Below are 56,903 nucleotides of genomic sequence, written 5' to 3'. Positions count from 1 at the left end.
GATCGCGGGGAAGTACAACGCCAGCCGGTTCGCCGACTCACCCCAGTCGGTCGAGAGGACGCTGTCGGATCTGGTGGCCTACTTCAACCTGCACTTCCAGTTCTACGGCCGCAAGATGGTTCTGCAGCAGTACAACGGGCAGGGCCAGCTCGGCCAGGAGATCACAGGCGGCGGCCAAGCCGCGGCGCAGTCGGACGCGATCCACGTTGCAGACACCATGCATGCGTTCGGCGACATCAGCGCCCTGTCGCAACCGTACGCGGAAGCGCTCTCCGCCCAGCGCGTCGTCAACATCGGAGTTCCTTACATGTCGCAGGAGTGGTTTCAGCAGCACGCTCCATACGGATGGAGCTTTTTCCCGAGCTGCACCGACCTCTCCGACGAGGGCGCTGCGATCTCGGTTCGCGACATGGCCACGCAGAACGTCACGTGGGCAGGCACCGGGGTCCGCAACGGGCAACCGCGAAAGTCGGCCATCATCGCCCCCGACAACCCCGCCTACCAGCAGTGCGCGCACCGGGTGCTCGACGCTATGGCTGCTGCCGGACATCCGGCAGCCGCCAATCTCACCTACACGCTCGATCTTTCGCAGCTGTCCCAGGAGGCTGCGAGCCTCGAGCAGCAGATCGTCAACGATGGCATCACGACCATCGGATGCGGTTGCGATCCGATCACCCTCGTATATCTCACGGGCGACCTCGAAAACGCACACTACGAGCCCGAGTGGCTGAACATCGGCGCTGCGTTCACGGACATCGACCTGGTCGCCCAGCTCTTCAACCAGGCGGTCTGGTCCCACGCCATGGGGGTCTCCAACAACGGCGACGTTCCCCCCTACGGTGGATCGCTCGGATACTTCGCCGCGAAGTCGGTCGACCCGGGCAACCCCCCGGCACACATCGTGGACATCCTGTACGAGGATCTCTACATCCTCGCGCTGGGGATCCAAGAAGCCGGTCCGAACCTCACGCCGCTCAACTTCGAGAAGGGGCTGTGGAACTACGGCGGCGGGAACGGCGAATACGGGCCCTGGACCTTCAACATCAACGGCGCCGCGTACTGGACGCCGCAGCATTCATACCGGTTCGAATGGTGGAACCCGAAGGCGATGTCGAGCTTCGATCAGGAGCAGGGTTCGTGGGTGCTCGGCTCGACCTACTACACGCCGGCCACCACTCCCACCGGACCGCCGCCGGTGTTCCCCAACGGCCCCCAATGAACCGCATGACCGCACGGCTGACAAAGGACCGCAACGTCGACCGGCTCGCTGACCGCATAACTGACTGGCGGATCCTCGCAGCGGCGGGCGTGGGCGGCCTGCTGATTCTGACCCGGGTCGTTCCTCACGAGGTTCCCCTGGGCACCGTCCTATACGGGGTGCTGTACGGGAGCCTCAATGGTCTCCTCGCCCTCGGCCTGGTTCTGACCTTCAAGGTCACCCGGGCGATCAACTTCTCCTACGGCGCGATGGGCGGGCTGCCGGCTGGAATCGGTGCGTCGATCTATCTCTCGCACCGCTGGCCGTGGTCCGTCGTCGTACTCTTCTCGCTGCTGATCGGCGCGGTGGTCGGGTTCGGTGTCGGCGCGTTGATCAACTGGCGCTTTTCGAAGTCGCCGAGACTGGTGTTGACGGTTGCGAGCATCGGGCTGGCGCAACTGCTCGGCGGGATCGGGCTGTACGTCCCTCGGTGGTTCCACGGGCCGGCGTTGATTGCCTCTTTCCAGACGGGCCTGTCGGCCGTGCACACCGAGATCAAGCCGGTCCTGTTCAACGGCAACGACCTCGTCGTCGTGGCTGTTGTGCCGCTGGTGGTCGTCGCCGTCTCGTGGTGGCTGCTCGCCACCGACGCTGGCAGGGCGGTGCGCGCGATCGCCGACAACCCGGACCGGGCGCGACTTCTCGCGATTCCCGCGAGGCGCCTGCTTCTCGGAGTGTGGACGCTTGGTGGGGTGGTGGCCGCGCTCGCGGTGATTCTGCAAGCGCCCCGGGCGGGAGTGCCTCTGGACGCAGCTGCGGGACCCGCGATCCTGCTGCCGCCCCTGGCTGCGGCTGTGGTCGCGAGAATGGATTCGCTCGTTGTCGCGTTCGTCGCAGCTGTCGTCCTTGGCGTCATGGAATCGGTCGTCCGGCTCGACGTGTCGAAGCAGTCCGTCGAGACGCCCCTGTTCCTCGGCGTGATCCTCATAGCCCTGCTGCTTCAGCATCGCTCCGAGAACCGCGCGGAAACATCCGACGACTCGTCGTGGTCGGCGATCGGGGATCTTCGGCCCATAGCGTCTTACCTTCGGACCCTTCCGGAAGTGAGGGCCGCAAAAGGCATAGCGCTCATGGCATTAGCGGCGGTTCTGCTCACGCTTCCGGCGTTTGTATCGCCCGGTCGCCTCGACCAGGTCAGCATCGGGTTGGTCTTCGCCCTGGCCGCGCTGTCTCTCGTGGTGTTATCGGGGTGGACCGGCACCATAAGCCTCGGGCAGTTCGCCCTCGTCGGAGTCGGCGCCGTCGTGGCGGGCGATCTGATGATGCACTTCGATCTTGACTTCTTTCTCTCGATGGCCGCTGCCTGCGTGGCCGCCGCTGTCGTTGCCGTGGTGCTCGGCCTCCCCGCACTTCGCGTCCGGGGGCTCTACCTGGCGGTGACCACTCTCGCGTTCGCAGTCGCAGCGAACGATTTCTTCTTCAATCCGACCAACTTCGCCAAACAACTGCCGTCGTCGGTGGTCAGGCCGGTGCTCTGGAAGCGGTTTCCGCTACACGGTGAGGGCGACGTCTACCTGTTGTGCCTCGGCGTCCTTGCACTGTCGATCGTTCTGGCGCGAGGCATCCGTGCAGCGCGTTCGGGACGGGTGATTCTCGCCACCCGCGACAACATCCGCGCCGCCGAGGCTGCTGCCATCCCGACAGCCCGAACCCGACTGATGGCCTTCACGGTTGCAGGAGTGATCGCGGGTGCGGCCGGTGCCCTCTACGTCGTGATACTCGGCGGCGTCGGCTACCAAACCTTCCAGCCGGTTGACAGCATCACGGTCTTCTCGATGGTCGTGATCGGAGGACTGTCGTCGATCGGTGGATCGCTCGCCGGCGTCGCGCTGATCCAGTGGATCGGCATCGAGTTCCCCAAGGCACAACTGCTCTTGACTGGAGTCGGGCTGCTGGTGGTGTTGATGGTTCTGCCTTCCGGGCTCGCCGGACTCTACGAGCGAGCACGCGACCGGCTCGTCGTCGCGGTGGCCCGCCGTCGCGGGCTCGACACGAGCGCATGGGCCACCGTCGACGAGACCGGCGGGGATGCCGACGAGGCGACGCGGGAGCTACTGGCGGTCTCCAGCGACGACGATTTGCTGGATCCGCGCGTGCTGCTGGAGTGCCGCAACGTGTGCGCTTCGTACGGCCAGATGCAGGTGCTGTTCGGTGTGGACCTGACCGTCCGCGAGGGTGAGATCGTCGCCCTGCTCGGCACCAACGGAGCCGGAAAGTCCAGCCTCCTCCGTGCAGTCACCGGTCTCCTCCCATCCAACGAGGGGCGGGTTGCCTTCGGTACTGCGGACGTGACCGGTCACCCGACCGAGGCGATAGCCCGGATGGGGCTCACCATGATGCCGGGCGGGCGAGGCGTGTTCCCGTCGTTGACCGTCGCGGAGAACCTCAGAGTTGCTTCTTGGCCGCTGCGCGCCGATCGTTCTGCCGCCACGGAGGCTCGGCGGCGAGTGACCGACCTTTTTCCCGTTCTCTCCGAACGTTCGGCCCAGACCGCCGGAAACTTGTCCGGGGGCGAGCAGCAGATGCTGTCGCTCGCGATGGCTTTCCTGGTGCGCCCAAGGCTGCTTTGCATCGACGAATTGTCACTAGGGCTTGCGCCGACGGTTGTGTCGACGCTGCTCGACGCGGTGCGGGAGATCCACCGGCAGGGCACCACGGTTTTGATCGTCGAGCAATCGGTGAACGTCGCGCTCCTTCTGGCGGAGCGCGCGACCTTCTTGGAAAAAGGGCAGGTTCGTTTCAGCGGACCGGCCGCGGATCTACTCGACCGGCCCGACCTCCTGAGGGCGGTGTTCATCGGTTGCGAGACGGCCCATCAACAACGACCGGTCACCGTTACTACGAACGGCGGGCAAGTCGAGGAGCTGGCGACTTCGGTTTCGGTTCTCGAGTGTGCCGACCTGGTGAAGCGGTTCGGTGGCATCACTGCCGTCGACCACGTCGACTTGAGTATCCGGCGGGGAGAGGTCGTCGGGCTCATCGGCCACAACGGCGCCGGAAAGACGACCCTGTTCGACGTCATGTGCGGGTTTCTCGCGTCAGACGAGGGGAGGGTCCGGATATTCGGCGAGGATGTCACCGATTGGGCGCCTCACGAACGCGCATGGGCCGGTCTCGGCAGGTCCTTTCAGGAAGCCCGCTTGTTTCCGAGCCTGACAGTCGCCGAAACCATCGCGGTCGCCCTCGAGCGGCACGTCGCCAACCGTGACCCCTTCGCGGCGGCGTTCAGAATGCCGGCGTCAACGGACTCGGAGGCGGCGGTCGCCGAGCGAGTCGACGACCTGGTCGAGGAGCTAGGGCTGACGGCTTTCCGCGACCGGCCGGCGGGCTTGCTTTCCACCGGCACGCGTCGGATCCTCGAGCTTGCCTGTGTGATGGCGCAGCGTCCCGACGTTCTGCTTCTTGACGAGCCGTCCGGAGGTGTGGCTCAGGCGGAGACCGAGGCTCTGGCGCCATTGTTGCGCCGGGTTGTGTCCGACACCGGTTGCTCGATCGTTGTTATCGAGCACGACATGACGTTGATCTCGTCTCTCTGCGATCGGCTTATCGCGCTGGAGCTCGGGCGCATCATCGCGGAAGGGTCGCCAGACGAGGTTCTTTCGCACCCCGACGTGATCGCTTCGTATCTCGGGACCGACGCAGACGCGGTAGCCCGCTCGGGACGCCGTCAGGCGCCGGCGCGCGCCAGGTCGGGTGCGGCCCGCCCTGCGATCAAGGGAAGGTCGAGGTAGGTCTTTATCCCCGGCTCGGCACGGCACACGTATGGGATCGCGTTGACACAATGCATCGCCGTCGCCACCACACCCGGGTTGCGCAGAAGCCCCTCCTCAACCGTTTCCGGCTGCCAGCCCTTGAAGGTGACCAGCGCCGGCGGGTCGCCGACGATCTCGACTTCGAACCGTTCACCTTCCGGACCGAAGTTCCACGCCGGATCGAGGTCTTTTTCGCCCATGAGCCAGTTGACCACCGCGGCCACTACCACTTGCCCGCGGACGACGCCTTCCCATCTGAACCGGCGGGCCGCCACCAGGCCGGGTCCGATCGTCCCGATGGGAGAGTCAATCGGGGCGGACGCAACCGCGACCTCCTGGACCGTCCTTACCTCATCCGCGTCGGCGAATCCCATCTCCTTGAGAACCATCCGCACCGACTGCTTGAACCCGCCTCCAAGCAGACCCGCCATGGGGCTGTCCAGGGCCTCGGCTGGCGTGCCGCCGAAGCCCATGATGTGGCGGACAACCTCTGGGGCGTTGTAGGTGCGGATGTCTGAGAACTCCTCGGCCCGCACGAACGTGACGGCGTTCGAAAGAGCGGAGACCATGAGTGGGAAACGTTCCGTTATCCCTCCGGGGTGGATTCCGGTGCCGTGGAGAGTCGCCCGACCAGCCTCGCAAGCCTCAATCAACTGACCGACGCGGCTCGGATCGGGGTAGACCCATCCAACCGAAGTGACCACGTTCTTGCCGGATCGCAGGATCTTGGCAACCTCTGCGTCGTCCGGCACCAGCGGCGCGTAGACGACGCAGTCGGCTTCCATATCGAGGATCGCGTCGACATCGTTCGTGGCGGGCACGCCGATCGCGCCGATTCCGGCGAGCTCTCCAGCGTCCCTGCCCGCCTTCGCCGGGCTGTGCACCCAGCACCCCACGAGGTTCAGGTCGGGATGCCGCACGACTCCCTGGATGGCGGCCTGACCAACGCCGCCGGTCGCCCACTGGATAACTCGGAATGTCATGGACCGGATCTCTAATGCTTGCGGTGCTTCCTCCACAAGCTGAACGGGCTCCGGGCCCAGTCTCGTGTAGCTCAGCTTCGCCGCGAGAGAAGCAGCACAGGGATCTGGCGGATGCCCTCGGTCTTGCGGTCGTAGTCGGCGAAGCCCGGCATGAGTGTCTTCTGGCGTTCCCAGATCTCGGATCGCTCGGCGCCGTGCAGTTCGCGGGCGGTCACCGCGATGGTGTCGGTCCCGACTTCTATTTCCGTATCGGGATGCGCCAGCACGTTGTAGTACCAGTCCGGGTTCTGCGGGGCGCCACCCCTTGACGCGAAGATGGCGAAATCGTCTCCAACCGGCTGGTACGCGAGCGGGTTCACTCGTGCACGGCCGCTCTTCGCTCCGGTGTGGTGCAGCAGCAGTACCGGCGCGCCTTCGAAACCGCCACCGAGCTTGCCGGCGTTGCTCCTGAACTCCTCGATGATCTTGGCGTTGAAGTCCTGCACTTCCGGCATGGCGTCCCTCCACAGGAATTGGGTTCTCGACTTCACAACGACAGCCGGTCCAGAAAGCTTCCCTGCTAGCGGGCCGCCCCGGAGTTCGGATCGATGATCAACGAAGAGGTGTCGACCGCCTCGAAGTCTCCCGCGGGGATGGTCTTCAGCTCGTCGAGCATGGTGTTGTCCCAACCCGGCTGCGCGGCGCCCTGGAAGTACCAGTTGGATCCGTTGTCGGCGACGATCAGCCCGTAGTGCTTCATCGCGGTGAGCACGACCTGGGTGTCGTGACTGAAGTGGGATATGTCGACCGAGGCCTGCATCCGGAAGCGCGCGCCCATCGGCGGGTAGCTCGGGTCGCTAACGGAACTCGCCTCGTGACGCGCCGGCCACACGAACAGCTTGTCGGTGGTTTGCACGGTCATCCTGATCGCGTGCCGCACAATCCCGGCTGCCACCTCGTCCTGGCGTAGCAGGCCGGCAAGGATGGGCAGCCCGGCCGCATCCGCCGAAGTCCAGCCGCTCGGACGCAGGGCGTCCGATCTCAGGTTCCAGATGGCGCCCGAGCCGGCCGTCGATCCCTGTGGCGAGTAGTTGGCGTTGTACAGCTCGTACAAGCTGCAGGTCGTCGAGTCGAGCATGATCGCGTGCTGGTCGCCTCCGCTCCCCGCTCCTCCCTCGATCGGCGTGTCCGGTCCGAAGGGGTAGGGACCGGGATCGCTCTCGTCCGCGTAGTCGAAAGTTATGTTCACCTTCGGGTGAGAGGAATTGGTGACGATGAACGGGATTCCGTACGGCACCGAAGTGCCGGAATCACCGAAGTCGGGGTGGATGTGCAGGGCCGGTCCGCCGCTGTTGGCAATCCACGCCGCGCTGTGGGTGTCGACCGGCAGGTTGGACACGTCGGTGTTCCAAGCGTTGTCCGAAGGGAAGACAGGGCATCCGGCGATGGTGGGACCGACTGCCGCGACCACAGGCGGTGGCGGGGTTGGCGCCGGCGCCGGACGAGGCGCCGGCAACGTTGAGCCCCGGGCCAGAGTCGTCCGCGATCCGACGGTTGACGATGGTTGCGGTGGTCCGGTCGTGGCGGTCGTGCTGCTCGACGTGGTAGTCGTTCCGAGCGTGGACTCGGTCGACGAGCTCGTCGGTGCGGAGACCCCGCGCCCGTGCCGGGCCGCCGACGGCGCGCCGGCACTGCAGGCCGCGATGAACAAGACCGCAGCGGCCGCTGCGGCGACGACTTGGGTCGATGGATGCGAACGCACCGGTGCCATCCGAGAACCCCGCTTCAAACGTAGGTAGCGGTGATATCGGCTCGGCTCCCTCCGTCGTTGAGCCGCGGCCCGGTGCGTCTGTTGGCCAGGCCTGAGGTCGGTAAGCTGCTACTTACCGTACAGTCGCCGGGGCCCCCGCCGACGCGCCAGGATGGGAATCGGACTATGGCAACGACATGCATTCACGGATTCAACCCGCCCGATTGCCTGATATGCCGCACGCTGGGAACGAGCCCGCAACCCGCAGCGGGCGCCCGATCCGTCGAGGTTCCCCGGCAGATTCAGCAGTCGCCGCCAGACGTCCGTCGGTTCGCGACCGGAGCCGAGGTCGTTCACCCGTCGCCAACCTCGACTCCGCGGCACCGCCGCAGTCTTGGGGGATCGGTGATGCTCGTAGTCGCAGCGCTGGTCGCGTTGGGCGCGGCCGCGTGGATCCTGGCCGGTGTGGTCTTCACTTTGCTCCACCTTCTCGAGTTGATTGCCGTTGGCGCTGGAGCGGGTTGGGTCGGCTACAAGGTCGGGCATTTCCGCGGCTCTCGAAGCCGGCGCGATCGCCAGTAAATGCCTCCTCGGTTTTCAGAGCGAGCTCGAGATCCAGGCGAGTGGCCTTCCTCGAGCGGGCTCGACGATGAGGCGTTTCGCGGCCCGCGTGTTGTAAAGCCAGACTTCGCGATTGCGTACTCGAGCCTCGCAAACAGTCCCGTTCGACGATGGCGCCCAAACGCAGTTGCCGAAGGTCGTGGAGGTGGTCGGGGCGGCGAGAGCCTCAACCGTTCCCGTTTCGGTCGTGATGGCGAGGGCGGCTCCGGTGGCCGTCTGAGTCGGGTAGGCGAGCTCTCGGCCGCCGGGCGACCACACCGGCTCGCTGCCGAACATCGGGCCACGCCAATCGCTGAGAACGCTCAGCACGCTTCCGTCCCGGCTCAACACGACCATCGGGGCGTCGCTGTCGACCGGATTGAGCGGAGTTACCACCACCGCGACCGCGTCCCCGGTTGGGCTGGGATAAACGCCTAATTCGACCGGTGTCGTTGGCAGCCAACCCACATCCAGGTTCAGCTGAGCGGCGGTGGCCAGGACAAGGGGCGGCTGGCCGGCCTGGCGAAGCTCCACGTCCAAGTCTGCGGGTGCGAAACCACGGGAGTGCGACCTTCGTTGCTGGGCAGGCGTCGAGACGAACGCACCAAAGGTCTGCGGATCCCCTCCGGCGCTGTCCACCGCCCCTAGAGCGGCATCCTCCCCGCTGCCGAGCATGACCACGTCCGCAAAAGCCGGCCGTAGCGCCTGACGGGTGAGAAGGACCAGCGCTTGTCCCTTGTCGGCGAAGGACTCAGAGGGCGCGAGCGAACGGCTGCTCACGAGTTGACCAGTGACAGACGTCGGGATAGCGGTGATCTTTGTCCCGCTGAACGTGACCGCCCTGCCCGCCGAATCGATCCAGGCTGTTCCGTCGGGTGAACTCGCCAGGAAAACGACCTGTCCCTCCGCCCCTTGGGTCTCGTATGGCACAGTGCTCCCGGCGGCGGGATCAACTCGGACAATCGAACCACCGGGCGACTGCGCCACTATGCGACCGTCAAGATCCTTCAGCGCGGGGGCCGCGGCGCTTCCCGCGGGGCTGGTCGACAAGAAGGCGCCGAGAGCACCCACCGTCAGTATCGCCGCCCACAAGGCGGCTAATACCGCGCGGCTTGGTGAATACGCCTTCGAGCCGCCTGGTAAGTCCCGGACGGGCGCCCCCATCTCGATCCCCGCGTAGGCGATATCTGATGCAGCCGCGCTTGCATCCCGCGAGTCCGTAATCTCCAGGGCGTCGTCCACGCTGCGCCGGCAGTTGGGGCAGCGGGCTGCGTACTCGGAGACAATCTCAGCGCAACCCGAGCATCGCAGCATGCACGATCTACCGTATAGCCGGCGCTGAGCTTCGGCTAAGCGTCGGTCAGGCGGTGCTCGAGGAGCGCCCGTTCTGCGGGGTTGGTCGCGAGCCTGAGCGCATGGGCGTCCGACTCTCTCGCCTCAGCCGTCCTGCCCAACCTCGACAGAAGAGCGGCGCGGGTGGCGTGGAACAGGTGGTACCGGTCGAGGACATCGCGGAGCGCGTCGACCTCGAGCAGCGCTTCCTCAGGTCCCTGCACCTGCGCGATCACGATCGCCCGGTTGAGACGAACAACCGGTGACGGATCGACACTCAGTAACAAGGAGTAAAGAGCAAGCAGCTGACGCCAATCTGTCGAGGACCAACACGGCGACTCGCAGTGAACGGCTGCAATCGCCGCTTCTATCTGGTACGGCCCGACTCGCCCCATCGATGCGGCACGCTCGATCAGACGGCCGGCGGCCTCGATCCGGGAACGATCCCAGAGGGAGCGGTCCTGGTCCTCGAGCAGCACGAGGTTTCCGGTCGTGTCGAGTCGCGAGCTCCAGCGGGCCAGGTGGAGCATTATCAGCGCGAGTAGGCCCAGCGGCTCGGGTTCGTCTGGAAGCCACCGGGTGAGCAACGTCGCCAACCACGCGGCGTCGTGAGCCAGCTCGAACCGCACGGCCTGGTCGCCGGCTGTCGCGAAGTAGCCCTCGTTGAAGATCAGGTAGATGACCCGGAGCACCTGGTGCAGACGGGACGCCATCTCCTCCGGTTCCGGGCTTCGGTAGGGGATGCCCGCGACGGCGATCTTGTGCTTGGCCCGGGTGAGCCGTTTGGCGAGCGTCGGCTCGGGCAGCAGGAAGGCCCGGGCTATCTCGGAGGTAGTCAACCCGGCGACCGCTCGAAGCGTCAGGGCGACTTGTGCATCCGGATCGAGAGCCGGGTGGCAACAGGTGAAAATCAGCCGGAGACGGTCGTCGGGCTCGCGAATGGCCGTCTCGGGCAGCGCCGCGAGCAGGGCGAGCTTCTCCCGGTAACGCGCATCACGGCGAAGCCGGTCGATGGCTTTCCGCCGTGCGGTCGTGAGCAGCCAAGCTCCGGGACGCTCCGGGACTCCGTGAGTCGGCCAGTTCGACAAAGCTTCCAGCACCGCGTCGGAGACCATCTCTTCGGCGAGATCGAAGTCGCCGAGAAGGCGAACCAGGCTTGCAGTGAGCCTGGCCGCCTCCTCCCTGAACGCCCGGTCGAGAGCCGATCGAGCGTCGGTTACGGCCTTACCGTTCGAGGACAGGCCGCACCTCGACCTTTCCGTCGGGTACCGGCAGGCTGCGGACAACGGCCAGCGCCGCGTCCAGGTCGGCGACATCGACGATCACGTATCCGCCGATCGCCTCCTTCGCTTCCAGCAGGGGCCTGTCCACGAGTGTCGAGTCTCCGGCCTCCAACACGACCGTGGTTGCGGTACCAGGGGATTGAAGTTGGTGACCTTCGACGAAGGTGCCGTTGGCGAACTTCGCTGCGAACCAGGGCTCGAGCTTGGCGAACACCTGGGCTATCTCTTCCTCACTGCCGTTCTCCTGCCAGCTGCCTCTGGTCAGCAAAAACATGTACTTCATTGGTCCTCCTCGGTGATGGTAACGCCAGTACGACGAACGGAGAGGGGCCGGCAGGACAGCGTGACGAGAGTTTCCGTAGTTCCGCAGGTCTAGCCCAGCCAGTCCGCCAGTCCCTTGTTGCTGATGCGGTCCCAGGGCTTGTGCCAGGTCTTGCGCGCCTTGGCTGCTTGCTTCCGTTCTCGACGGATGAGCTCGTCCGCGACAGAGTCCCGATACTCGGGCAGATGTGCAGACGTGGTGCGGATCCATTGCTCGAGGACGACGGCATCCTGAAGCTTGCCGAGCACCGACTGCAGATCGGCGAGAGTTTTCGCCATCAGGGCGGCTTGCTCGCCGACTACCGGCGCTGCCAGTTCGGCGGCATACCGGCATCGCTTGGCGGCAATTCGCACCTGATGGAGATCTTGGTCTGCCGGCTTCGAACCCAACCGCTTCACACGGCGCTTGAGAGCTTTCCATCTCCGCGCAGTGAGGTCAGGCAGGACGTCCGCAGCTCTCAAATCTGCCGTTCGAACCGGCGGTCGATCGATCGCGTCGACGAGATGGTCAACCGTGATGACGTAAGTATCCGAGGACAAATAATCCAGGACGTGTGATCTTGCATCCCCACGTTCTTGGACCAGATGCGCGACATACACCTCGGCTTCCTCCCGCTCACGGGGTGAAAGCTTCGACACGGACTTGCGGAGCCGCTCGAGCATGACATCGGTGTCTCGGAGTGTGCCCAAGCGCGCTCCCGCCTCTTTGAGATCTCCGCGGAGCTGGTGAAGAGTCTTGGCCTTCAAAAGGGGCTTCAGGGTCGAGAGGTCGCTGCGCAAACGTCTGGTCGCAACCCGCGCCTGGTGCACCGCCTCCGAGTCATCCGTGATCCGTACCATCGGATCATTGCTGAGCAATCGGCGCACTGATCCGGCGACGGCGTAGGAGACGAGCGATTCGACCGATGATTTCTTGCTGAGCGACTGAGGAGGAAAGCGCGGCGGCTTCCATTCGAGCGCCCTGAGAACCTTCGGCTCGCCACTATCGCTCTGCGCGCCTGCGTCCTGCATGGCTTGCGCGACTGTCGGAAGTAGACCGGCGCCACGTTCGCTCTTCAGCTCCACCTCGATCTCACGGAACCGCCCTGAGCGTCCCTTCGAGGTCGTGAACTCTACGGTGTCGTCGTCGACTTCCGCAGCCGGGTCCGGCGAATCGGAAGGAAGAAGAAGGTGCTTGACCCGGGTGGTTGTCAGGTCGCATACAGGGTGAAGGCGGCGGCCCCTGCGATAAGCACCTACGAGGTCCTCGGCGTCCCGGGGGACGCTTCCGGGGCCTGCGTGGAAGTCCACCTCGGTGCGGGACATCAAGTGCTCTACCGCACCCGTCGGGTCAGGGAGCTTCAGCGTCCACTTGCCTTCCGACGCGCCGTCGGACGGCGGCCCGCCCGAGGTCGTGCCGGTGGTCCTGAAACGGAGGGTAACCCCCCAGCGGGCCAGGTCGAGAGCGGCCGTGTCGTAGTAGGTGGCCTTCAAGACCTGTTCGCCGGCGGGCCGGACCTCTACGTCGGCGATTTGTTCCAGGGCCGTTAGGCGAAAATCCTCGGCTACCTCGAACTTGACCTCCCGTTCGCTTTCCACCGGAACCGGTTTACATCACTCTGAGCCGGAGCCGCGGTCTGTTTCAGCTGATAGAGCACCGGCTTGCTGGCGCCCGCGGGAGAACACTCCTGGTACCCGCTCGGCCAGCCCGGACATCCCTCCGGCCTCGCGCCAGCGACGGGCCGTCTCCTGTTCGACGTCCCAGCCGTTGGCGACGACTTCGGCCTCGATCTTCCTGTAGGACTCGTGCAACTCGAGCACGGCCGGCCGGTTGTTCGCGACGATCGTCTTGGCAACTTTCTGTGCCGCCGGGAGAAGCTGATCGTGAGCCACCACCTCGGTTACCAGGCCGGTTCGCAGGGCGGTTCGAGCGTCCACGAAATCGCCGGTGAGACTCATCCGCCGCGCCATGGCGAACCCGACTCTTTGGGGCAGGAGCACGCTCAGACCCCATGCCGGGAGCACCCCGACCCGGGCGTGGGTGTCCGCGAACACGGCCCGCTCGGACGCGATGAGAAAGTCGCAGTTCAGGGCCAGCTCGAACCCACCCGTGATCGCGGCGCCGTTGACGGCGCCGATGATGGGCTTGCCCAACGGCGGCCACGGGAGCCAAGGCGGTCCGTCGCCGCTCGCGGGTTCGGCGAGCCGTGCCCCGCTGCTGAGCTCCTTCAAGTCGAGGCCGGCGCAGAAGGCCGGATCGGTTCCGGTGAGGATTACAGCTCCGACGGAATCATTATTAGCCAGAGCGCTGAACTCGCTGCGCAGCTGCCTGAGAACGGCCGCGCTGAGGGCGTTGCGGGCGCTGGGGCGGTTCAGGGTGACGGTCGCAACTCCATCTTCCACCGACACGATGACCAGTTGGGCGGCGTTCTCCATAGGACAGAGCGTATGGGGATCCGGCGGTATGGTCGGGGCCCGTGAGAGCGATCGTATGCAGGGAGTTCAGCGGGCCAGAGGCGCTGGAGGTCGCAGAAGTCGACGAGCCGGCACCCGCGCCAGGGCATCTTGTGGTTGACGTCAAGGCGTGCGCCATAACCGTCCCTGACCTGCTGATGACCCGCGATCAGTACCAGTACCACGCGCAGCTTCCTTTTGTGGTCGGATCGGAGGTCGCGGGAATTGTTCGCCGCGTTGGCGAAGGAGTCACGGATTTCGAACCGGGGGACCGGGTGAGCGGGTCGTCCGTGCTCACCGGGGGGTTGGCGGAACAGGCTCTCCTTCGAGCCGACACCGTCCACGGGATACCGGAGGGATCCTCTTTCGCGGAAGCGGCCGGCATCCTCTACGCGTACGGCACCTCTCACTACGCGCTTCGAGACCGAGCGGATCTCAAGCCTGGCGAGACGCTTCTGGTGCTGGGCGCTGCGGGGGCGGTGGGGTTGTCGTCGGTCGAGATCGGCCGGGCGATGGGAGCCCGGGTGATCGCCGCGGCATCGAGCGAGGAGAAACTTGCCCTGTGCCGCAAACACGGCGCTGACGAGACCATCAACTACGAGACCGAGGACCTCAAGTCGAGGACCCGGGAACTGACCGACGGCCAAGGAGCGGACGTCGTGTACGACCCAGTGGGCGGGAAATACGCCGATCCGGCGGTTCGGTCCACCGCTTGGAACGGCCGCTACCTGGTGATCGGGTTCGCGGCCGGCGACATCCCGAAGGTTCCGCTCAATCTCGTCCTGCTCCGGGGGTGCAGCATCGTCGGCGTGTTCTGGGGGTCGTTCGTCCTGCGCGAACCGGAGGTCCATCGCCGCTACGTGGCTGAGTTGATGGGCTGGTGGCAACAGGGCCTGATGCGGCCGTACGTGTCCGAGGCCTACCCGTTGGAGCGAGCCGCAGACGCCTTGCGGGACGTGGAGGCACGGCGTGCCATCGGGAAGGTCGTGGTTACCCCGTAAGCGCCGAGGTGCCGACGAACGGCGGGTTTGCCGTCAGGGGGAGTCGATGAACCCACCGATCAGCCTGGCGAGCTCAAGGGGAGCGTCCCCCTGAACGCTGTGACCGGCGTCTGCAACATGTTCGACCCGCGCGGCCGGCAATCGCTTCAGCAGCTCTGCCTCGTCTGAGTCGTCGACCACCGATTGCGGGCGCATTCCGCGCACCAGCATGACGGGAACCTTCAAGCGCGAGACGGCGTCCCATAAAGAGCCGAACTCGCGGTACGGCCGCTCCCCGGTGTCAGGTTCCAGCGCCCGGTGCCTCGCGTAGCGCCACACCCACGAGCCGTCGTCGCGCTGCTGGGCGTTGTGCAGGATTCCCCTCCGTAGAGACGAGACGCTGCGGGTCGGATTGTGCTCGATCGTCCGAGCAACAAGGGCGTCGAAGTCGGGAAAGCTCTCCGGCCCGTTGACGAACGCGGTGATCGCTCCCGACTTCTCCGCGTTGACGCTCGGTGTGATGTCCACCAGCACCAGCGCAGGCACAAGCTCAGGGTGTGAATCGGCCAGACCCAGAGCGGTGATGCCGCCCAGCGACATGCCGACAACCGCGCGTGCACTAGGAGCGAGTTCGCGGATGACTTCGGCTACATCGTTCGCGTTGTCCCACAGGTCGAGGTGTCCCGATCGTGGGCCATCCGAGTGGCCGTGCCCGGGAAGATCGATGGCTATGGCCGGCCGGTCGAGGGCGAGGAGCACGGTGTCCCACGTGTGCGCGTTCTGGGCGCCACCGTGCAAGAAGACCAGTTCCGGGTCGGACTTTCCCCACACGAGCGAGCTGATCTGGCGGCCGTCCTTTGTCGCCACCGACTGCCGCTTGACCGCTGGAGGGCTCGCGTAGGGAATTCCGTATTCGGCAGCGTTCTCGTGGAACATGCCGAACTCGTCGTAGGGAACCTTGTCGACCATGCCATCGACGGTACAACGATTGTCTCTCGCGCTTCTCAACCGGTGGGGCGGTAGGTGACCCGAACCAGCTTCCTTTTTCGGAACTCGAGCACCCAGGTGCCACCCTTGGCTCCGGGAAGTCGGTGACCCAGCTTGACCTGGAAGGTCTCTTCGAGGAAGGGCAGCACGTCGACGAGGACCTCCCGGTGGGTGCACAGCACCACGCATGCCGACGACGGCTCGTTCCTCGCCAATGCCAATATCCCCTCGCGGGCGCCTTCCCCGGCATCGGTGCCCAACCAGCTCAGGACTTCGACGTCACGTCCCGCCCGTCGCCCCAACGGTTGGACCGTTTGCAGGCATCGGAGAGACGGGCTGGAGATGATCCTGGTCGGTCTCAGCTTGGCCAGGTTCCTAGCCAGTAGCTCGGCCTGTCTGCGGCCGCGGGAGACGAGCGGCCGGTCGGCATCTTGTCCCGACCATGTCTGCTTGGGTTCGGCATGGCCGTGTCGCACCAGCACCAACCGCATGAGACGCCCCCTTTCAACCAGTCGCCGCGGCGGTCGTGCGCCGTCTAGGCGCCCTGTCTGCCGACGTGGAGGTCGTCAATTTCGTCGTCGCGGGCCCTGAGCAAAGCGGCTGCGTTGTAGTCGCTGCTGGCATACGCGTCGGCAGCCATCTGCCACATTTCGAATCCTATGGCTCCCATCTGTGAGACCAGGCTCCTCGCCCGGGGCGGCTGCTCGATTTGAAGTTGGGGTGAACCGGCGGAATTGTCGTCCAGGAGCGCGCAGCTGGGAAGAGGACAAGCTGGGGCTTACCTGGGGATATCCGACTGTCCACACGACGTTCGTCCGGAGTTAACCTCCGTGACATTCATCGTTTGGGAGGTTCGGGCGCAGCTCTCGTCTACAACTTGAGCGAGATCTCTCGCCAGAGATCCCGGTAAGCCTCGGCCGCGGCGCTTCTGGGTTGGAATTCCTCAACGGGTGAGCGCCTCACCCCCATCATCTCGAACGTGGTAGTAGCCGGGATCACTGTCGACAGGACCTCCGGCCGCGACCTCACCAACTCGTCGATGATGTCTCGGTGCAGTCGCCGGCGCATATCAACCATGGTGAAGAACGCCAGCGATTGGGGAGGAGCATGCAGTTTGCTTGAACGCGCATCACGGGAAGACTTCTTAGGCTGCTGCTTGGCCAGGAACTGCCGAAGTTGGTCGAGGGTCCGGGCGGGAAGCGGCGCGGGGATCATCGGCACGAGGAGTGTTGCCGCCGCGACGAACACGCTCTCCGATACAAGCGAAAGGCTGGGAGGGCAATCGAGGATGATCACGTCGTAGTCGTGCCGGAGCGGAGCCAGGACTCTTGCAAGGCGTTGTGTCGGTCGTTTGGTGCCCGCAAGGTGTAGGTCCATGTGTCGGTACGACGTGTCGGCCGGCAGGAGGTCGAGCCCGTCGAAGTCAGACCCCCGGATGAGACGATCGAGCTCGCTTCGTCCTCGGATCAGCGACTTTCCACCACCCTTGACCTTTGGCTTGACCCTGAACAGGTAGGTCGCCGCGGCTTGGGGGTCGAGGTCCCACAAGAGAGTGCGCGATCCCTCCTTGGCGCTGAGGTAGGCCAGGTTGACCGCCGTCGTGGTCTTCCCGACCCCTCCTTTGATGCTGTAGGTCGCAAGGATGCGGGTCAACGAACTCCTCGCGAAGAACCGAACATTCGGCGGTACCGCTTGGTTACCTCCGGAGACGCAAAGCGAGCAAAGCGATTGGCGAACTCTGCTCTCGCTCGGAGCTGCCGAGTTTCCAAGGAATCGGCGATCCTCCCCATAGCCATTAGTTCAGAAGCCGACCCCGACTTCTCTTCGAGCATCTCTTCAGCGAGATGACGGATCGCACCGGCCTGAACCTGGCTGTCCTGGAACTCGCCCAAGTTGTCTTGAAGCGCCTTCAGTTCGCGTATCGCAGTCTTCAAGTCCGAACCCGTATAGAGGGGTGCGAACATTTCGAGCATGTAGCGGAAGGCCTTGGTCTTTTTCCGGAGATCATGCAGCATTTCCGCCGGCGATTCGTCGTCGATCACCTTTCCTCTTCGAAGCACGCGACGATGTGCTCGGTCTATATGCCGGTCGAGGATCGGCCCGGCCGGTTCGGAGCCAGGCCATGAAGTAGACGACGCAGCCGCTGCCTCTTCAACCATCTGCCACGTCTCGAGGAGAAGTTTGTACCGTGGCGAGTCGAGTGCTGCCACGAGGTCGACCTGCGCCTGGGCCCGCCTTCTCTCCAGCAGCCTGACCATTCCTTCGAGATTCTCGACCCCCCCGTGGGCATCGGCGATCTGCACATCGAGGTCCCGCGCCGGTCCGGTCAGGGTGCCCAACCACCGCAACTCGGCCGAAAGGAGCTCGTCGGTTTCCAATGGAAGGAGGGCCTTTACTTGATTGAGCACCGAGCGAGCCCGCCTCGACGCGACTCGGTAGTCGTGAAGGAACTCGATGTCCGTCTGTTCCCGCACGCCCTGCTCGTTGCCGACCATCTCATTCCGGAGAGACGCGAGAACCTGAGACACCGCGAGTCCTACCGGCATGGACCGTCTCATCACGTTGATCTGCGACGGGCTGCTGCCGGGGGCGGTCACGGTCGATCCGGCCAGATGGGTGATCAGGCAACCGTCATGTTCGGCTAGACCCGCGCTCAAGAGGGCTTTCGAAACCCGTCGCGACCAATCCTCGTATCCCCGCACCGGTGACAGCGCCACCAAGCGCAGCCGCTGCGCGGCACTGTTGCCGTCGGCCGGTCTCAGGTGCCTTTCGAAGAGGACCCTGACCGTGGTCTTCATCTCTTCGTCCAGAATTGCGTAACGCTTCGTGCTGCTCTCGACGACCAGGCGACAGAGGAGGCGCCTTTCGCCGATCGCGTCGGCCAGTCGTTTCCAGGGCTCGCCGTCAGGTAGATCGCGAGCCCACTGAGGTGGGTCGTCGGCGGCGCATCTGGCGAGAACGTTGTCGTCTGCTGCCGATGAAAGCTCGAGCACGAGTGACCCCGAGTCGCCCGGCCGAAAACCCAGCGCCCAGCCGGCGCGCAGAACCCGGGAGTCAGCAGTATCGAGGTAGGTCCTCCTGGCTTTGCTCGCGTCGAGCAACCTGACCGACCAGCGGTCGCGCAGGGTCTCGACGACCGAACGGTCGGACACCCGGAAGGGCATCTTGAAGCGCTGAGCAGGCGTTTTCATCGGCGTGAGATCGCTCCGGCGGAGCGGACGGGCGGCCGGGCGGATCAGGTAACGGTACTCTGATACTCCGCCGGCATCCCGGGACTCGTCCGATTCCAGCCCGCGAGACCACACGCGACGTGAGCGGGGAGCGCGGGTTGGCTCGATCGCCGGCAGCCGCCCACTGAGACAGCGTGCAGGGGTGCCCGGAATGTTCCGTGGCCGTTCCCCGTTGAGTGTGTAATCCTGTAATCACGAGGTTGGATCATGGCCTTTGAAACTTCTGAGCTATCAACAGCGTCTCGGGCGACAGCGCCCGGGGCACCCTCCGACGGCGCGGCTCTCGACGCATATTCCCAGGTAGTGACGTCGGTCGCCGCCGATTTGACCCCGCGCGTCGCCGCGTTGGAAGTGCCGCGGCGCCGGTCTGACGGGAGGTTCGCCGCCGGCGCCGGATCGGCGGTGGTGTTCACCAACGACGGGTTTCTCCTCACCAACGCCCACGTGGTCGGCAACGCCGAGGCCGGCAAAGCTTCGTTCTCGGACGGCACCGTCGTCGGCTTCCACGTCGTGGGAACGGACCCCCTCTCGGACCTGGCTGTCGTCCGCGCCGACGGTCCGGTTCCCTCTCCAGCCCGGCTCGGCGAGGCCGCCGACCTGAAGGTTGGGCAGCTGGTTGTCGCGGTCGGAAACCCGCTCGGACTTGCCGGCAGCGTCACCGCCGGCGTGGTCAGCGCACTCGGAAGGTCCCTGCCGACCCGGGCCGGATCCAACGTCCGCGTCATCGACGACGTGATCCAGACGGACGCCGCCCTGAACCCGGGGAACTCGGGAGGTGCGCTCGCGATCTCCTCGGGTGCGGTCGTCGGGATCAACACGGCGGTCGCCGGTATGGGGGTCGGGCTCGCCATCCCGATCAACGCGACGACTCGGCAGATAATTGCCACTCTGATGTCCGAAGGAAGGGTGCGCCGGGCATACCTCGGCCTCGCCGGGACACCGGCGCCGCTGCCTCCGGCACTGGCCGCGCAGCGCGACCAGAAGACCGGGTTGCGGATCGCTCAAGTCGTCCCCGGCGGGCCGGCCGCCAAGGCCGGCCTTCATGCGGGCGACCTGCTTCTCAGCGCGGGCGACTCTGCCGTGACGAGCGCTCAGGGTCTGCAGAAGCTGATGCTCGCAGGAGCGATCGGAAAGCCGCTCGCGTTGACGGCCCTTCGCCAGGACGCGCTTGTGGACGTGATCGCCGTGCCGGTGGAGCTGACGGCGGCAGACTGACCGGCCGGGGGGCGGTTTCTCCCTCCGGTAACGTCTTCGAGCCCGTAGCCTCGGGTGAGGACCACCCGCACTTGTAGCGATCGGAGAAACACCAGTGGACGATGAGCAAGCGCGCGCCCTTCTGAAAGCGGAACGTGACCGGGTCGAGGGATTGCTGTCGGGGTTGGATACCGACCGCAGCGATGATCGAGCCGCGGTCGACGACCAGGGGACTGACTGGTCGGACCCGGCTCAGTCGATCACCTCCGAAGGGACCGATGATGCCGTCGCCGAGTCGCTGCGGGAAAGGTTGCGGGCGATCGAGCGCGCCGAGCAACGGTTGGCGAACGGAACCTACGGAAGGTCGGTCCGCAGCGGGCTCCCGATACCGGATGAGAGGCTGGAAGCCGACCCGGCCGCCGAGTTGACCGTCGAGGAGGCCAGCGCATAGCTGTGAGCCAGAGAGGTCCCAGCGAGGTGGAACCCAACAACGTCGCCGAGTTGATGGTGCGCTGCCTCGAAGAGGAGGGCGTCACCCACGTCTTCGGGATTCCCGGCGAGGAGAATCTGCGGTTCGTCCAGGCTCTCTCTTTTTCCGACATCGAATACGTGCTGGTTCGTCACGAGCAGGCTGCTGCTTTCATGGCGGAGGTTTACGGCCGCATCACCGGAAAGGCGGGGGTGTGCTCGTCGACGCTCGGTCCGGGCGCTATCAACATGCTGCTCGGCGTCGCCGACGCGACGACCGATTCCACACCGGTAGTCGCAATCTCAGCTCAAGTCGCCCGGTCACGAAGCTTCAAAGAGTCGCACCAGAACATCGACCTGGTGTCGATGTACGCCCCGGCTACGAAGTGGGCGGCTGCGGTTCCGACCGCCGAAGCGGTTCCCGAGATGATCCGCAAGGCATTCAAGCTCGCCCAAACAGAGCGACCCGGAGCCGTTTACCTGGCAGTGCCGGAAGACATCGAACAGGAGCGCCTTCCGCCCGGACTCGCTCCTCTTCCAGTGAACGTGCCCAGGGCGGAGGAGCCGTCGCCGTCGCAGCTGCACCGAGCGATGAACCTGCTTCAGACGGCCGAGAACCCGGTGGTCCTGGCGGGCCACGGCGCGGCGAGGGCGGGCGCATCGGCGGCGCTGCGGCGTTTCTCGGAGGAATTAGGACTCGCGGTAGCGACGACCTTCCACGGGAAGGGCGTGTTCCCCGACGACCACCCGAACGCGTTGGGCACCGTCGGTTTCATGCGTCACGACTATGTCAATTTCGGCTTCGACCGAGCTGACCTCATCATCGCGGTGGGATACGAGCTGCAGGAATTCGACCCGGTAAGGATCAACCCCGCCGGGGACAAGGCGATACTGCACGTGCATCGCTTTCCGGCAGAGGTCGACCGGCATTACGACGTGGACGTGGGGTTGCAAGGAGATATCAGCCACACTCTCGACGCGCTGACCAGCGGAGTAGAGCGGCGATTCAATTCGGCAGCCGGCGGACGGGCTTGCCGTTCACTCCTCGAAAGCGAGCTTGCCCGAGGGCGGAGCGACGACCGCTTCCCGGTCTCGCCTGCCCGGGTGGTGGCCGACACCAGGGCAGCTCTCCGTCGCGACGACATCGTCCTGGTTGACACTGGCGCGCTGAAGATGTGGATGGCGCGCTTGTACCCGACGTACGAGCCGAACACTTGCTTGATATCGAATGGGCTGTCGACGATGGCGTGGACGGTGCCGGGCGCGATCGGAGCCAAGATCGCCCGTCCGGCGGCGGGTGTTCTCGTCGCCACGGGGGACGGGGGCTTCATGATGAACTCGCAGGAGATCGAGACAGCACTTCGCCTTGGAATTCCGTTCACGATACTCATCTGGGTCGACGGCGAATATGGCCTGATCAAGTGGAAGATGGACCTTGAGCTCGGCAGTGATACAGATACCTCGTTCAACAATCCTGACTTCGTGACCTACGCGGAGAGCTTCGGAGCCCGCGGCTACCGGATCGAGGAGGCCGGGGAGCTACTTCCCGTACTTCGGAACGCGATGGCTGAAGACACGGTTTCCGTCGTCGCCTGCCCGGTCGATTATTCGGCGAACCTCCAGCTCACCAACGCTCTGGGGGAGTTGGACGAGCCGATCGGATAAGTGACCGACGGGTAACTTCTTCGTCGAACAAAATGAAATGAGTAGCCAAACGGCCCCAGCCATTGACGGGTCCGCCCGGCGCGCCTATAAGTGGGGGCCGGGAAGTAGACGGCGAGCAGAGGTTGACCTTCCAGCCTCACTCCAAGCCGGTTGCCTGGGGGCTTAGATGAACGAACTGCGCTGGGCAGACGAGATCGCCGCATTGGACGTGCGGCTCAGGAGAGTGGGACCCACCGCGTACGTGAGCATGAGCGGCGAAGCAGACATCTGCGGCTGGCGAGCGCTCAACGCGATGACAGACACGTTGACCAACGATTCAACCGCGGTGTCCGAGGTTGTGTTCGACCTGACCGGGCTCACTTTCGCGTGTGTGAGGACGATGTGCGTGCTCACCGAGGTGTGTAGACGGCTCTCGTCTCAGGGTGTTCACACGAGTATCCGCGGGATGCAGCCGGTCGTCGCCCGAGTCGCCAACCTCGTCGAGGCCGACCTGCCGGGAGTTGCTTCGATCAGCCGTAACTAACTGTCGTTAGGGGCACGTGTTGGACCCGGCGAGAACGTCCGCGAGCATCGAGTTCACGCCAGTGTCCCCGGCGTGGGCAAGGTGCCCCGCACCGTCGCTTCCGGGGATGCCGGTTAGCTGAGGTGTGAGCCCGAAGACCGTCTCCCAGGTACGAAGCAGGGAGTAATGGTTGTACTGGCACGACGAAGTGTGGGGAATGAGCCTCGGGCTCAACGCCACCAGACCGACCTTGCCGCCTCCGCCACTGCCTTGGATACCCGGCTGCCCCGACTCGCCGCAGCACGACGCGTTACCCGAACCCTCGTCGATGGTGATCACGATCATGCCGCCCTTCTTGAAGACGTCCGAGGCTTCGATCTGCGGAACGATTTGTGAAAGGAACGCATTGGCGCTGATCAGCCCGCCCGCTCCGGGGTTACCGTCGGCACCGGGTCCCCTGCAAGGCGAGTCGTGCCCGTCGTTGCAGAGGTTGGGCGTGATGAAGTTGAAAGCTCCGACGTGTCCGGAGGCGAGGTCTGCCGCCAGGCTTGACAAAGGCAGGACGTTCTGCTGGCACGGCGAAGTCGAGCCGAAGAGCGAATGGTCGACAAGGGAGTGGAAGTAAGGGAACGGGTTGTGCCGCGCCGCGTACTGGTCTGTCGACGTAGCCAGCTGGGTTTGGTCGAGACCGCCAACGGTCGGGTCGATTGCAACTCCACCGATCGCGGGTTGGCCACAAGGGTTGGTCTCGCGGGTGGGGGTGTTGCCCATGTCCTGCATGTATCCGCGCCACGAGATCCCCGCCGCGCCGAGTTGATCGGCGAGCGTCTTCACTGACGCCGGATAGACGCATCCCACGTCCTGTGGAGTGAGTGGTTGGTAGAAGCCCTTGCCGTCGACGCTTCCGCCGCCGTCGTGGTAGTAGGGGCAGTCCTGGCTCGTCGACGTGTACTGCGCTTGGCCCGACACCAGAGCTATGTAGTTGTCGAGGCTGGCGTGGCCGGTGGAGAAGTAGTTGGTGAAGAACACCCCTTGCTGGGCGAGCTTGTCGAGCTCGGTTCCGGTGCCCGGGAACGCCGACGATTCTGATTCGTTCTCCAGGAGGATCTGGAAGACGGTGCGTATCGGGCCGCCGGTGTTGCTGGCTCCCGCCCTCGAGCCCAAGGTAGGCAGGAAGACCAGCGCCAAGACGGTCGCGGCTGTCAACGCGAGGATCATCCGCGCGCGGCCGGCCAGGTGTTCAAGCATCAGTCCCTCCAGCGGGCAAAAAAACTGATTCCGGTGCTCATTCGGTTCCCGGAAAGCAGAACATATCAGGACAAATTGCCGGTAAGCCGCGGACAACCGGGTGGTTAACTGCGGGCAAACGTCGAACTTCTGATGATCTTCCCGTGACGGCTGGATGAAATTGGAGTCCAGGCGTTCCCGTTCGCTTCAGCGTCAGGTAGGACGGTGTGGGTCACCGTTTGTTCTCCACGGCCACACCCGCCCCGGGCCTGTCCCCCCGAGGCCTGGGGCGGGGTGGGTCATTCCGTTGGCTTCGGGGCGCGGCGACCATAAGGAAGGATGGGCGGGTGCAGGACGCCAGACGAACCAAGATCGTGGCCACCGTCGGCCCCGCCTCCGACTCCGTTGACCTGCTGAGGGCGATGGCGTCGGAAGGAATGGACGTCGCCCGGGTACCTCTCGCTCACGGCACGCTCGCCGACGCGCTGGCCCGGATCCGACTTATCCGTGAGACGGTTCCCGACATCGGGATCATGCCGGACCTCCCGGGCCCCAAGATCCGAGCGGCCGCGTTTCCTCCCGGAGGCGTTCAGCTCGAGTCAGGGCACGAAGTTGTTCTGGTAACAACCGACGACGGGCAAGGCAGCGATTCGAACCGCATCGGTGTTTGCCACCCGGCAGTCGTGCGAGGACTGAAAGCCGGGGATCGGGTCGCTCTCGGCGATGGGGGAGTCGTCCTTACTGTTGGCCAGGCGACGTCAAACGGCGTGGTGGCTGCCGTCCGCAACGGTGGGCGGCTGCAAGGGCGCCCTGGAGTGACGGTCCCATCTGGAACCGTTGAACTCGAGACACCGACGGCCGAGGATCTCGAGCGGCTCGACGCCGTGGTCGCTCAAGGTGTTGACGCAGTCGCGATTTCTTTCGTGCGATCCGCCGACGACATCGACAAGGTACGTAAGGCTGCGGGGCCCAGCTGTCCGATGCTGATCGCGAAGATCGAGACGCCAGAGGCGGTGGCGAATCTCGACGAGATTGTCGCTGAATCCGACGCAGTCATGGTCGCGAGGGGTGATCTCGGCGTACGGATGGCGCTGGAGGACGTACCCCACATACAGAAGATGATCATCCGAAGCGGGGTGCGCTACGGCCGGCCGGTGATCACAGCCACCCAGATGCTCGAATCGATGATCTCGGCTCCGGTTCCGACCCGCGCGGAGGTTGCCGACGTGGCGAACGCAGTACTGGACGGAACGAGTGCGGTTATGCTCTCCGGCGAAACGGCGATCGGCATTGACCCAGTCGGCGTCGTCGCCACCATGGCCAGGATTACCCGCCGTGCCGAACAGGACTTCGACAGCCTCGGATGGGCTAGTTCGCTAAGCCCTCAACAGATTGCGGGTGACTCGGTCAGCGTCGCCCGCCTGACCGCGGCCACGACGGCGGCGGGCTGGCGGGCAGCAGTGGAGCAGGGCGCCTCCTGCATCATCGCGTGCACCCGGTCTGGAACGACGGCGCGCTCGATTTCCCGTTTCCGTCCGCCGATGCCGATAGTCGCATGCACTCCGTCTAATCGGACCGCACGCCAGCTCAGTCTCTCGTGGGGCGTGCGAACCCTGATTATCGGCGAGGCTTCTAGTACGGATGAGATCGTGTGGTTCGCGGTCCAAGCCGTCGTTGAGGCGGGACACGCCCGGCCGGGAGATGTTGTGGTAGTCCTCGCGGGTTCTCCTCTCGAGCCGGAACCGGCGACAGACACCATGAGACTGGTGCGTATTCACTGACCAGTGTCCTAGGGGAGCAACAAAGGATTTATGGCGTCCGGGCTCTTGGTAGCCAGGCGGTGGGGTCCGAGAGGAACTTTGCCGCGGGTTTCGGAAGGTGCCCCTTGGCTATGTGGTCCAGGGTTATCGGCTCGAGTACTGTACGCAGGCTTGCTCGGGTGGCGATCCAGACGTCCTGGAGGTGGGTCGCCGCTCCTTCATATTTGGTCATCTCTGGGCGCAACCCGCGCACCTCAGCCAGAGGCCCGTCTATGGCCCGCATAACGTCCGCGACAGAGATCTCACGGGCTGGTCTCGCCAGCCTGTAGCCGCCGTCGAGCCCACGCCGGCTGCTGATGAGTCCCGCCCGGCGGAGGTCATTGAGAATCGCCGACAAGAACTTGGTCGGGAGCTCCTGGGCTTCGGCCAGCGACTCCGCGCTGGTCGGCTGGTCGCGGATCGCGAGCTCGAGGAGGGCGCGCATCGCGTAATCAACCTTCGCAGGGATGTGCACCTTGTCATTCTCGCCTACTGCGCAATCTCGAATGTGACAGTCGCCTGTACGGTCACTGCTTCCGACCCGGCTTCTAAAGGCGGTCCCCCTGGCATCGGCGCCGCATGAGCCATCATCGCCCTCGGGCGGGAAAAAACCAACCCCTGGCCCTCAGTGATTGAGAGAACCCGACCGAGGCGGACGCTGGCCGCTTCGGCGATCCGGGCCGCCCGCTGCCTCGCGTCTCCTACGGCAAGTACAGCGGCCTCTGTTCGAGCCGCTTCGGGATCTGACGCCGTCAGGTGGAAGCCACCCAATCGAAGGGCGTCTCCGGCAGCGGAGCTGATCGACTCGATCAGTCCGGGACCCTGGCTGATGTCACGAATACGAATTCGGAACCCGTAGGAAGCTCTGTAATGGTGGATACGCAGGCCACCATGGTCCATCTGAGGGAACACATTCAAGCCGGTTGTGGTCATGTCCGTATCGTCGATCTCATGCTGTCGGACGGCCGACAGAACTGATGTTGATCTGTCCGAGACAATGCTCAGTGCCTCGCCGGCGCTGTCCGCGTCCGCCTCCAGATTCACGTGAAGAACCGCTAGGTCGGGAGAAATCTCGACCGTGCCACGGCCTTCAACCACGATGACGTTCTGCGGAATGTCGTTCTGCGCCACTTCACCGTGAACATAGCGCTTCCCCGACCCCATCGCTGAGGGCATCCGTCGGTCTCACCGGGTGGCAGAGGTTGCGGCCCGCTTAAGTCGGATCGCGAGGTCTTGGTCGAAGCGCGCTCTAGCCGCTCCTCGCAACCCGGTTCGCTGGCGGATAGCTGCTATGGCGTGGGCGATGGTGCCGACCCGTAGAGCCAGATCGAGTACGTCGGTGAGACCTATACCCCATGGCTCGAGGTAGGCGTCCCGAATCCGGGTGTACCAGGGGTCGTCAGCCGTGATCCCGTTCCGTTCCTCCAGGAATCGGAACGTCGCCACAAGTGATGCGAAGGGATGGGAGATCGACGAGTCACCCCAATCAAGAACTCGTAGGCGGTCACCGTTGACGTACACGTTGTTCATGTGCAGATCGTCATGCTGGACCGTGTCGGGGATCGACTGCGATGACAGCTCGCCGCAGAGTTGCTCGAAGCGGGGCGAGAAGGCCCGCAGTCTTTGTCGATCTTGGCTGCTTAAGGGCAGGTCGCGTTTCAATAGCTCGTCGATCCGGGCGGGCAGGCTCTCGACCCGAAGGTCCGGAACGCCGTGCGCAAGGTGATCGGAGATACGGGTCGCCTCGCCTCGCTGAAGTTCGGCGTAAAGGGGAAGGATTTTCAGCCAATACTCGGGCAGATTTCCGAGGTCACCGATCCGAGTGCCGGCGTCAGCGAGCAGCAGCCAGCCACGTGTTTCGTCAACGGCCAGCACCTCGGGGACCCGATCAGGCCACCTGGAGAAAAGGTCAGAGGTCAGCCGGGGCTCGAATGCCTGCAGCTTCCCGCACTCCTTGAACCACGCCACCCCTTCAGCGAGTGGGATTCGCAGCACAGTCGACCATGGGCGCTCGTGAGTCAGTTCGACAGAGCGAGCGGGCCTGACGTATCTCTCCATCCATTCCTGTGCGGGGGAACGGTCCACCAGGGAAGTATGCGACTGACAGCACTCGGTAGGCACAATGTTTTTCGCGACTCAAGCAGCCCGAGCTGTTAGCAGATAGCGTCTCTTGGTGCTGCCGGGTGAAGGGACGTTGACTCCTCGGCGTCGCACGATTCTTTGGTAACAAGGTGGCTGCCGGACGTACAGGAGGATGGAGAAGATGGGACTGAAGGGCTTCTCGCACATCGGCATCTGCGTCCGCGATCTCGACCTGTCGACCCGCTTCTACACCGAAGTGCTTGGCTTCCAGGAACTCTTCACGGTCGACTTCGACGATGAATACGTCGCGACCATGGAACGGTCCGGGAGATTCACGTCGCGAATCCTGCGCCGCGACGACCTGCGCATTGAGTTGCTGCGGTGGGCAGATGGACAAACGATCGGAGACGGTGCTCGCCGGCCGATGAATGCGATCGGTCTTACGCACCTTGCCTTCAGAGTCGACACGATCGACGAGTTAAACGAGATCGCTCGGCGGGCCGGAGGTGACGTCTGGCCGGAAACGCTCAGCACCGTGAAGGGCCTGGGGATCGATCGCGGTTCCGTCGAGAACATCTACCTCACCGATCCTGACGGCGTGAGAATCGAATGCATGACCGGCACCCCGGACTTCGCCTCGATGTGAGGCAGTGTGGAACCACGGTGTTGCTCGGTAAGGCTTCAAAGGCTCTGGGTCAGGCCTCCGTCGATTATGTAGTCGGCTCCTGTGATGTTGCCGCTTCGGTCGCTTGCCAGGAACACGATGAGGTCGGCTACTTCCTGTGCGCTGGTGAACCTGTGGGTGGCTGTGTCGCGGACGGCGTTGTCTTCGTAGACCGAGGGCTTCCCCCCTCGGGAAGTTGACAATGATGCGGCGACGCCCTCGTTACCTAGCCATAGATCTGTCGTGACCGGGCCGGGGCTTACGGTGTTGACACGTATGCCGTGTGGACCGAGTTCCTTTGAGAGTGCTTTGGAGTAGTTGACTAGAGCGGCTTTCGCAGCGCTGTAGTCGATGACGAGAGGGTCCGGGAGGGACGCGTTCACCGATGCGGTGTTTACGATTGTCCCACGGCCCCTTTCGATCAGGTGGGGCACCGCTGCGCGAGAGACACGAACGGCTGCCATGAGTGTGAGGTTGAGCGAGTACAACCATTCTTCGTCGGTCACTGATCCCGATCCCCCAGTCCTGGGCGTCACGGCTCCGGCGTTGTTAATGACAATGTCGATCGGCCCTGCATCGAGCGCGGCTTCGACGAGGTTGCCGGGACCCGTCTCCGAGGCCAGGTCAACCTGAATGTCTATCGCCTGCCCATTTCCGACGAGTTCCTTGAGTTCGGGCGAGGTTTCGCGCGATCCGGCGACGACGTAAACCCCCTCGGCGGCAAGAGTGCGTGCCACTGTTAAGCCGATACCTTTGCTGGCTCCTGTAACTAGGGCTCGTTTTCCGGCCATGCCCATGTCCACTGTGATATCCCTTCAGGCAGCCGCCTGTCTCAGAGTCCCTTGCTGTTGAGCCACTCGAGGATCGCCCCGGCGACGTCCTTCCAGCCACTGTCGATGGTTAGCGAGTGGCCCCGCCCTTCGAACTGCCTAAGTTCGGTCACGGCGGCCGATTCTCTGTACTGCTTGAGCGTGGATCGCGTGACAACGTCAGGGACGGTGTGGTCAGCGGTCCCGGAGATCAACAGGAGCGGGCCTCGTCCCTCGTTAGCGGTATTGACTTTGGCCGGGGAGTGCAGCGAGAAGTTCGCAACCGCGGCCTGGAACAACGGCTTCGCCGGGGACGGGATCGTCCATTTCTCGAACAGCTCACTCGATTCTTCCTCGGAGAGCGCGTTCCCGAAACCGAATCGGAACTCCTTCTCGGTGAGAGACACCGATTTGTGAAGGTTCGCGGGGTTTCCCAACGCTGGCAAGCCGGCTCGTAGTTGGGCCAGTGGCAAGGGAAGGACTCCCTTGATCTGGGCAGGGTCGATCGCTACCGCGGCGGCGCCGTGATCTTCGCCTAAGAGCTTCTCGGCGATAAGGCCTCCAAAGGAGTGGCCTATGACGATCGGTGATTCGTCGAGTGATTCGATGATCCCGGCCATGTGGTCGGTGATCTCGTCGATCCCGATATTGGCGACAAGGTCAGGCTGCTTTCGGGCTTCCACGACGGTTGCCGGTTCGTTGGGCCAGCCTGGGGCGATTGGGTCGTATCCGGAGTCAGCGAAGAGCTCGACCCATGGGGTCCAGCTGGTTGAGTGCAGCCACAATCCGTGGATGAAAACTACGGGCCTGCGATTGACGGCCATGGCGAACCTTTCCCGAGTGGGTGTCCCGGCAAGCCAACACCGGTTTGCAGGTGTCGTCCAATACCTATTCGACACGGATCGATGACCGGTCGGGAATGGTTTCCCGAGACCCAACTAGTATCCGCGCACGCGCTCGTCACCTCCCGGCTCGGGCGCTAGGAGATGGATATGGAGCTTGACCTGCGGCTGGTGCGCTACTTCGTGGCCGTGGCTGATGAGCTGCATTTCGGACGGGCGGCAGCCAGGCTCCACCTGGCTCAGCCGGCTCTCTCAAGGCAGATCCGCAAGCTTGAGGACCAGCTCGGGTACCGGCTCCTGGAGCGGGATTCCCGTCACGTAACCCTGACCGGTCGAGGGGAGAAGTTCCTTGCAGATGCTCGTGAACTGCTCCGCGTGGCGGACCGGATGCGACAGCCAGGGGAGGCCAACCGGGTTCGCGTCGCCCACATATTCGAGTTGTCAACGAGCCGAATGGTCGTCGACGCCTACTGCAAGGCGAGACCCGATGTAGAACTGGTCGAGAGGGCCATGGACAGCATGTCCCAACTGAACGCTCTCCTCTGCGACCGCCTAGATGTCGCGATCCTCCGCGTCACTCCCGAGATGCTGGCTAACCACCCCAAGGGCTGGTCGCATACGCTGTTGCGGCTCGAACCAATGCGACTGGTCGGACGAACGGGCGATGCGTCACGAACCACGAGATCACTGTTCGAAAGACCTGTGGAAGTCTTCGGGGACGATACTGACTCCGGCCTCTACAACGCCCACGGCAACTATCTAACTGCCCTCGAACAAGAAGTGGGCATTCGCATGCAATGGCTGGGCACTCCCGGCGCATTCAGTCATTGCCTCAAAATCGTCCAGAGGTCAACCGCATCGGCGTTCCTGCTTGAGTTCGACAGCTACGCTCGGCTCTACGCCTCGGAGGGCTTACCGGTGTCCGACCCAGCCGAACTACGTCCCCATTACCCGTGGTCGATCGCTTGGCGAGACGGACCGCTCTTCCAAGCAGCCGCCGAGTTCCTCGAAATCGCTCACGAAACCGCAGCAAACAACGAATGGCGAAGCTTCGAAGCCGGCGAGGTACCGCCATGGCTACCGTCCGACGATCCCGTCGCTCAAGAAGTCGGCAACGGCACATTGATGATCCGACGAGGCAAATAGCTCTGAAGTCGCATTGATGAACTTCGCGTTCACGTGACCAAGGACGCCGCGGTTAGAACCGGACGTGCTGGGCCCATGCGGCGGCCAACTCCTCGTCGCCGATCAGTTCGACGGACGCGGGACGGTTGAGGACCCACAGCAGTAAGTCATGGCCGGTTCCTCGCACCGCCAGATCACCTTTGCCGTGTCCCGGTCGGACCTCTGGCGAAGGCCCGATGGTCAAGACTCGCTCGCCGTCCCCGTCAGTCCTATGGAAATGTATGGAACGCCCCGCTCCCCAAGTGGGCGGGCGCCGCTGCCACTGGAATGGCAGGAACACGGTCAGAAACTCCGCGAGCCCGTCGTCTGCTACATCGCCAGGTATTTGCCAGGCCGCGCCTGCTGCAGCCGTCGCGTCCACCGCGTGCACCGCTGTCTCGTGCGCTTGCCGTCGGAACCAGAAGCGGGTGGGTAGCTGGAACCCGAAGGCCCACATCGGTTGGTCGGGGTCGGCCTCGCCCAACGCTCCGGTCAACTCGTGCCGACGCTCGTCCGCCCAGTCTGCTAGCGCAGCATCGGTGAACTCGGGCACCGGGGGGAACGGCTGGCTCTCCACCGCGGCACTTCGGACCATGCCGGTGACCCATTCGTGAACGCAGCCAACATGCGACAGCACCGAACCGACGGTCCAGTTTGGACACCAGGCCACCACCGCGTTCGGACCATCCCGCCCGGCCTTAGTGAGAGCGGAGCCCGCAGAGGCGATTGTCTCTAAGGCAGTTTGGAGATCGACGGAAAGATCAGTGCTCACGATAAGAATCTAGGGCTAGATCAAATGCGACCTGCGAACGTCGCCCAGCCAGTATTTTTCAACCGCCGGACGGGGACACTGTCGAGAAGTCCCGTTGCCAGGTGCTAGACGCCAACGGCGTCGTTGTCCGATACGGCCAACTATGCGGACAGGGATGAATCCAGATATCGCCGAGACATCAACGCAACGATGTCAGCCGGATACCTTTTGGTGGGGTGGGGAGGGTTCCGTGGCTGGGTACACCTCGGTGCGCGCGAGGTCAGGCGAGAGCGAAGCCGATGAACGTTGAGGCGAGCTGCTCGAGGTGTCGCCGGCTGGTGTCGGGGAGGTCTCGCAGGGGACCTTGTCCGGTAAGGACTGCTAGGCCGTGTACGACCGACCAGATGGGGTACTCGATTCCCTCGCGGCGGCGGCGGTCGAGGATGTGTGCTTCGACGAGCTCGTCGAGCACGGTGCGGAGCTGGGTTAGCGGAGTGGGGTGGGCACCGGTGTCGTCGTCGGGGACGCCGTAAGAATGTTGCTGTGGTACCGAAAACGCGGTTGCGAACAGGCCCGGTTCCTGGCGAGCGAACTCGAGATATGCGACCCCGATAGCGTTTAGACGACGAAGCGCCGCGGCGGGGTCGCCGGCGGTCGAGTCAGACCCGAAGTAGTCGATGACATCGCTTTCATCAAACAAATCGTCGAGATGTTCCGGCCTGATGGGCGGTTGTTCGAAGTCGCAGTTATTCACCACACCCAGTGCGGAACCGGCTTCTTGGCGGACAACTCGTTCCGGAACCACTACGCCGACCAAATCGGGGCAGACGAATCTACCCTCCTCGACCGCGCCGTAGTCGATCCCACCGCCACCGTCATCACCGACGTAAACCGCCTCCGACACGCATTTCCCGAAACCTCGCGCATCTCCGTGTCTGGGTATGTCTACGACGTCACAACTGGTTTGCTAGAGACGATCACGCCGACCGAGCGCTAATGAGCGAAGAGCGTCGACAGGCCCTGTGCTCGTAAGGGTGCCGTTGCCCTCGAGCGGCAAATTGAGGGCGCGTCGTGGCCGAAGCCGGGGCCCGATATTGGGCGAGGCAACCGATGTTCAGCGCGAGGCGCGAACGAAGTAGGTGAAAGCGCTCTTGTTTGACGCCCACGCTCGGTCCGGGTCGCGCGAGGTGGGTCGCTTCACTCATCCGCTCCAGCTCGCTCGAGAGTGGGTTCTGTGACTTCCCGGGTCGAACCGAACACGGCGGTGATGGCGGTTGCAGCTGCGAGCAGCACACCGGCGATGGCGTAAGCGTGGTGTGGGTTGGCCCAGGAGATGATCGGCACGGCTATGACCATGCCGATTAGGAAGGCGACTTGATCGAACCCTTCGGCGGCGGCGACGACTCTTCCTCGTATGGCTTCGCTGGAGTGGCGCTGGAGTAGAAGCAGCCATGGGATGAACACGAACCCGCTACCGGCGCCCCCGATCGCTCCGGCCCCGACGATAAGCGGAAAGTCCGGCAGGACGATGATGCTGCCGAGGGAGATGCCCATGGCCGCGATTCCCCACACGACGGCGCGGTGGGCGTTGCTGACGGTTACCAACCGGCCGGCGAGGAGGGCGCCGATCACTGCGCCGGCACCCCAAAGCGCAGTAAGCAGGCCGTAGCCGATGGAGCCGGCGTGGAAGTATCGCGTCAGGGCAGGGTCGATCACCAGAGCAGCGCCGAAGGACCCGTATGCGAGGGCGCTGGCAGCCGCCAGGGGAGCGAGCCGCTTGTTGGTAGCGATAAACCTGTATCCGGCAAAGAGATGCTTCCCAGCGCGCTCTAGAGCTAATGCGTTCGCGTGACCTCCGCCGAAGGAACCGCGCGTGAGGGCTATCAGGATTCCGGAGCCCGCGAAACTCGCGGCGTTGAGACCGTAGACCAGACCGGCGCCGGAAGCGGCCACCAAAGCGCCACCGAGCAGAGGGCCTGCCACGAGGGCGACGTTGAATGCCGCTTCGAGCTGGGCATTCGCCCAGGGCAGATCCCCGACCTCCACCAGGTTCGGAACAGCGGCCGCTGATGCCGCCCGGAATGGTGAGCCGGCAATGGTCGCAGCCAACGCTCCGGTGAGCAGCACGGCGGGATCGTGAGCGAACACCAGGCCTAGGTAGGCGGCGCCGGCGGTGAGCTCAGAGAAGACCATGACTCTGCGGCGGTCGAAGCGGTCCGCAATCCAACCTGAGATGGGACCGAGCAGACCAGCCAGGCTGATGCACCCGAAGAGGGCTGCCGCGACCCATGCTCCGGATCGGGTGATGGCGTATATCTGGTAGATCAGCGCGATCTGGGCCGCCTGGGACCCACTCGAGGACACAACCCGAGCGCTGGCGAGCTGCCGGACGCGGCGGCGCGAACACCCTTGATCAGCCGCCTCAGCGAGCGACACGGTCGAAGCGTAATACTGCCCCTGACTCCGTGTCCTCTGGGTCTCGACGTCCGGCTGGATGTGACCGGCAGCGGTGGGGCCTGGGGCCAACGACGGCCAGGTCACTTCGTCCGTAGATCGGGAGGCGGAGTCATCGGCGACCTCCAGAGGACATGACTGTGCTGTCACGGTCCCGCTAACCCCGCCCGTTCTGGTTGTCCGATTTGCCCCCGATGCGTCGAAGGAGCGCGTCGAACTCGATCGACAACGACGAGTCGTCCTGATCGGCAACCGCTGACGCCAGCTCCAGAACGACCGACTGATCGGCTCCGAACTCGTCGAGATGCTCGAAGGCGAGATCAAGCGCGTGACTTGTCCGGCCTTTATGGATGGCGAGGAGAATCTCGGCGTGTTGTCGCTCGCTACGCGTCGCTCCAGCGGGCCGCTCGGACGAATCGGGGGGCATATTGGTCATACCCCGAGCGTGCCCTGCCGTCCTGATCCGGAACTGACCTCCGACTGAAGCGGCGGGGCGACGCCGCCGGCTCGAAAAGGACACAGACCGCCTCGTTAGGGGTGGCGCTGCGACGGAAGTCGGGCTGGCGTTGGCATAGTCGATCTACCCTTCGGCCGTGGATATCCGCCTTCTGGGCTCCCTCGAGTTGGTCGATGATTCAGGGACGGACATCGCCCTGTCCGGTGCCAAGCTTCGGGGGCTCCTGGCACTGCTTGCATTGCGTCCCGGACAGGTGGTGTCCACCGATCGGCTCGTGGAGGATCTCTGGGGGGAGGATCCACCGTCGGGGGCCGTCAACTCACTGCAGGTGCTGGTGTCGAAGCTGCGGAAGGTTCTGCCCGCTGGCGCGGTGGGGACCAAGTCGCCGGGCTATCTGCTGGACGTGGATGCCGAGACCGTCGACCTCGGGCGGTTCGCGCGGTTGACGGCGAGGGGTCGCGACGCGTTGTTGGCGGGGGATGCCGAGAAGGCATCGAGTCTGTTCAGTGAGGCTCTGGCGTTGTGGCGGGGCGAGGCACTAGCGGAGTTCGTATACGACGAGTTCGCTCTGGCGGAGATCGCGCGCCTGACCGAGGAGCGGCAGTCGGTCCTTGAGGATCGTGTCGACGCCGACCTCGCTTGTGGCCGTCATAGCGAACTCATTGGTGAGTTGGAAGAAGCGGTGAGCGCCGAGCCGCTTCGGGAGCGGCGGAGAGCTCAGCTGATGCTGGCGCTGTACCGGTCAGGCCGTCAGGCCGACGCGCTGCGACAGTTCCAGGACGCCCGCAAGGTCCTGGGCGAAGAGCTCGGACTCGATCCCGGAGCGGAGTTGCGTCGCTTGGAGTCGGCCATGCTGGCCCAAGACCCGAGTCTGGATCCGCCCCCGCGGCCCAGTGTGCAGCTGATGCTTTCGCGCCGTCGCGGAAGCGATCTCCCCGTGCCGCTCACGCCGACGATCGGACGCGATGACGATCTCGTCGACCTCGACCGGGCCGTAAGAGCCAACCGATTGGTGACGGTCGTCGGGCCGGGAGGCGTCGGGAAGACCCGGCTGGCGATCGAAGCGGCGCGGTCGTTGCGGGACGGCTTCGAGCATGGCGTGTGGCTGGTCGAGCTGGCCCGGACCGCGCCCGGCGAGTCAGCGATACCCGCGGTGATCACGACGTTGGGTGTTCCAGATCCGCCGGGCGGGGCGGCGAGTCGTGACGGAGGCGTTAGCCGATTAGCTGAGTTCTTCTCGTCCAAGGACGCACTACTGGTTCTGGACAACTGCGAGCACGTGATCGAATCAGCCGCGACTTTGGCTGAGAAGCTTCTCCGTGAGTGCGATCACTTGAAGATCCTCGCAACCAGCAGGGAGCACCTCGGGGTACCTGGGGAGCATCTTTGGCTGGCCCAACCGCTCGCAACCGACGCCGCGGTCGCTCTTTTTGCCCAAAGAGCAAGCGCGGCCAATCCCGGCTTCGCTTTGACAGATGACATCGAACTCACCGTGGAAGATATCTGCGGACGGGTCGATGGCTTGCCACTCGCCATCGAGCTGGCGGCGGCTCGGGTTCGGGCCTTCCCGGTGACCCAGATAGCAGCGCGCCTCGACGACCGGTTCGCGTTATTGAGTGGAGGAGCCCGGACCGCACTGGCGCGACAGCAGAACCTGCGAGCGGTCGTCGACTGGAGCTACGACCTGCTTTTCGAGGACGAACGACGCCTCTTCGAACGGATGTCGGTTTTCGCCGGAGGCTGCGATGTCGATGCCGCCGTCGGCGTGTGCGCCGATGACCAGCTTCCGGCCTCAGATGTGCCGGACCTGCTGGCCCGGTTGGTGGACAAGTCGGTCCTGGTCGCGGACAGTACTGGGCTGACGGCCCGGTTCTCGATGCTGCAGACATTGGCCGAGTACGGCTCGGAACGCCTCGAGGCCAGCGGTGAAGCCGGAGCAGTGCGCGAAAGGCATCGGGAATGGTTCGCTGGGGTCGCTGGGCGGTCGCTCGAGGCGTACAACGGGAAGGATCATCTCGGCTGGGTCCGGGCGGTAGGGACCGAGATGGACAACCTGCGCAGCGCCCTGGGGTCCGCGGTCGATTCCGACGATGCCGAGTCGGCCCTGCTCATCTCCGGCGGGCTGGGTTGGTATTGGCAGCAAAGCGGATATGTGTCGGAAGGTGTTCGCTGGTTCGACAAGGCCTTCGGATGCGGCGGCACAGCGACAGCGGCCGCACGGTGCTGGGCACTTGGATGGCGGAAGGTCCTATGTCGTCACGCCGGTTTGTCGGATCCCGGCCCCGCGGGCGATGAGCTGGTTGCCGTAGCCGCCGAGTCCGACGATCCAGAATGGGTCGGCTGGATGCAGGTATTGCTGGCCAATCTGGCTCTGAGTCGAGGAGACGTAGGAGGCACGACCGAGTGGTTCGAATCCGCACGCGCCATCTTCGCTGCCCTGGACCGCCCTTCAGGCGATGCGAACGTCGCCTTCCTCGACGCGATCGTGGCGTTGCTCGCCGGTGACCACGAGGCCTCTGAGCAGAACTGGGCCCGGCTCGCAGCGCTAGCGCGGGGCACCGGGTCGATCACAGCAGAGGCCGCGGCCAATGTGGCGCTTAGCAACTTCGCCGAGTCCCGCGGCGACTACCAACGCGCTACCGAACTGCTGCAGGCGTCGATGCGGATGACCGCCGAGATGGGATTTCACGCCCGGGATGTCACATCCGTGGTTCGTCTCGCCAACCTCGCCGGGCTGATGGGTGACTCGGACCGGGCGTCGGCCCTGTTTGACGAGGCGGATCGAGTCGCGGAGGACGACGCGTTCGGCCTTGTAGTGGCCCGGGCTCTGACCGGCTTGACTGTACGGCACCGCCATTCGGGGCGGCTCGAACTCGCGGAGGACGCTGCCGGCAGGGCCTTGGTGCTCTATCGGGCGGCGGGCTTCGATCCAGGCGTAATTGGTTCTCTGTGCGTGTTGGGCTACATCAACGAGATTCAAGGCCATGCGGCCCAGGCTGACAAACTCCACAGGGAGGCTCTCGTTGCGGCGCGGAAACTCGGCGACCCGAGCTGTCACGCGGTGTGCATAGAGGGTCTCGCCGGTCTCGCGCTACTAGAGCAAGACGCCCGCCGTAGTGCGTCATTGCTCGGCGCTGCCTCCCACCTTCGCAGCGTCCCGGGTGTACCTCCAGGCGCTCTGGCCGAGCTGTCGGGCATGCTTCTTATGATCAGCTCCGGAATGCTCGACGATCGTTTCGACGCGGAGCGGATCGAGGCCGAGGCACGCAAGCGGTTGGGAGATCAAGAGTTCGAGGAGGCCTTCGCCGCCGGCGCAGAGGCCGATGTCGAGGCCCTTACGCGAAGCAGCTGACGGTTCGCCGTTGAACCGTCAGCTGCCGGGGTGCTCTCTCTTTTTCCTCAGCCGCAGCAACTTGAGGACCTGACCCGCAGCTGGTGGCTCGCCATTGAGCCGCCAGCCGATGGTGCGGGTGGCGTCCTGTCAGGCTGCCGTGGCTGGACGAACCTGGCTCGGCCTTCGGGCGAGACGGAAGTTGAGCAGGGGGGTCGGGGAAGATCCGGCGGACCGGTGTGAAGCGGAGTGGCAATGAACCTGGCGCGAAAGCGCGTGGCGGGATGCCTGGCGCTGGAGTACGTCGCGGTGGGCTGTGGCGAGCATTTCGGTCAGTGCTGAGTACACGGGATTGGGTCCTTTCGGCTGATCTTGACTTGGCGTGGCGTGGTCAGGGCCGGAAGCTCGGCCCGAGACGGCTGGTAGTGGTCGACCCGGAGGTGGCCGCGGCGGGCCTCAGTGACCCTTCGACGTCCGCCAGGCAGGCGTCGATGAGGGCGATGATCTGATCGACTCGGGAAGTCCTAGTGCTGTTCATTGGGTCACCTCCGATCGTTTGGGCCGTCCATCTCGACCCGCTGCTAAGTATCGAAGCGTCTGCTGATCTGACGCTTATTCGCGGCTGAATTCATCGGTCGGATTCGCTTCAAGCCGTCGATCAGGGCTGAATCAGCCGGCCGATCGACGATGCGGTCCACCACCCACCACCAGGAGGACCGCCATGAAAACCCCTACCAATCTCACCGCCAGGATCGGACGATGGAGCGGCACCCACCCGTGGCGTTCCATAGGTGCCTGGCTGCTTCTCGTAATGGTTGCCGTGTTCGCCGGCCGGGCCATCGGCACGGTCAAACTCGGCCAGTCCGCTGCCGGCAACGGCAGCTCGGGCGAGGCCGCCGTCGCTGCCAGTCGGGCCTTCCCGCAAGCGGCGACAGAGCAGGTGCTGATCCAAAGCTCGACTCTGACCGCCGGCATGCCGGCGTTCCGCGCCTCCGTCGACGATGTCGTCAACCGGGTGACGGAAACCGCATGGGTTGCGAACGTGCAATCGCCCTACAGCCCCGGCCACGCCGGCCAGATCAGCCGGGACGGCCACTCCGCTTTGGTGCAGTTCGACCTGACCGGCAGCATGAGCAGTTCCGCCAAGCGGGTCGGTCCAGTACTGACCGCGGTAGCCGCCGCGGCAGCCGACCATCCCCAACTGTCGATCCACGAAGCGGGTGACGCCAGCATCATGAAGGCCACCAGCGACAAGACGACCAAGGACTTCAAGAAAGCCGAAGGGCTGTCGCTGCCGATCACCTTGTTCGTGCTTCTGTTCGCCTTCGGAGCCCTGGTCGCTGCTCTGCTCCCAGTCGCGCTGGCCATGACGGCGGTGTTCGCCGCAACCGGGCTGCTCGCCTTCGCCAGCCACCTCAACCCCATCGACAACTCGGCCGGCTCGGTGCTGCTCCTCGTCGGTCTCGCCGTCGGGGTCGACTACTCGATGTTCTACGTCAAGCGCGAGCGTGAAGAGCGCGCTAAGGGAGCCAGCAAAGAGGCCGCCTTGCGGGCCGCGGCCGCCACCTCAGGCCATTCGGTCCTCATCTCCGGCATCACCGTTCTGATCGCCATGGCCGGCATGTTCATGGCCGGCGACAAGGTCTTTGCCGGGATCGCCTGGGGATCGATGCTCGTAGTCGCCCTTGCCATCATCGGATCGCTCACCGTGCTGCCCGCCCTGCTGTCACTGCTCGGCGACCGCGTCGAGCGGGGCCGCATCCCCGGCCTGTCCCGCCTGCGTCGCCGCAACGGTAGCGATGGCCGCACCTGGGGATGGATCCTCGACAAGGTTCTAGCCCGCCCCGTCGCCTCCGCAGTCATCTCGGGCGGAGCGCTTCTGGCCCTGGCCATACCGGTGCTGGGCATGCACACCGCCGCGCCGACGATCAGCGACCTGCCCCAGAACCTGCCCGTGGTCCAGACCTACAACCAGATCGAAACCGCCTTTCCCGGCGGGCCTGTCCCCGCCATGGTGGTAGTCCAAGCCCATGACGTGACCAGCCCGGCCGTCCAGTCCGGTATCGCCTCTATGGAGCGGACCGCCCTCGCCACCGGGCAGATGAACCAGCCGTTCACCACCCGCGTCAGCCCCGACCGCACGGTCGAGGTCGTCTCCATGCCCCTCGCCGGAGACGGCGAGAACACCGCCTCGAATCGGGCGCTTCACGCCCTGCGAGACAAGGTCATCCCGGAAACCATCGGGCACGTCCCCGGCACGACCGTCAACGTCGGCGGGCTGACCGCCGCCAACCAGGACTGGAACAGCTCGCTCCACAAGGCCATCCCGATGGTGTTCGGCTTCGTGCTCCTGCTCGCCTTCGTCCTGCTGCTGGTCTCGTTTCGCTCGATCGTGATCGCCGCAAAAGCGATCGTCTTGAACCTGCTGTCAGTCGGCGCCTCCTACGGCGTGCTGGTCTGGATCTTCCAGGAAGGACACGGTCAAGGCCTCCTCGGTTTCCACTCCACCCACGCCATAACCAGCTGGCTTCCGATCTTCATGTTCGTGCTCCTGTTCGGGCTGTCGATGGACTACCACGTGTTCATCCTCAACCGGATCCGGGAAGGACACCTCGCCGGGCACAGCACCGGTCAGGCTGTCAGCGACGGGATCAAGTCCAGCGCCAGCACCGTCACCGCCGCCGCGGTGGTCATGGTCATGGTGTTCCTGACCTTCGCCACCCTCTCCCAGGTGTCGATGAAAGAAGCCGGTATCGGTCTCGCCACCGCCGTCCTCCTCGACGCCACCATCGTACGCACCCTCCTCCTCCCGGCCAGCATGAAGCTGCTCGGGAAGTGGAACTGGTACCTGCCGTCCTGGCTGAACTGGATTCCCCAGATCGGCCACGAGCCGAAAGCCGTCGCGGACGACACCCAGAAGCGGCCTCACCGGCCAACCGCTGACACTCCGCCTGTCTTCCAGACGGTCGCGTACGCGGAACTCGCCACCGAGTCCGCCGCCTAACCAGCTGCTTGGACTGCCAGCCGGGCTCTTCGCTGAGCCCGGCTGGTTGGCGACACCCCCGAATCCGCATCAGGGCCGGACCAGCCACCAGCGCTGAGGTCCGCGCCGGTGCGGCACCAAAGCCGCAGGACCCTGATCGCCCCGTTCCCACCGAGAGAAGCTCGCCATGCGCGCCGCAAAAACATCATCACCACGGACAAACACGGCCACGAACGGGACCTCCGCCACCAAGCCGCCCCGCTTCTGGGCGATAGGCGACTGTGTTATCCCAAAGCGTTCGGCCTCCCGCAGTCTTCGTTGCCTTGTCGCCGCCATGGCGTTCACGATCGTGATCGCGATCATGCTGGCCCCCGCCGCGCCGCCCGCTATCGCAGCCGCCCAGGCCAGAAGGGCTGCATCCATGGTGCACCTGGGCGCAGAACCGTTCGCAGCTCGGCGGGTTGTGTTGTACGGCGACTCGCTGGCGGCCCAGTCGCAGCAATTCTTTATGGCGAACCTGGCGCGGGCAGGTATAACCCACGTCACCACCGAACATACGGCGGGACCGCAATCTGCGACTGGCTGGGCCAAATGCGCGCCGACGCCACGGGAATCCACCCAGATGCGGTAGTCGTCGAGTTCAGCGGCAAACCACTCACCCCTCGCATGAAAGACCTCGACGGGCTCTCTCTCATAGGCGCGGCGCACTTCCAGAAGTACGCGGCTGATGCCCAAGCGGTGCTCAACATCTTCACCCCCACGCACTCGATCGTCTTCTTCGCGGGAGCGCCCATCAGCCGCACGGCCGACCGCTCGGGGGACATCAGCAACGCGATCCTCCACGCCATGTACGCAGCGCTGGCCGGCTACTCACCCTACGGCCGCTACACCGACGCGGTGCGTCGGTTCTATCACAAGGCCGCTGGACCGACACCCTGCCCTGACTGCCTGAAGAGCCTGCACCGGAGGGCGCAACGCCAACGGCACCCCAATCAACGTCGTACGCGCTCCCGATGGCGGCCACTTTTGCCCCGGAGCCCCCGCCGCCGTACATGGCGTGACCGCCCCGTGCCCAGTATGGGACAGCGGCGCGTGGCGGTTCGGCAATGCCATGGCAGCACCTGTCGTCGCCCCAGCGATCGCCGTGCAACAGCAGGACCGGGATCGTTATAGGGCGGCTCCTCGGAACGTGACCGGCGAGGCTCCCCTTATGTTTTGCTGGAGTCCCGCCGGCGGTCCATCGCGCCAAGCGGGGTGTCAGCGATGATTCCGACCATCGCCGTCCGTCAGCCGTTGTGTTACGCCATCGAGTCGATCAATGAGGGAGTCGCATGCCCCGCACCCGTGTCCACGGCCTGAACATCTCCATCGACGGCTACGGGGCCGGCGAGCACGTCACGTTCGATACCCCGATCGGCGGTGCCGAGCGGCTGTTTGGCTGGTTCGACGGCCGGGCCATTCATGGGGTCGACAAGGTGGACGCCCCTTTCACGTTCGATCGCGCCCTGACCAGTATGTGGGGCCAGGGCATCGGCGCCGAGATCATGGGACGCCGCAAGTTCGGGCCGCAGGTGGGCCCTTGGCCCGATGATGGTTGGCGGGGCTGGTGGGGCGACGAGCCGCCGTTCCAGACGCCGGTATTCGTCCTGAGTCACCACCCCCATCCAACGATTGACTTCCCCAACGGTACGAGCTTCCGGTTCGTGGACGGTCCGCCGCATGAGGTCCTTCGCCTGGCCCAGGAGGCGGCGATCGGCCGTGATGTTCGTATCGGCGGCGGCCCCTCGACGGTCCGTCAGTTCCTAGAGGCTGATCTGGTCGATTTCATGCACCTGGTGGTGGTGCCGATCACTCTTGGGCGCGGCGTATCCCTGTGGGGAGGACTGGAGGGCGTCGAGGATCGCTTCACCGTCGAGTCGGTTTCCTCGCCGAGTGGCCTCATTCATCAGTTCTGGAACAAGAACCGCCACGCTTGAGCCGTCGAGCCCGATGCGAGACCACCTCGGCGGTGGCGAACCGAAACTCTTCACGCCGTGGATGGCCCGCACAGGAGTCAACGCGCCGCGGCTCAGTCCTCGATCTTCCTGGTTCCGATCCGCTGTAGGCCAGAGCGCATGGCCAACAGCTTCTCCGGCGAATGACCGACCCAGTCGACCAGCTCACCTACAACACGCAGCGGCTCGCGGCTACGGAACGACCGCGTCGGATTGCCGGGGAACTTCTTGTCGGTGAGATTGGGGTCGTCTTCGAACTCGCCTGTCGGCTCGACGACGTAGATTCGCCGCCGGCCTTCACCAGAGGCGAGTTCGGCTCCCCAGGTCGCGGCGTCGAGCGTCGCGGTCAAGTAGACGTAGTTCATCACCCGGCCCTCTTCGAAGTTGGACTGGCGGCCGGGGACCAGCATCTCACCCACGACAAGGTCCGCCTTCGTTCCGTGCAAATACACGCCAGGCTCGTACACCTCGAAGGGCACGGGCTCACGGTTGTTGCTCATCACTGCGACGCTAACAAGCGGCAATGCGCTCGCAACCTGGGAACCGGGTGTCCTCACGTCACGCCACTACCCGCGGTGTGGCACGACTGTTGGTGAGGGGCCCGCCACCGATCGATATCTGGCCATGGGTTGGGGTTGTCCATGCGAAGCTTTATTCGTGACGCTGTTGTGGGTGACTGGCTCGCCTGGGGTGGGGAAGTCAACGGTCTGTGATCTGCTGAAGAGCCGAGGCGAACTCGCGGTCGACGCCGACTGGGAGGGCTACAACCATTGGGTAGACCGCACGAGCGGACAGGTTGTTGCCGATCCGCCCTATCCGGTCCCGGCCGGCTGGCTTGAGCGTTTCGCCTGGCGGATCAGCCGTGCAGAGGTCGAGTCGTTGGCAGCGCGGGCGCACGACAAGACGGCGTTCCTGTTCGGATCGGTCGAGAACGAGGTCGACGTGTGGGACCTGTTCGACCTCGTGATCTGTCTCGTGGCTGACAACGAGATTCTTCGAGATCGTCTCCAGATTCGCACCACGAACGCCTTCGGCAAACACCCGGATCAGCTGGCGGCAGCGCTCGCGTGGAACAAGAGTGCCGAGCCCACCTACAGATGTTTCGGCGCGATGCTTATCGACGGCACGCAGCCCCCATCCGAGGTCGCAGACGCGGTCCTCGCTGCCGCAGTGAAGACCACCCGAACACGACGTCAGGGGTGACCGACGAGTCCCATCCCGCTCCGCCGGGACTGGGAGTGCCGGCGGGTGGGACCCGATCGGTTCCGCGGCGGGCTGATTCTTTGTGATCGGAGAGGCGACCAGCAGGACTAGATGGAGATCGGCAGTTCCAGGTCGGCGTGGGGGGGCTTCCAGTCAGGCGCGTGACTTCAGTGTCTCCACACCTTCTCCGTCGAGGTCTTCGATAGCGGCGTGTCGACCGGCCATGGTCATGAGCAAGGAGAGCATCGGGCCTGACACCACCGGTCCCGATCCGGTGCTCCAGTCAATGTCGGTGGCGCGCAATGCCAGACCGGTGATGCGCCGTTTGGTGCCGGCGACGATGTTGGACCCTTTGTATGCGTCGGCGACGACGACTAACGCGTCCAGTGGATAGTGATGCTCGATGCCGAGAGGTCGGCGGATGTCCTCGGCATGTACCAGTGATTCGCCAAGTGCCGTCTTGGCCGGAACGGCACGCAGGCGGTTGTGGCCGGCGGTGACGCTGCGGAATCGGGCGAGGGTCTCGTCGATGTCGCCGCCCTTCTCCAAGGTGATGTCTCGGGCCTGGAGACGAGAAGGGTTGAACCCGCTGGCGACCAGCTTTCGGAAGAACAGTGCCGGAGTCATACGCGCAAGGGCCGTCATATGGGCGAGGACGTCGCGCACGGTCCACCCTGGGCACAGTGAAGGACTGGTCCAAGCCGCCTCGTCAATAGCCTCCATGTCGGATGCGAGCGCTTCCCGCTCCTGGCGAATGGTTGCCCTGTTGTCTGCCATAGCGAAATCCTGCTGGAAGTCGACCGAGAGTGGAAAATCGCTGCGAACGGGCCGGCTATGACGCTGCCTGGTCGGCAGGAGTTGCCCGGATTGGGTGCCTCATATTGGCGGAGTCACCTCCCAGCGCGACCGCCTCTGATCGCCGGTTCTGCAGTGCGCTTATCGATTTGCTCGACCCGAACGACCTTCCCGCGGTCGAGAACCTACGGCGTCAATAGAGTTCGACCTCAAGCGCTCTGCCCGTTTCCACCTGGTAGACAAATCCCCGCATGCGGTCGTGGCGGAGAAACGGCGTCGCCTTGATCTTGCGGGCTGTGCGCCGTACGTCCTCCTCGACATCAGTGAACGCTTCCAGAGAGAAACCAGGCCGCACGCCTGTTTCGGCGTGGATCTGCTGGTAGAGCTCGTATTCGCTAGCGCCGAGGAGCCCGCAGTCGGTGTGATGGATCAGCACGATTTCCTCGGTGGCAAGGACCCGCTGGGACAGCATCAGGCTGCGGATCGCGTCATCGGTCGCCACCCCGCCCGCGTTGCGGATGATGTGGGCCTCACCAGCCGTTAGGCCGAACGCTCTGAAAGTGTCAATCCGCGAGTCCATGCACATGAGAACGGCCAGGTGCGAGGTGGGAGACGCTTTGAGGTGGCCCAGGTCAAAGTGGCCGGCAAAGGCAGTGTTATTGGCCACCAGCCGGTCGGTCGCAGACACGGGCAAACCCTAACAATGCTGGTAAGGCGCTGCGCGCGGTCCGACGCGTGTCCCAGAACATCCAGACGTAAGCCCGACCTGGACAATCCTTGATCGCCGGGTCGGAGTGAGACGCGGGACGTGATGCGCCTCTTGATGTCAAGCCGCGATTTCTGGTGAGTTGACGGGTTCGTTGTGGTTGATGAGCGCTTGTACGTGGGGGTAGAGCTCGCGTGCGACGTAGCGCTTAAGACAGCGCATGATCTCGGTCTTGGAAAGTCCTTCGGATGTGCGCCGCTCGACATAGGCGAGTGTCGGTTGGTGGCTGACCATCCGGGCTCTGACGATGGTCCACAGCGCCGAGTTGGCTTGGCGGTCACCGCCTCGGTTGAGACGGTGACGGTTCGTTCTTCCCGACGATGCTTGCACGGGCGATGATCCGCACAGCGCTGCGAAAGAACGCTCGTGGCCGAGCCGGCTGGGATTGTCGCCGGCGGTGACGAGGAGCTGCCCGGCGGTGTCGTAACCGACGCCGTAGACAGCGAGTAGCTCCGGCGCCAGCTGCTTGAGCAGGGCCTTGATGTGCACGTCTAGTTCACGGGCCTCAGCGTCGAGGGTCCGCCACCGCCGAGCGACTGTGGCCAGGGCCCGCTTGGCTGCATTCTCGGCGTTGATCTCACCGCTCGGTCGCCACCGCTCCGCGGTGGACACCATCTTCTTGACTGTCAGACCTCGCAGCTTGGATCGGATCGCGTCTGGTGCGGTGTCGCAGAGACTGTGGAGCTGGTTGGCTGCTGCGGTGCGGGCCTTTATGGCCCCGGACCTGGCGATACGTAGCTGCCGCAGCGCTTCGACCGGTCCGTCGCCGGCTTTGGGGGTGACGGTGGCATCGCCGCTGAGCACCGCTCGAGCCGCCGCTTCAGCATCGACTGTGTCGGACTTCCCACGCCGACGCCGGTTCTGGCGGTTGGGACGATTGACCTCCACCACCCGGACGTCCCGGGCCACTAAGAACCGCGCCAGGCCAGCACCCCAGGACCCGCACCCCTCGACCCCGACCGCCTTGAGATCCCCGAAGGACTGCATCCACTTCAAAGTGTCTCGATATCCACGGCGGGTGGTCGGAAACGATCTCGTTCCCATTAGCTGTCCAACCGGGTCAAGGACTGCCACTACGTGGACGTCTTTATGGGTGTCCACCCCGCCCGTCACCGAACCGGGTCTGTCGTGCGCGATCGTTGTCAAGTCGCCTGTTCCTTTCACGTGGGTTGCAGGTGGCACGCACCGCCGGGAGGGCGGACAAGACAGTGATGGGGCCTCTTGCACAGGCGCCTCTTCGGTCACGGACGCCCGACCGGTGCGTGCACAACATCTCTGAAGGACTTCGATCACCCGGCCGACTGGTCACTTCAAGGACACCCCAACGGGTCGGCCGATCTGCGGGTCAGACCGAGTGAGCGAAACCCTCCACCCTTCCTACTATCGGCAACACCGAACCACGCGGACCATCATCACTGCCCGATCTGTATCGGCATGTGATCCTCGGGCTGCGGATTCTCGTGTGTATGTTTGTACCGCCCGCAATCCATTTCAGCGCCACGAGATCGACCTGGTAGCTGGGTCTTAGGGTTGGGCACGATATACGTAGCCCAATCGGGGAGGAGACGTTGTGAAGCCCCGCATCCACGTATTGACCCTCGCCGTCGATGACCTTGAGAGGTCTCTTTCGTTCTACCGGCGGCTCGGACTGGAGTCACCCGGAATCATCGCGACAGAGTTCCCGGGTGACGAAGAGAACGCGGCAGGTGCTATCGCCGTCTTCCAGCTCGACCGAGGAGTTCTGCTGGCAATCTTTCCACGCAGCGAACTCGCCAAGGACGCCAAAATTGTTCCAACTCGGACGCACTCAGGTTCCTTCAGCATCGGGCATGCGGTCGGAAGTAGAGAAGAAGTAGACGCCCTCCTGGACGCGGCGGAAACCGCCGGGGCGACTGTGACGGTCAAAGCCTACGACCGACCCTTCGGTGTCTACAGCGGCTACTTCCAAGACCCAGACGGGCATCTATGGGAGGTCCTGTGGAACCAGGCCCTCGAAGACATCTGACGACTACCGTCAGGCTTTGAGATACTCAGCAAGGTTCACCAACGAAGATGCCATTCCCTTGCTGTGGTCGCGCTTGGAGATGCCGTCGGGCACGTTTTCCGCAGTCACCTCTACGCGGGTTCCTCCCTCGACCGCCGTTAGCTCCCACGTCAACGTCATTACGCCGGCAAAAGAAGGATCATCAGAGACGAACTTCACCGACTGCACGACCCGAGCCTCGGGGGCGATATCGATGATACGGACATCGACGATGTCGGAATCGGGCGTGGATTTCCCCGGCGCAACGCCACCGTCGGCATAGGTCAACGCCATCCGATACGACCCCCCGGGACGCATATCGAAGTGTTCGAACCTGCCAGTCATTCCCGATGGAGGCAGCCACGTCCTGAGGGCATCGGGATCGACCAGCGCCTCATAAACGAGCTTGCGCTGGGCGGCGATCACCCGAGACGCGGTGTCTGTGCGAGGCATCCCCGGATGATATGGCTATCCGGGTGAGTGCAGAAGGGAGACCTGAGTCTCAAGCCCAAGGATCGTCTGCGACCATCCCGATAACCCGGGCAACGCTTGTCCCTCATTGCCGGGTTGGGAGAACAGCGCCCCTAGGTTTCGACCCGAACGCCGATAGGGGGTCGGGTGGATCGATTCGCGCGTGCGCCCTGTGCTTCGGCTTAGGAGCAGCTGTCACAGCTGTGAGACGGCAGAACCCGTTGCCTTAACTAACCAGGTGGACTCCGGTCAGTTGGTATCCGTCCAACCACTAGGTGCAGAATCAGAAGGTGCTTTGCGCCAGGCTCTTACTGACTGGGAGACGTAGTTCGCGCATGGGACGGGACGAAGCGGCGATCCGCGTGCCCCCGACCGATCCCGACGGAAGCTTGACAATTGATCTCAACTTGGCTGAACGTACCGTGCAGCTTTTGCGCGAGGTGAACCTGTGCACGAGGTACCAATCGCGCTACATGGATCTGCCGATCGGTCTCACAGAAGCGGGAAGGCGGGCCATCTTCGACCTGCTCGACGCAGCCAAACCGTTATACGTTCCGGAGCACGAGTGGGCGGCCTTCTCTGGGGATCGGGGATGCCTCGTCGACATCGACACTCCAGACCAGCTTCGCACCGAGCTTCGAGCACGCCAGTGACCATTCCCGTCCCCGTCACTCCGCTGCGCGCGATCAAGGTGCGGCGGGATCACCGTGTCGAACTTCCCGAACACGTGGTTACAGAAGAGCCACTCGAGATACGCCTGGCCGAGCATGGAGGGCAGTCCCAGCCTGTGATCGTCACCATGCGGACACCCGGAAACGACTTCGAGCTCGCCGTCGGCCTTCTCTTCACGGAGAACCTCGTGCTTCCAAATCAGATCGAGGCAGTTAGCTATTGCGATGGGGTCCGCGAGGATCCTCGCCGCCGTTACAACACCGTGACGGTCCGGGTCGGCAGCGCCCGGGTCGGCTCCGGGAAGGCTCGGCCGTTTGTGTCGAGTGCCAGTTGCGGTGTCTGCGGTAAGTCGAGTATCGAGGATGTCCTTCTCGCCGGTGACGTGGTCGCGCCTCTCCCGCGCTCGGCGCGGGGTCTCCCAGGATCCGTCGTTGTATCGATGCCAGATCAATTGCGTCGGTCCCAGAAATCGTTCGACCGGACCGGGGGCCTCCACGCTGCCGGATTGTTCGACCAGACTGGGATGATGTTCTGCGCCCGCGAGGACGTCGGGCGTCACAACGCCGTTGACAAAGTGATTGGTAACTGGCTTCTCAACGGGGCATCTCATGGCGCAGGTCAGCACGTCGACCAGTGTGACTCCCTCGCTTCCTACGGGCTCATGGTATCTGGACGAGTTAGTTTCGAGATTGTGCAGAAGGCTGCCATTGCGGGGATCGGCGCGATATGTGCCGTGTCCGCCCCGACGAGCCTTGCAGTAGAAGCAGCCGATGCCCTCGGTCTGGGTTTGGCGGGTTTCGTACGGGGCGACTCCTTCAATGTCTATGCCCATTCGGAAAGATTCGATCTTGATGGCTAACCGGCGACGAACCGGTGCAGCCGAGACGTCGGCAGGCCCCACGGCAGTCACGTCAGCGGTCCGGATATCGCTGCGCGAAATGGGAGCGACACGTTCGATCAAGTCGCTGTCGAAACTGAATCAAGTCGATGGGTTTGATTGCCCGAGCTGCGCCTGGCCGGACCCCGCGCCCGAGGAACGGAACCATGCCGAGTTCTGCGAGAACGGCGCCCGAGCTGTTGCATGGGAAGCCACCCGGAAACGGATCGGGCAGGAGTTCTTTGCCGCCCATTCGGTCTCAGAACTTCGCAATTGGGATGACCGTCACCTCGAAGGTGCGGGTCGGTTGACGCACCCGGCTTACCTCGCGCCTGGAGCGGCCCATTACCGCCCGATCTCATGGGCTGATGCCATTCAGCTCGTCGCAGGCCGTCTGAAGTCTCTTGGCAGCCCTGACCGGGCAGTGTTTTATACCAGCGGTCGTGCCAGTAATGAAGCGGCCTTCTTGTACCAGCTTCTCGCCCGGAAGCTCGGCACCAACAATCTGCCTGACTGTTCGAACATGTGTCACGAGTCGAGCGGGGCCGCTTTAACCGAGACGATCGGGGTCGGCAAGGGGGTCGTGTCGCTCGCTGACATAACCGATCACGCCGACCTGATCTTGATAGCGGGACAGAATCCCGGTACCAACCACCCGCGCATGCTGACGGCACTCGAACATGCGAAAAGACGAGGTGCGCGTATCATCGCCATCAACCCCCTTCCCGAGGCAGGCTTTGGTCGATTCCGCAACCCCCAAGCAGTCCGGGGGCTGATTGGGCGCGGCACGGTTATCGCCGACGAGCTGCTTCAGGTCCGGGTAAACGGCGACTTAGCACTCTTTTCCGGGCTCAATCGAGTCCTAGCTCACCGCGAAGCTCTCGCGCCGGGATCCGTCTTTGATGGTGATTTCATAGCTCGGCATTGCGAAGGTCTGGCCGACGCCGTCGAGGCGTGGAAGTCCCTGGATTGGAACCGCCTCGAGACGATGAGCGGGGTCAGCCGCGCGGAGATCGAGGCCCTCGCCGATTGCGTCGTTGAGTCGGGGAGCGTCGTTGTCTGCTGGGCCATGGGACTCACCCAGCACGCCAACTCGGTAGCGACCATCAGGGAGATCGTCAACTTTCTGCTCCTGCGAGGAAACATCGGTCGCCCGGGCGCCGGTCCCTCGCCGATACGAGGTCATAGCAACGTGCAGGGTGATCGGACGATGGGCGTGTGGGAGCGGATGCCGGACGATTTCCTCGACCGGCTGGGTGATGAATTCGGGTTCGAACCGCCTCGTCGATCCGGCTGGGATACTGTCGATTCGATCCGGGCGATGCGGGACGGCCACGTTGACGTCTTCTTCGCGCTCGGCGGGAACTTTGCGGTTGCCTCCCCCGACACTGGAGTCACCGAGGCTGCCATGGCCAACTGCGCTCTGACGGTCCACGTGGCGACCAAATTGAACCGCTCGCACCTCTGCAATGGTCGAGAAGCCATGATTCTGCCGTGCCTTGGCCGAACCGAGCGGGACCTTCAGGTCTCCGGAGAACAGTTCGTGACGGTCGAGGACTCTATGAGCGTCGTCCACATGTCCCGAGGTCATTTGGAGCCCGCGTCTCCTCTACTCATGAGTGAAGTTGCGATCGTTGCATCACTCGGTGAGGCGTTGTTCGGTGAAGATGTCGGATGGCGGAAGATGCAAGAGGACTACAGAACGATACGCGAGCACATCGCGAGGGTGGTGCCCGGTTTCGAGGATTTCGAACGTCGCGTGTCGGCGCCTGGGGGATTTACCCTCCCGCGGGGCCCGCACGATTCGCGGACGTTCCCCACGCCGTCGGGTAGAGCGAGATTCACGGTGAACCCGCTCTCCGCACCTGTAGCCCCCGAAGGTCACTTGATTCTCCAGACAGTTCGCTCGCATGACCAGTTCAACACAACGGTGTATGACGTCAACGATCGGTATCGGGGCGTCGAGGGTGGACGCAGAGTGGTGTTTGTGAACCGGTCAGACCTTCAGGTGCTCGGCTTGCGTGATGGAGAACTAGTGGACCTCGTGAGCATTTGGACCGATCGAGAGAGAAGGGCAGAAGCGTTTCGCGTAGTCGAATACCCGACGCCAAAGGGGTGCGCGGCGACCTACTTTCCGGAGGCCAACGTGCTGGTTCCCCTGGAGTCCACCGCAGAAACGAGCGGCACCCCTACATCCAAGTCCGTCATTGTCCGGCTGGAGCGTTGTGTTTAGGCCGTTCTGAACTCGGAAAGCGTCGGGAACTAGTCTTCCAAGTTGGGCAACAAGAGTGCTGGTAGAAGTACCTAAGGGCCTGTAGCTCAGTGGTTAGAGCGGGGGACTCATACATGCTCCGGGCCTTCTTTGCTGACCGGTCTAGATGGAAACTCCCTGGTCAGGTGGGGTGCCGGTGCGGTCCAGCACGATTGTTCCGGGGCATCTTTGGACTAGTTGTAGTACAGGACTAGGACAAGATCGTCGTCATTTCGTTCGCTGATTCGACAGTCAACGGGGCCTGTTGAAGCGACGCGTACCGACGGGGCAGAGGCGTATACTTAGGCGCATGCCTCGGCTCCAGGTGTATCTTCCAGAGGACTTGTATCGGGCGGTGAAGGAACGTCGACTTCCGGCCTCCGAGCTCCTACAAGGGGCCGTGAGGGCGGAGCTTCGTCGCCGCGAGCTTCTCGCCGAGACGGAGCGCTACCTGGCCGAGTTGGTTGATGAGGTGGGCGAGCCGTCTGCCGCGGCGGTTGCACGAGCTGAGGCGCTGTCGAAGCGCGTAAGAGGCAAGTCTCATTCTCCAAAGGCGAGCTGAACCAATACTCGTCCTGGATTCGGGCGGGCTCAGTTCTTTGGCTAAGCGCAATCAAGACGCGGTGGCCACAATTCGGGCCTTCGTTCGGGACGGTCTTTGGCCACCGTTGGTCCCCTCCGTGGTGCTGGCTGAGTCGATCTCCGGGCGTCAACGGAATGACGCGAATGTGAACCGGCTGCTTAAGACCTGCGACATTGTTGAGGAACTGCCCGAAGAGTTAGCCCGGCGGGCAGGGGAGCTTCGCTTTCGGGCCCGTCGGGGGTCGGCAGTCGACTCGATACTTGTCGCTACTGCGGAGCCGGGTGGGATTGTTTTCACCGGTGACGAAGGGGACCTCAACGCGTTGGCCAATCAAGCTGATCGAGTCACAATCCAAAGGGTCTGACGTTAGCCCGGAGCTCGGAACCTTGTGTCAACTCGCTTCCAGATCGTCTGGACATGCCGCCCGGTCTCGTCAACTGCCCTCGGCGACCTTCGTGCTCGGCTTGACGGAGCTCCGATTAGAACGGAATCCGTGGCACTGTGAAGTAGCTCATCAAAGGGGGTCGCGACCACCATGGCTTATATCCCGGAACAGCCACCCGAAGACGAAAATTTGGATTTAGCTCTCGACGAGCAAGACGCATCCGGCGACAGCTCTGGTCAGCGTGATATCGAGGACGTGGCGGCCGATCGGACCGAGCTGGAGGAGGCCGGGGCCGACCTCGAGGATGAAGTCCAGATGTCGATACTTGACCGGGGCATGGATGACCCAGACGGGTGGGGACGTGCCGAAGATCCTGAGGACATCGAAGCGGGCTGGGACGTCGATCCCGTGACCGCCGACCGCCGTAGTGGCGAGCAGCCCGACGAGGGCGCCGAGGGTGCTGCACTCGCCGAGGACGACTCGCTCGACGCCCCCGATATCGAGGACGACGAAGAGTTGGACGAGATCGACACTGATCCCGCCGACATGGAGCAGGTTCTTGACGACTCTCCGATAGCCGACCCCGACCGCTGGTAAAGAGCCGGCAGGATGGCGGCGACGCTGCCGACAGGCCAGTCGATCCGGCGCCTAGCCCGGGAGCGGCTCGGGTTTCACGAACTGCGCCAGGGCCAGCTCGAGGCGGTGACGGCCGCTGCTGCAGGCCGCAACGTGGTGGCGGTGCTGCCAACCGGCGCCGGCAAGTCCGCCATCTACGAGCTGGCCGGACTGTTGAGGAGCGGCCCGACGGTCGTGGTATCTCCGCTGATCGCCTTGGAAGACGATCAAGTCGCACATCTTCGCGACGCTGGCCTTTCGGCGACCGTGGTGAACTCCAAGCTGTCGAGCCGGGCGCGAGCGGAGGCGCTAGCAACCGTTGGTGACGCCAACGAGTTTGTGTTTGTCTCGCCCGAGCAGCTCACCAACCCGGAGACCAGGATTGCGCTTCTTACGGCCAAGCCGGGTCTGTTCGCGGTCGATGAGGCCCATCTCGTGAGCCAGTGGGGTCAAGATTTTCGGCCCGACTACCTGCGCCTCGGCACTCAGGCCGATGCGCTTGGCGCCGAGGTGCGCATGGCGTTGACTGCGACGGCAGCACCGCCGGTACGAGAGGAGATCATCAAGCGGCTAGGCCTCCGGGACCCGGAGGTGGTGATCGGCGACTTCGACAGACCGGAGATAAGCCTGAGCGTCCATCGGGTCTTCTCCCGTGAGGGCAAGCAGCGGGAAATCGAACGGGCGATATCGGAGTTCGAGGGACCAGGGATCGTCTACGCCGCCACGCGCTCGGGCGCCCAAAGCGTCAAGGATCTTCTCGCCGCGGCCGGGCACGGCGTGGCGCTCTACCACGCAGGGCTTCCGATGGCCGTCAGGCGCCACGCCATGAAGTCATTCCTCGATGGGTCGACGCGGATCATGGCCGCCACGGTGGCGTTCGGGATGGGTATCGACAAGGCCGATGTGCGTTGGGTAGTGCACGCCGATCCACCCGGATCGATCGACGCCTACTACCAAGAGATCGGACGGGCCGCTCGGGACGGACTACCCGCGCAGGCCCGCCTGGTGTACCACGAACCCGACCTGGCTGTAGTTCGACACCTCACGGTAAGAAGCCGTGTCTCTGAGACAACCCTCGCCGAAGTCGCCTATCGCCTCGCCGACGGGCTCGCCGGCAATAGCACCCACGATCTCGCCGATGCGACTCGTAGCGCTCGATCGGTGACTCTCGCTCTCGCCCGCCTAGTTGATATCGGAGCCGCCAGCTGGCTTGCCGACGGGGGAGTGCGGTGGAGCGATGTGATGAGCGTTCCTGCGTCCCTTGAGGCATCTGCAGAGAAGTCGACTCGCGAGCAGGAGATCCAGGCCACTCGCCTCGATATGATGCGCCGCTACGCCGAGCACACCGGATGCCGCCGTTCGTTTCTCCTGACCTACTTCGGGCAGAACTACCCGGGTCCCTGCGGTAACTGTGACAACGACCGTCAGCACTCTGCGCCCCCCCGCTGGCAGGAGCCCTTCCCGGTCGGGGCCCGCGTAGCCACCGACCGCTGGGGCGAGGGAACGATTCAAAGGTACGACCGAGATCAGGTGACCATTCTCTTCGACGACCACGGATATCGGGACCTCCTCGTGTCGATCCTGCGTGACAAAAGTCTGCTACGCCTCCTTTAGACCGAACCGCCGGTCGCAAGTTCGATCGCGAAACCAAGCCGGCTCACGTCCAGGCCGCCGTACCCGCAGCAGCGAAAGGCCCACCTGGACTGACGCGGGCGGCGATCGTCACATCGTCTAGCACCCAGACCAGCCGCGGGTCGACGTGGTTTCCGCATGTACCGGCCGAGTAGCTCCCCGGCGTGATTCATGAATAGTGGGGCCCAGATAGTCTTGTTCGTCGTGGCGATCACGCACTTTGTGTGGGATTGGAACGGCACGCTGCTAGATGACTTCGAGGTCATGGTCGAAGCAACCAGCGCCAGTTGTCGGGACTTTCTAGGCCGCTCAATCACTTCCGACGAGTACCGCAGCCACTTCGCGCGGCCAGTCCAGCTTCTTTATCAGGGAATCCTGTAACGGCGGATCACGTCTGAGGAACTGCGGTCCAGGTTGGTGACAGTAAAGATCGGCGACAGGTGGCCTGTGATGCCAGGTGGGTCGGAACTCACCGACGGGATCTCCGAATGGTATCGGTCAGGCATAGATCCCCACTCTTTTACCACCCGGGGTAGGGGAACTACGTTGCAGGCGATGGAAGAGCCGCCCGCAAGGCCTACAGCCCAGGCCGAGAAGTGCTCGGAATGCGGCTTCGATGGCCTCACCATCACGGCCACGAACGCCGAAAGAACGCTGCGTGGTCTAGGCCCTCGTTATAAGGAAGCGCTTGCTCTGCAGGAGGGAGAAGACCCCGACATCGTCTTGCGTCGGCGCCCAGATGCTCGCACCTGGTCGGCGCTCGAGTGCGCCGCCCACATGCGCGACGTCATCGCGTTTTGGGGATGGGGGCTTCACCAGGCGCTCACCAAGGAGCACCCAGAGCTACCCGACCCCGATCCGGATCTTCCCGACCGGACCGCTTCTGAAAGCTCATACAACAGCCAGGACCTCTTGAAAGTAGTTGAGGACCTATCGGCGAACGCCGACCGCATCGCCAGGAAAGCGGCCAATATCGCAGGCGATGCCTGGGATCGAGCCGTTACCTTTGGCAACCTTGATATGACCACTCTGGCTATCGTCCGTAAGGTCGCCCATGAGGGGCACCATCATCTGCTCGACATCGGTCGTTCAATCAATGCCGCGAGAACCACAAACTGACCTCCGTCAAGGCGACTACCCGACAGCGCCTTGGAGCGCCCCGCACTAACTCGCGTCCACAGCCAAGCTAGAGCGCAACACGAATCCCCGCGTACGGGATGTGATGCGATGAAGCAGCGGGTCGCCGCTGTTTGCGGGATGGTTCGGCTGGGGCGCTGAGCCGCCGCCGATGTCGGGAGGGTCGGATGGCTGTTGGGGCTGTGAAGAGGGTTGGGTCCTTCTCTCGCCGGGAGGGAC

At 64.1% G+C, this 56,903-nt stretch carries 57 protein-coding genes (1 of these 57 running past the window's edge); 27 read left to right on the top strand and 30 right to left on the bottom strand.

The window, feature by feature from the left end:
* On the top strand, positions 1-1,219 hold the 3' portion of the coding sequence (locus VFZ97_04410) for a hypothetical protein (protein HEX6392659.1). Its footprint begins 500 nt before the window's first position; the window shows 1,219 of its 1,719 coding nt (coding positions 501-1,719); its start codon lies off the left edge, out of view; its stop codon occupies positions 1,217-1,219.
* A 5-nt stretch (positions 1,220-1,224) separates the two neighbouring features.
* On the top strand, positions 1,225-4,989 hold the full coding sequence (locus VFZ97_04405) for an ATP-binding cassette domain-containing protein (GenBank protein ID HEX6392658.1): 3,765 nt from the start codon (positions 1,225-1,227) through the stop codon (positions 4,987-4,989).
* Here VFZ97_04405 and VFZ97_04400 read toward each other — a convergent pair.
* From VFZ97_04400 to VFZ97_04390, 3 genes are all read right to left on the bottom strand, one after another.
* Positions 4,926-5,993 (bottom strand): hypothetical protein, encoded by a 1,068-nt coding sequence (locus VFZ97_04400; protein HEX6392657.1) that lies wholly within the window; start codon positions 5,991-5,993, stop codon positions 4,926-4,928. The genes VFZ97_04405 and VFZ97_04400 overlap by 64 nt on opposite strands.
* A 71-nt stretch (positions 5,994-6,064) precedes the next feature.
* The gene (locus tag VFZ97_04395) at positions 6,065-6,487 is read right to left on the bottom strand and encodes a nitroreductase family deazaflavin-dependent oxidoreductase (GenBank protein HEX6392656.1); all 423 of its coding nucleotides are present in this window, start codon (positions 6,485-6,487) and stop codon (positions 6,065-6,067) included.
* A 65-nt stretch (positions 6,488-6,552) separates the two neighbouring features.
* Positions 6,553-7,371: a hypothetical protein gene (locus tag VFZ97_04390; GenBank protein HEX6392655.1), complete on the bottom strand. Its 819-nt coding sequence runs from the start codon at positions 7,369-7,371 to the stop codon at positions 6,553-6,555.
* Between the two features lie 4 nt (positions 7,372-7,375).
* On the opposite strand from VFZ97_04390, the gene VFZ97_04385 reads away from it, so the two are divergent.
* Positions 7,376-7,771, top strand: coding sequence for a hypothetical protein (locus VFZ97_04385; GenBank protein ID HEX6392654.1), 396 nt, complete (start codon positions 7,376-7,378; stop codon positions 7,769-7,771).
* Between the two features lie 137 nt (positions 7,772-7,908).
* Positions 7,909-8,304 (top strand): hypothetical protein, encoded by a 396-nt coding sequence (locus VFZ97_04380; protein ID HEX6392653.1) that lies wholly within the window; start codon positions 7,909-7,911, stop codon positions 8,302-8,304.
* Positions 8,305-8,319: 15 nt separating this feature from the next.
* Here the strand turns inward: VFZ97_04380 and VFZ97_04375 are convergent, their stop codons facing one another.
* The 5 genes from VFZ97_04375 to VFZ97_04355 all read right to left on the bottom strand — a co-directional run bounded on the left by VFZ97_04375 (position 8,320) and on the right by VFZ97_04355 (position 13,673).
* Positions 8,320-9,636 carry a hypothetical protein gene (locus VFZ97_04375; GenBank protein ID HEX6392652.1) on the bottom strand — a complete coding sequence of 439 codons (1,317 nt, stop codon included), beginning with the start codon at positions 9,634-9,636 and terminating at the stop codon, positions 8,320-8,322.
* 35 nt (positions 9,637-9,671) lie between these two features.
* On the bottom strand, positions 9,672-10,940 hold the full coding sequence (locus tag VFZ97_04370; protein ID HEX6392651.1) for a sigma-70 family RNA polymerase sigma factor: 1,269 nt from the start codon (positions 10,938-10,940) through the stop codon (positions 9,672-9,674).
* Positions 10,879-11,220, bottom strand: a complete 342-nt coding sequence (locus VFZ97_04365) for a YciI family protein (GenBank protein ID HEX6392650.1) — start codon at positions 11,218-11,220, stop codon at positions 10,879-10,881. Before VFZ97_04365 ends, VFZ97_04370 begins: the two co-directional genes overlap by 62 nt.
* 89 nt (positions 11,221-11,309) lie before the next feature.
* Complete coding sequence (locus VFZ97_04360; protein HEX6392649.1) at positions 11,310-12,836, bottom strand: CYTH and CHAD domain-containing protein; 1,527 nt, start codon at positions 12,834-12,836, stop codon at positions 11,310-11,312.
* Positions 12,837-12,851: 15 nt separating this feature from the next.
* On the bottom strand, positions 12,852-13,673 hold the full coding sequence (locus VFZ97_04355) for an enoyl-CoA hydratase (protein ID HEX6392648.1): 822 nt from the start codon (positions 13,671-13,673) through the stop codon (positions 12,852-12,854).
* A 41-nt stretch (positions 13,674-13,714) separates the two neighbouring features.
* Here VFZ97_04355 and VFZ97_04350 point away from each other — a divergent pair, with 41 nt between their 5' ends.
* Positions 13,715-14,692, top strand: coding sequence for an NADPH:quinone oxidoreductase family protein (locus tag VFZ97_04350; protein HEX6392647.1), 978 nt, complete (start codon positions 13,715-13,717; stop codon positions 14,690-14,692).
* 33 nt (positions 14,693-14,725) lie between these two features.
* Here the strand turns inward: VFZ97_04350 and VFZ97_04345 are convergent, their stop codons facing one another.
* The 5 genes from VFZ97_04345 to VFZ97_04325 all read right to left on the bottom strand — a co-directional run bounded on the left by VFZ97_04345 (position 14,726) and on the right by VFZ97_04325 (position 18,849).
* A complete protein-coding gene (locus tag VFZ97_04345) occupies positions 14,726-15,640 on the bottom strand; it encodes an alpha/beta hydrolase (GenBank protein ID HEX6392646.1) in 915 nt (304 codons plus the stop codon).
* Between the two features lie 35 nt (positions 15,641-15,675).
* Entirely contained in the window at positions 15,676-16,149 is a 474-nt protein-coding gene (locus tag VFZ97_04340) for a histidine phosphatase family protein (protein HEX6392645.1), read from the bottom strand.
* A 44-nt stretch (positions 16,150-16,193) separates the two neighbouring features.
* Entirely contained in the window at positions 16,194-16,328 is a 135-nt protein-coding gene (locus VFZ97_04335; protein ID HEX6392644.1) for a hypothetical protein, read from the bottom strand.
* A gap of 200 nt (positions 16,329-16,528) precedes the next feature.
* The gene (locus VFZ97_04330) at positions 16,529-17,311 is read right to left on the bottom strand and encodes a ParA family protein (protein HEX6392643.1); all 783 of its coding nucleotides are present in this window, start codon (positions 17,309-17,311) and stop codon (positions 16,529-16,531) included.
* Positions 17,308-18,849, bottom strand: coding sequence for a CHAD domain-containing protein (locus VFZ97_04325; GenBank protein ID HEX6392642.1), 1,542 nt, complete (start codon positions 18,847-18,849; stop codon positions 17,308-17,310). Before VFZ97_04325 ends, VFZ97_04330 begins: the two co-directional genes overlap by 4 nt.
* Positions 18,850-19,095: 246 nt before the next feature.
* Between VFZ97_04325 and VFZ97_04320 the strand changes: the two genes are divergently transcribed.
* The 4 genes from VFZ97_04320 to VFZ97_04305 all read left to right on the top strand — a co-directional run bounded on the left by VFZ97_04320 (position 19,096) and on the right by VFZ97_04305 (position 22,738).
* The gene (locus VFZ97_04320; GenBank protein ID HEX6392641.1) at positions 19,096-20,103 is read left to right on the top strand and encodes a trypsin-like peptidase domain-containing protein; all 1,008 of its coding nucleotides are present in this window, start codon (positions 19,096-19,098) and stop codon (positions 20,101-20,103) included.
* A 94-nt stretch (positions 20,104-20,197) separates the two neighbouring features.
* Positions 20,198-20,533 carry a hypothetical protein gene (locus tag VFZ97_04315; protein ID HEX6392640.1) on the top strand — a complete coding sequence of 112 codons (336 nt, stop codon included), beginning with the start codon at positions 20,198-20,200 and terminating at the stop codon, positions 20,531-20,533.
* A gap of 2 nt (positions 20,534-20,535) precedes the next feature.
* Entirely contained in the window at positions 20,536-22,215 is a 1,680-nt protein-coding gene (locus VFZ97_04310) for an acetolactate synthase large subunit (GenBank protein ID HEX6392639.1), read from the top strand.
* A gap of 166 nt (positions 22,216-22,381) precedes the next feature.
* On the top strand, positions 22,382-22,738 hold the full coding sequence (locus VFZ97_04305) for a hypothetical protein (GenBank protein HEX6392638.1): 357 nt from the start codon (positions 22,382-22,384) through the stop codon (positions 22,736-22,738).
* 6 nt (positions 22,739-22,744) lie between these two features.
* Here the strand turns inward: VFZ97_04305 and VFZ97_04300 are convergent, their stop codons facing one another.
* Positions 22,745-23,965 (bottom strand): alkaline phosphatase family protein, encoded by a 1,221-nt coding sequence (locus VFZ97_04300; GenBank protein ID HEX6392637.1) that lies wholly within the window; start codon positions 23,963-23,965, stop codon positions 22,745-22,747.
* A gap of 326 nt (positions 23,966-24,291) precedes the next feature.
* On the opposite strand from VFZ97_04300, the gene pyk reads away from it, so the two are divergent.
* On the top strand, positions 24,292-25,725 hold the full coding sequence (pyk, locus tag VFZ97_04295; protein HEX6392636.1) for a pyruvate kinase: 1,434 nt from the start codon (positions 24,292-24,294) through the stop codon (positions 25,723-25,725).
* A 28-nt stretch (positions 25,726-25,753) separates the two neighbouring features.
* Here the strand turns inward: pyk and VFZ97_04290 are convergent, their stop codons facing one another.
* From VFZ97_04290 to VFZ97_04280, 3 genes are read right to left on the bottom strand one after another with little or no spacing between them, the layout of a single operon-like run.
* Positions 25,754-26,218 (bottom strand): Rrf2 family transcriptional regulator, encoded by a 465-nt coding sequence (locus VFZ97_04290; protein ID HEX6392635.1) that lies wholly within the window; start codon positions 26,216-26,218, stop codon positions 25,754-25,756.
* 14 nt (positions 26,219-26,232) lie between these two features.
* On the bottom strand, positions 26,233-26,874 hold the full coding sequence (locus VFZ97_04285; GenBank protein HEX6392634.1) for an SIMPL domain-containing protein: 642 nt from the start codon (positions 26,872-26,874) through the stop codon (positions 26,233-26,235).
* 54 nt (positions 26,875-26,928) lie between these two features.
* On the bottom strand, positions 26,929-27,828 hold the full coding sequence (locus VFZ97_04280; protein HEX6392633.1) for a phosphotransferase: 900 nt from the start codon (positions 27,826-27,828) through the stop codon (positions 26,929-26,931).
* Positions 27,829-28,006: 178 nt separating this feature from the next.
* On the opposite strand from VFZ97_04280, the gene VFZ97_04275 reads away from it, so the two are divergent.
* Complete coding sequence (locus tag VFZ97_04275) at positions 28,007-28,471, top strand: VOC family protein (protein ID HEX6392632.1); 465 nt, start codon at positions 28,007-28,009, stop codon at positions 28,469-28,471.
* A 35-nt stretch (positions 28,472-28,506) separates the two neighbouring features.
* On the opposite strand, the gene VFZ97_04270 is transcribed toward VFZ97_04275, so the two are convergent.
* Together VFZ97_04270 and VFZ97_04265 are read right to left on the bottom strand one after the other, a co-directional pair.
* Positions 28,507-29,280 carry an SDR family oxidoreductase gene (locus VFZ97_04270; protein HEX6392631.1) on the bottom strand — a complete coding sequence of 258 codons (774 nt, stop codon included), beginning with the start codon at positions 29,278-29,280 and terminating at the stop codon, positions 28,507-28,509.
* A gap of 41 nt (positions 29,281-29,321) precedes the next feature.
* On the bottom strand, positions 29,322-30,122 hold the full coding sequence (locus VFZ97_04265) for an alpha/beta hydrolase (GenBank protein ID HEX6392630.1): 801 nt from the start codon (positions 30,120-30,122) through the stop codon (positions 29,322-29,324).
* A 168-nt stretch (positions 30,123-30,290) separates the two neighbouring features.
* Here VFZ97_04265 and VFZ97_04260 point away from each other — a divergent pair, with 168 nt between their 5' ends.
* Entirely contained in the window at positions 30,291-31,286 is a 996-nt protein-coding gene (locus VFZ97_04260) for a LysR family transcriptional regulator (protein ID HEX6392629.1), read from the top strand.
* A gap of 52 nt (positions 31,287-31,338) precedes the next feature.
* Here the strand turns inward: VFZ97_04260 and VFZ97_04255 are convergent, their stop codons facing one another.
* From VFZ97_04255 to VFZ97_04240, 4 genes are all read right to left on the bottom strand, one after another.
* Positions 31,339-32,076: a maleylpyruvate isomerase family mycothiol-dependent enzyme gene (locus tag VFZ97_04255; GenBank protein HEX6392628.1), complete on the bottom strand. Its 738-nt coding sequence runs from the start codon at positions 32,074-32,076 to the stop codon at positions 31,339-31,341.
* A gap of 259 nt (positions 32,077-32,335) precedes the next feature.
* A complete protein-coding gene (locus VFZ97_04250; GenBank protein ID HEX6392627.1) occupies positions 32,336-32,959 on the bottom strand; it encodes a TetR-like C-terminal domain-containing protein in 624 nt (207 codons plus the stop codon).
* 293 nt (positions 32,960-33,252) lie between these two features.
* Complete coding sequence (locus VFZ97_04245) at positions 33,253-34,491, bottom strand: MFS transporter (GenBank protein ID HEX6392626.1); 1,239 nt, start codon at positions 34,489-34,491, stop codon at positions 33,253-33,255.
* A 175-nt stretch (positions 34,492-34,666) separates the two neighbouring features.
* Complete coding sequence (locus VFZ97_04240; GenBank protein ID HEX6392625.1) at positions 34,667-34,945, bottom strand: hypothetical protein; 279 nt, start codon at positions 34,943-34,945, stop codon at positions 34,667-34,669.
* Between the two features lie 157 nt (positions 34,946-35,102).
* Here VFZ97_04240 and VFZ97_04235 point away from each other — a divergent pair, with 157 nt between their 5' ends.
* From VFZ97_04235 to VFZ97_04225, 3 genes are all read left to right on the top strand, one after another.
* The gene (locus tag VFZ97_04235) at positions 35,103-38,318 is read left to right on the top strand and encodes a BTAD domain-containing putative transcriptional regulator (protein HEX6392624.1); all 3,216 of its coding nucleotides are present in this window, start codon (positions 35,103-35,105) and stop codon (positions 38,316-38,318) included.
* Positions 38,319-38,632: 314 nt separating this feature from the next.
* Positions 38,633-38,806, top strand: a complete 174-nt coding sequence (locus VFZ97_04230) for a hypothetical protein (protein HEX6392623.1) — start codon at positions 38,633-38,635, stop codon at positions 38,804-38,806.
* Between the two features lie 212 nt (positions 38,807-39,018).
* Positions 39,019-41,301 (top strand): MMPL family transporter, encoded by a 2,283-nt coding sequence (locus VFZ97_04225; protein HEX6392622.1) that lies wholly within the window; start codon positions 39,019-39,021, stop codon positions 41,299-41,301.
* A 69-nt stretch (positions 41,302-41,370) separates the two neighbouring features.
* Here VFZ97_04225 and VFZ97_04220 read toward each other — a convergent pair whose 3' ends face one another.
* A complete protein-coding gene (locus tag VFZ97_04220) occupies positions 41,371-41,703 on the bottom strand; it encodes a hypothetical protein (protein ID HEX6392621.1) in 333 nt (110 codons plus the stop codon).
* A gap of 168 nt (positions 41,704-41,871) precedes the next feature.
* Between VFZ97_04220 and VFZ97_04215 the strand changes: the two genes are divergently transcribed.
* The gene (locus tag VFZ97_04215) at positions 41,872-42,453 is read left to right on the top strand and encodes a hypothetical protein (protein ID HEX6392620.1); all 582 of its coding nucleotides are present in this window, start codon (positions 41,872-41,874) and stop codon (positions 42,451-42,453) included.
* Positions 42,454-42,611: 158 nt separating this feature from the next.
* Complete coding sequence (locus VFZ97_04210) at positions 42,612-43,256, top strand: dihydrofolate reductase family protein (protein ID HEX6392619.1); 645 nt, start codon at positions 42,612-42,614, stop codon at positions 43,254-43,256.
* Between the two features lie 92 nt (positions 43,257-43,348).
* Here the strand turns inward: VFZ97_04210 and arr are convergent, their stop codons facing one another.
* Positions 43,349-43,774 carry an NAD(+)--rifampin ADP-ribosyltransferase gene (gene arr / locus VFZ97_04205; GenBank protein ID HEX6392618.1) on the bottom strand — a complete coding sequence of 142 codons (426 nt, stop codon included), beginning with the start codon at positions 43,772-43,774 and terminating at the stop codon, positions 43,349-43,351.
* Positions 43,775-43,931: 157 nt separating this feature from the next.
* On the opposite strand from arr, the gene VFZ97_04200 reads away from it, so the two are divergent.
* A complete protein-coding gene (locus tag VFZ97_04200; GenBank protein ID HEX6392617.1) occupies positions 43,932-44,477 on the top strand; it encodes an AAA family ATPase in 546 nt (181 codons plus the stop codon).
* Positions 44,478-44,630: 153 nt separating this feature from the next.
* Here VFZ97_04200 and VFZ97_04195 read toward each other — a convergent pair whose 3' ends face one another.
* From VFZ97_04195 to VFZ97_04185, 3 genes are all read right to left on the bottom strand, one after another.
* On the bottom strand, positions 44,631-45,254 hold the full coding sequence (locus VFZ97_04195; GenBank protein HEX6392616.1) for a maleylpyruvate isomerase family mycothiol-dependent enzyme: 624 nt from the start codon (positions 45,252-45,254) through the stop codon (positions 44,631-44,633).
* Positions 45,255-45,465: 211 nt separating this feature from the next.
* Entirely contained in the window at positions 45,466-45,960 is a 495-nt protein-coding gene (locus VFZ97_04190) for a carbonic anhydrase (GenBank protein HEX6392615.1), read from the bottom strand.
* A gap of 138 nt (positions 45,961-46,098) precedes the next feature.
* The gene (locus tag VFZ97_04185) at positions 46,099-47,175 is read right to left on the bottom strand and encodes an IS110 family transposase (GenBank protein ID HEX6392614.1); all 1,077 of its coding nucleotides are present in this window, start codon (positions 47,173-47,175) and stop codon (positions 46,099-46,101) included.
* Between the two features lie 433 nt (positions 47,176-47,608).
* Here VFZ97_04185 and VFZ97_04180 point away from each other — a divergent pair, with 433 nt between their 5' ends.
* A complete protein-coding gene (locus VFZ97_04180; GenBank protein ID HEX6392613.1) occupies positions 47,609-48,043 on the top strand; it encodes a VOC family protein in 435 nt (144 codons plus the stop codon).
* Between the two features lie 9 nt (positions 48,044-48,052).
* Here VFZ97_04180 and VFZ97_04175 read toward each other — a convergent pair whose 3' ends face one another.
* A complete protein-coding gene (locus VFZ97_04175; GenBank protein ID HEX6392612.1) occupies positions 48,053-48,514 on the bottom strand; it encodes an SRPBCC family protein in 462 nt (153 codons plus the stop codon).
* A 425-nt stretch (positions 48,515-48,939) separates the two neighbouring features.
* Between VFZ97_04175 and VFZ97_04170 the strand changes: the two genes are divergently transcribed.
* The 7 genes from VFZ97_04170 to VFZ97_04140 all read left to right on the top strand — a co-directional run bounded on the left by VFZ97_04170 (position 48,940) and on the right by VFZ97_04140 (position 55,529).
* On the top strand, positions 48,940-49,185 hold the full coding sequence (locus VFZ97_04170) for a hypothetical protein (protein HEX6392611.1): 246 nt from the start codon (positions 48,940-48,942) through the stop codon (positions 49,183-49,185).
* Entirely contained in the window at positions 49,182-50,063 is an 882-nt protein-coding gene (locus VFZ97_04165; protein HEX6392610.1) for a formate dehydrogenase accessory sulfurtransferase FdhD, read from the top strand. Before VFZ97_04170 ends, VFZ97_04165 begins: the two co-directional genes overlap by 4 nt.
* Positions 50,056-52,314, top strand: coding sequence for an FdhF/YdeP family oxidoreductase (locus VFZ97_04160; GenBank protein HEX6392609.1), 2,259 nt, complete (start codon positions 50,056-50,058; stop codon positions 52,312-52,314). Before VFZ97_04165 ends, VFZ97_04160 begins: the two co-directional genes overlap by 8 nt.
* Positions 52,315-52,642: 328 nt before the next feature.
* Positions 52,643-52,894, top strand: a complete 252-nt coding sequence (locus VFZ97_04155) for a hypothetical protein (GenBank protein ID HEX6392608.1) — start codon at positions 52,643-52,645, stop codon at positions 52,892-52,894.
* Positions 52,875-53,279, top strand: coding sequence for a PIN domain-containing protein (locus VFZ97_04150; protein ID HEX6392607.1), 405 nt, complete (start codon positions 52,875-52,877; stop codon positions 53,277-53,279). The genes VFZ97_04155 and VFZ97_04150 overlap by 20 nt, the downstream gene beginning before the upstream one ends.
* 210 nt (positions 53,280-53,489) lie before the next feature.
* A complete protein-coding gene (locus tag VFZ97_04145) occupies positions 53,490-53,897 on the top strand; it encodes a hypothetical protein (protein ID HEX6392606.1) in 408 nt (135 codons plus the stop codon).
* 12 nt (positions 53,898-53,909) lie between these two features.
* Positions 53,910-55,529 (top strand): RecQ family ATP-dependent DNA helicase, encoded by a 1,620-nt coding sequence (locus tag VFZ97_04140; protein ID HEX6392605.1) that lies wholly within the window; start codon positions 53,910-53,912, stop codon positions 55,527-55,529.
* 383 nt (positions 55,530-55,912) lie between these two features.
* Here the strand turns inward: VFZ97_04140 and VFZ97_04135 are convergent, their stop codons facing one another.
* Positions 55,913-56,053 (bottom strand): hypothetical protein, encoded by a 141-nt coding sequence (locus VFZ97_04135; GenBank protein ID HEX6392604.1) that lies wholly within the window; start codon positions 56,051-56,053, stop codon positions 55,913-55,915.
* A gap of 49 nt (positions 56,054-56,102) precedes the next feature.
* Between VFZ97_04135 and VFZ97_04130 the strand changes: the two genes are divergently transcribed.
* Positions 56,103-56,666 carry a DinB family protein gene (locus tag VFZ97_04130; GenBank protein HEX6392603.1) on the top strand — a complete coding sequence of 188 codons (564 nt, stop codon included), beginning with the start codon at positions 56,103-56,105 and terminating at the stop codon, positions 56,664-56,666.
* Positions 56,667-56,903: the final 237 nt, after the last annotated feature.

The organism is Acidimicrobiales bacterium (genome assembly GCA_036378675.1).
Classification (GTDB): domain Bacteria; phylum Actinomycetota; class Acidimicrobiia; order Acidimicrobiales; family Palsa-688; genus DASUWA01.
The sequence above is the reverse complement of the archived record's forward strand: the minus strand, read 5'-3'. Positions and strand labels throughout refer to the sequence as shown.

What these genes read in the sequence shown, in the direction of transcription:
- VFZ97_04405 (HEX6392658.1), top strand. Translation starts at nt 1,225, where the DNA reads ATGACCGCACGGCTGACAAAGGACCGCAACGTCGACCGGCTCGCTGAC.
- VFZ97_04400 (HEX6392657.1), bottom strand. Translation starts at nt 5,993, where the DNA reads ATGACATTCCGAGTTATCCAGTGGGCGACCGGCGGCGTTGGTCAGGCC.
- VFZ97_04395 (HEX6392656.1), bottom strand. Translation starts at nt 6,487, where the DNA reads ATGCCGGAAGTGCAGGACTTCAACGCCAAGATCATCGAGGAGTTCAGG.
- VFZ97_04380 (HEX6392653.1), top strand. Translation starts at nt 7,909, where the DNA reads ATGGCAACGACATGCATTCACGGATTCAACCCGCCCGATTGCCTGATA.
- VFZ97_04375 (HEX6392652.1), bottom strand. Translation starts at nt 9,636, where the DNA reads ATGCTGCGATGCTCGGGTTGCGCTGAGATTGTCTCCGAGTACGCAGCC.
- VFZ97_04365 (HEX6392650.1), bottom strand. Translation starts at nt 11,220, where the DNA reads ATGAAGTACATGTTTTTGCTGACCAGAGGCAGCTGGCAGGAGAACGGC.
- VFZ97_04355 (HEX6392648.1), bottom strand. Translation starts at nt 13,673, where the DNA reads ATGGAGAACGCCGCCCAACTGGTCATCGTGTCGGTGGAAGATGGAGTT.
- VFZ97_04345 (HEX6392646.1), bottom strand. Translation starts at nt 15,640, where the DNA reads ATGGTCGACAAGGTTCCCTACGACGAGTTCGGCATGTTCCACGAGAAC.
- VFZ97_04340 (HEX6392645.1), bottom strand. Translation starts at nt 16,149, where the DNA reads ATGCGGTTGGTGCTGGTGCGACACGGCCATGCCGAACCCAAGCAGACA.
- VFZ97_04335 (HEX6392644.1), bottom strand. Translation starts at nt 16,328, where the DNA reads ATGGGAGCCATAGGATTCGAAATGTGGCAGATGGCTGCCGACGCGTAT.
- VFZ97_04325 (HEX6392642.1), bottom strand. Translation starts at nt 18,849, where the DNA reads ATGAAAACGCCTGCTCAGCGCTTCAAGATGCCCTTCCGGGTGTCCGAC.
- VFZ97_04320 (HEX6392641.1), top strand. Translation starts at nt 19,096, where the DNA reads ATGGCCTTTGAAACTTCTGAGCTATCAACAGCGTCTCGGGCGACAGCG.
- VFZ97_04305 (HEX6392638.1), top strand. Translation starts at nt 22,382, where the DNA reads ATGAACGAACTGCGCTGGGCAGACGAGATCGCCGCATTGGACGTGCGG.
- VFZ97_04300 (HEX6392637.1), bottom strand. Translation starts at nt 23,965, where the DNA reads ATGCTTGAACACCTGGCCGGCCGCGCGCGGATGATCCTCGCGTTGACA.
- VFZ97_04275 (HEX6392632.1), top strand. Translation starts at nt 28,007, where the DNA reads ATGGGACTGAAGGGCTTCTCGCACATCGGCATCTGCGTCCGCGATCTC.
- VFZ97_04270 (HEX6392631.1), bottom strand. Translation starts at nt 29,280, where the DNA reads ATGGCCGGAAAACGAGCCCTAGTTACAGGAGCCAGCAAAGGTATCGGC.
- VFZ97_04265 (HEX6392630.1), bottom strand. Translation starts at nt 30,122, where the DNA reads ATGGCCGTCAATCGCAGGCCCGTAGTTTTCATCCACGGATTGTGGCTG.
- VFZ97_04260 (HEX6392629.1), top strand. Translation starts at nt 30,291, where the DNA reads ATGGAGCTTGACCTGCGGCTGGTGCGCTACTTCGTGGCCGTGGCTGAT.
- VFZ97_04240 (HEX6392625.1), bottom strand. Translation starts at nt 34,945, where the DNA reads ATGACCAATATGCCCCCCGATTCGTCCGAGCGGCCCGCTGGAGCGACG.
- VFZ97_04225 (HEX6392622.1), top strand. Translation starts at nt 39,019, where the DNA reads ATGAAAACCCCTACCAATCTCACCGCCAGGATCGGACGATGGAGCGGC.
- VFZ97_04220 (HEX6392621.1), bottom strand. Translation starts at nt 41,703, where the DNA reads ATGGATGCAGCCCTTCTGGCCTGGGCGGCTGCGATAGCGGGCGGCGCG.
- VFZ97_04215 (HEX6392620.1), top strand. Translation starts at nt 41,872, where the DNA reads ATGCGCGCCGACGCCACGGGAATCCACCCAGATGCGGTAGTCGTCGAG.
- VFZ97_04210 (HEX6392619.1), top strand. Translation starts at nt 42,612, where the DNA reads ATGCCCCGCACCCGTGTCCACGGCCTGAACATCTCCATCGACGGCTAC.
- arr (HEX6392618.1), bottom strand. Translation starts at nt 43,774, where the DNA reads ATGAGCAACAACCGTGAGCCCGTGCCCTTCGAGGTGTACGAGCCTGGC.
- VFZ97_04195 (HEX6392616.1), bottom strand. Translation starts at nt 45,254, where the DNA reads ATGGCAGACAACAGGGCAACCATTCGCCAGGAGCGGGAAGCGCTCGCA.
- VFZ97_04175 (HEX6392612.1), bottom strand. Translation starts at nt 48,514, where the DNA reads ATGCCTCGCACAGACACCGCGTCTCGGGTGATCGCCGCCCAGCGCAAG.
- VFZ97_04160 (HEX6392609.1), top strand. Translation starts at nt 50,056, where the DNA reads ATGGCTAACCGGCGACGAACCGGTGCAGCCGAGACGTCGGCAGGCCCC.
- VFZ97_04155 (HEX6392608.1), top strand. Translation starts at nt 52,643, where the DNA reads ATGCCTCGGCTCCAGGTGTATCTTCCAGAGGACTTGTATCGGGCGGTG.
- VFZ97_04140 (HEX6392605.1), top strand. Translation starts at nt 53,910, where the DNA reads ATGGCGGCGACGCTGCCGACAGGCCAGTCGATCCGGCGCCTAGCCCGG.
- VFZ97_04135 (HEX6392604.1), bottom strand. Translation starts at nt 56,053, where the DNA reads ATGCCTGACCGATACCATTCGGAGATCCCGTCGGTGAGTTCCGACCCA.
- VFZ97_04130 (HEX6392603.1), top strand. Translation starts at nt 56,103, where the DNA reads ATGGAAGAGCCGCCCGCAAGGCCTACAGCCCAGGCCGAGAAGTGCTCG.